The following is a 57,671-nucleotide window of genomic DNA, read 5'->3' as shown; positions in this document are numbered from 1 at the left end:
ATCTTTTCGCTCAACATGCAGGTCTGTTTCATGCCAATGCCAGCGACATTGATGCAATCAATCTGCTTGATCCCCGCATTTCAATTGCCACAGTACGCAAGGATTGCCGCGTTGATCGCGGTCAGATGGTAGCAACCGTCAAGATCATCCCGTTTGCCATTCCAAAAGCCTTGATTGAAAAGCTAGAAGGAAAGCAACGCAAAGCAATTGACGTCAGGCCATTCCGCGCCACACGGATCGGCCTTATACAATCACGGCTGCCGTCGATACGTGAAACGATATTCGAAAAAACCAAAAATCTGATTTCCAGTCGCGTCGAGCGAAATCAGGGTTCTGTGTCCATGGAGCATCGCGTTGCTCATGAGCAAACGGCGCTGTCTTCTGCAATCCGTGAAGCTGCCAAGGATTGCGATGTCATCGTGATTTTCAGCGCATCATCAATTGCTGACGAAGCTGACATTGTTCCACGCGCAATCATCAATTGCGGGGGCAAAATCCTGCGAATGGGCGTTCCGGTCGATCCCGGTAATCTTCTTGTGCTGGCAAAGCTAGACGACAAATATATTGTCGTAGCACCCGGCTCAGCACGAAGTGCACGCGAGAACAGTCTTGACTGGATACTGGATCGGCTGATGGCAGGAATGCAACTCAGCGCAAACGATCTGGGAAGAATGGGCGTCGGCGGGCTCGTTCTATAGAACTGGTTTAGCAGTTGTAGTCGAACACCAAAATGCCGTCGATCCCGCCCTCTGCGAGTTCAACAAGCTTTCCACCGACCACCGCATGATCAGGATGTGGAAGATAGGCATCCCGCGACGCTTCATCCGTGAAGTCGACGACGAAACCGTGTCGGAAACCTTTTTCCAATGCTTCAGGGCTGGTATTCGCGCCAACGCTGACCGCAACAATACCATCAATCTTTTCACGCAATGCAACAACCTGATCAAGCGCTGCATCGATTTCCGCGGCTGGAATCTCAGACCTGAACTTCACAAGAACGATATGGCGCAGCATTGATTATCTCCTCGCAGAATGCCGCCAGACATTAGAGCCTATTCGAAAAACCGAGAAGGCATTTTCGATGCATCACCTGCAAATAATGAAAGACTGAAATAACAGTCGTCGGGGATCAGCAATACAAACGCATTTTTAAAACGAAAAAGGCCGGGCTGAACCCGACCTTCCGCTTCCATTCTGATTTTGCGCCAGTACATCCGTGGACACATTATCGAATGAATTCCCGATACATGAGCAGATTTAGCATCTGTCCATTTCAGGTTTATGACACTTCCCGGTAAAGTTCCGGTCGTTCAAGCTGCCATCGGCGTTTCAATCGGCGCGGGATTATTATACTCCCAGACTTCGATCAAACACTGCCGCATCAGATCGAGATCAACCGGACCGATCCGGCTCAATACGAGATCCAATTCGTCCGGCTCGACGCCACGATTGAGGAGCTCGACTATTGCTTCGATCAAAACTTTTTTGTCGTCAAATCTATAGCGCTGCATCAAACCTGCTCCGCCAGATGTTCCTTTTTGATACAGTCAGACTACACCAGCATGGTTAACCGAAGCTTACCGTTTTACAAATGCTGTAGATAAAGCGAGACCATACAATTTCAAAAACATCTGCACATGGAAACAAAAAACGTATTACTAAAATACCCCATTATGAAAAATGGTATTAAAATAAGTAATAATTCGCATAGATTACTCCTAGTATGAATAATTACAATAATAAATTATGAAATGAATTAATTTTAGATCATTATATTATAGCAATAAAAACACGCCGATAAAAATATCGGCGTTTTTATTCTTAATTTATAACTGCTATATTCTGATAAATTCAGAATATGCAATCATCACAAATTTATCAGTCAAGACCGACGATCTTGCCGTCTTCCCATTTAAACACATCAAAGCTTGGCGACGAAAGATCGCCCGTTTCGCCATAGGTCAGCTTGCCAATAACAGTTTCGATTGGCTGACCATCGCGAAGGACTTTTGCCACGGCTGCAGCATCATCTGTTGTCCCAGCGCGTTCGATGCCATCTGCGAGAACCTGAACAGCGGCGTATGCATTCATGGTGAATGCTTCAACCGGAATGTTCTTTGCAGTCAATGCATCGACGGCTTCCTTGGAAGCTGGGTTCTTGGTTGCATCAACAGCGTTAGTGAAGAGCGTGCCTTCAGCATTCTTCTGGCCAATTGCCCAGAATTCAGTATTGGAAAGACCTTCACCGCCAAGGATCAGCGCATTCAGACCTGCATCATGAAGCTGACGCGCCAGAAGACCGCCTTCACCATGATAACCGCCGAAGTAAACGACTTCGGTGCCAGCAGCCTTCAGCTTGGATACGAGGGCGCTGAAATCCTTGTCGCCTGGCGTGACGGAATCATACTGAACTTCCGTAACGCCGTCTTTGTTGATTGCAGCCTTAAACGAATCTGCCAGTCCCTTGCCGTAAGCGCCCTTATCATGAACGATAGCGACTTTCTTATCCTTCATGTTCTTGATGAAGTAATCGGCCATAACGTCAGCCTGCTGGTCGTCACGACCGCAAGTACGGAACACTGTTTCCAGACCGCGAGCGGTGAGGTCAGGACCAGTCGCCGTTGGCGTAACCATGAGGACGCCGTTTTCAGCGAAAACATCGGACACCGGAATTGCAACGCCAGTTGTAACCGGACCAACGACAAACTTGACGCCGTCACCAACCAACTGGTTAGCAGCCGAAACGCCCTGCTTTGGTTCGCCGGCATCGTCAGCAAATTTCAGAACGATCTTTTCACCCTTGATGCCGCCCTTTGCATTGATGACTTCAACGGCGGTTTCCGCACCCTTCTTGACCTGATCGCCATAAGCAGCAACCGGACCTGTGAGCGGTGCAACAACACCGACGGTGATGTCCGCATAAGCAGTACCGGCGAAGCCAAGTGTAGCGGCAAAAGCTACGCTGGAAAGAAGCTTGAGGTTCATTCTTTTTCTCCTTTGCGAGGTCTCGTTTTCCCGATGACCTCAGACAACCCATACCGGTCAAATTGCAGCGTCTTTGCGCCGCCGGTTTGCCGGGCCCTCCCTTTTATTTCAATCATACGATTTTAAAGGGTCAATCCAAAAGCACGCCACACCACCCATAAGGGCATCTGAGCCATAATATTATCCGAAATTACTCTCGCACTTTCGGAATCATGCTCAGGAACGGGAGCGAGCTTTCATGATGTAATAAGAATGCATTTCCCGCTTGCGATTGCAAGCGTTCAACTGCCTGCAACTACAACAGAAATACCCCCACCATAATCGGCTAGGTTTATTCCCATTCCTAATCATCTGAGTTCTTTTGAACTGGTCATCAGAACAAGCGAAAATGCTCCATATAGCGGCACACGAAAGGCAGGCTTAACAGGAGACTGAACCTAAGCGAGATCAACAAGATCGCGATAAAGTTCCAAGGCTTCCGGATTTGCCAGCGCCTCGCGATTTTTCACCTCGCGCCCATGCACAATGTCGCGCACGGCAAGTTCAACAATCTTGCCTGACTTGGTGCGTGGAATATCACTGACAGCAACGATCTTCGCTGGCACATGGCGCGGCGTTGCACCGGTGCGGATTTTGGTCTTGATACGCGCTTTTAGATCATCATCGAGCGAGACGCTCTCAGCAAGCCTCACAAAAAGCACCACGCGCACGTCATTGTCCCAATCCTGCCCGATGCAAAGCGCTTCAGCCACTTCTGCCATCTGCTCAACCTGATTGTAGATTTCCGCCGTACCGATACGCACACCGCCCGGATTAAGTGTCGCATCTGAACGACCGTGAATCACGATGCCATCATGTTCGGTCCATTCAGCGAAATCGCCATGGCACCAGATATTGTCAAAGCGGTCAAAATAGGCAGCCTGATATTTGGCGCCTTCGGGATCGTTCCAGAACTCCAAAGGCATACAGGGGAAAGCCTTCGTGCAGACCAGCTCGCCTTTCTCACCGCGCATCGGCTTACCATCATCGCCCCAGACATCGACCGCCATGCCAAGACCAGCGCCCTGAATTTCGCCCTGCCAGACGGGCTCTGTCGGAACACCCAGCACGAAACAGGAGACGATATCAGTACCGCCGGAAATGGAGGCCAGATGCACATCTGGCTTGATCGCTTCATAGACGAAAGCAAAGCCTTCCGGCGATAGCGGCGAGCCAGTCGATGAAACCGTACGCAAAGCAGACAGATCATGGGTTTCGCGCGGGTTCAGCCCGGCTTTCAGCACCGCATCAATGAATTTTGCAGACGTGCCGAAATAGGTCATTTTTTCTGCTGACGCATAGTCAAACAGCACATTGCCATCGGGATAGAATGGTGAGCCATCATAAAGCAGAAGCGTTGCGCCGGACGCAATGCCGGATGCCAGCCAGTTCCACATCATCCAGCCACAGGTCGTGAAATAGAATAAGCGATCGCCGTCGTGAATATCTGCATGCAGACGATGTTCTTTGAGGTGCTGCAACAGCACACCACCAGCCCGGTGAACAATGCATTTCGGAATGCCCGTCGTGCCCGATGAAAACAGAATATACAGCGGGTGATCGAATGGCAGTCGCGCGAACGCGACGTCTTTTGCAGCAAATGATGCAAGGGCTGCATCCAACGCAATGCCATTTGCAGCTTTGGCTGCAACAGTTTCAGCTTCCCCCAGATAGGTCACGATGACCGTGCGCTTGCTGGTTGGAAGTTTCGCCGTCACTTCGGCAATCTTCTCGCTCACATCGATGCGCTTGCCATTGTACCAATAGCCGTCGCAGGCGAAGAACAGTTTTGGCTCAATCTGGCCAAACCGATCCAAAACGCCCTGTGAACCGAAATCTGGCGAGCACGAAGACCAAACCGCACCGATAGACGCTGCTGCCAGCATCAGTGCGATTGCTTCGGGCATATTAGGCATCATGCCTGCAATGCGGTCACCGGGTTTTACACCTTCTGCAAGCATGAATTGCTGAAGTTTTGAGACCAGCGCATGCAGATCATCCCATGTCAGACGGCGCTCGACCTTGTCTTCGCCGCGAAAGATGATTGCTTCGCCCTCGCCCTTATGACGAAGAAGATTTTCTGCGAAATTAAGCTTTGCGTCCGGGAAGAATTTTGCCTCGCGCATGTGGCCACTATCGATCAACGCCGTATCACCGCGCTCGCCAATGACATCACAGAAATCCCAGATCAACGTCCAGAATGCAGCGCGATCTTCGATCGACCAGCGATGCAACGCCTGATAATCTGCAAGCTTCCGCCCTGCGCACTCCTCTGCCTGCACGCGAAAATGTTCAAGCCCGCTCGCTGCAATGCGATTTGCATCAGGTTGCCACAGCGGACGATCATTAGCGGAAACAGTCTTATTCATCATTCCTCCCAGAATTATGTGAGCTGAGATGTTCTCCCCACCCAGCTCCATAGAAGTCTCTAAAAGAGACTCGACTTGGCGTCTATGCTTTTCCTGATCTTAATCAGTTGCACGCAATTCAACACCCGCTAATATCAGCACTTATGCGGATAATGGGCTGGGTCATCAAACTGATAATCATCGGTTTGCAAATTTCAATAATTGCACCGTCGCAGGCAGCGAACACACCATGCAGTGGCAGCAAAGGTGGCATATCGCATTGCCGCGGCGATATTTTCATCTGCAATGATGGCTCAGTCAGCGGCAGCAAAAAATCGTGTCAGGCCGCAATGGGAGCAGTTGGGGATGCAGCCGGTTTAATCAATCCTGCTCAATCGAACATGCAATCTTCATCGAGCAACGAATGCTCGTGCCGCGACGGCTTGTTTTGCACAGGTCCACGCGGTGGAAAATATTGCATCGATGATCGAGGCAAGAAAAGCTATTTAAGGCGCTGATTTCATCGGAAATTTTGGTGGAGCCAAGCGGGATCGAACCGCTGACCTCTTGCATGCCATGCAAGCGCTCTCCCAGCTGAGCTATGGCCCCATCAGACCTCTTGCGAGGTGGGCCAGACAGAAATTTCTGTCCGGTGTGGCGGCTTCTTAAATGGCGTTTGGAAGAAGATCAAGAGCTAAATCGCAACTCTTATCGCATCGGCCAAAAATAATTTGCCGATTATCCAAATGCCATCCACCATGCCGTAAAAGCAACGAGGCGGCTCAATGAGCCGCCTTGTTTCAATCTATCTCGATATCAGAAGATTAGACTTCTTCGTCGTCATCCCCGACGCCGCCGCCGAGAATGCCCGAAACGTCGTCGTCTTCGTCTTCTTCTTCTTCGAGGAAGGTGTCATCGTCGTCATCGCCGAGATCGACATCATCATCCAGATCCGGAAGATCTTCGCCGCCCTTGGCTTCATCGTCCGCATCCTCAAGGGAAACGAATTCTGGCTTTTCGAGTGCGGTATCGACTTCTTCCGCTTCTTCTTCCTGCTCAGCCGCACGGCTTTCCGCTACAGTCGCTTCAAAATACGACCGTGGATAGGAAATGCCGCTGTAAGGCGAAACAATCGGATCGCGATTGAGATCGTAAAATTTCTTACCCGTTTCCGGATCGATGCGCTTGGTTCCAAGTTCAGCTTTTGACACGTTTAGCCTCGTGAGTTGATTTCCCCGTCGCGCTTGCGACGCATGCATGCATTCAGCTCGCCATCAGACTCCTCAACCGTCAATCAGTCGGGAGAAGGCGGAAGACGCGCCTCTGATCTAATTTTGGCGGTGTTGTTTGGTGCATAAACGTAATTTGCAGCTTTTGTCAAAGCCAAAGACTCATTCTGCGCGTTTACAACACCTGAAAATATGCATTGGCGGATGACCAAGCCTTGTTCCTGTGTTACGAAGCTGCCGCTTTGATTAATCCAGCGTGAATAACGCCAAAATGAGACAGTGAAGAATCCATGTCCCATTCCGCTACCCCGAAACCTGCAACCGCCCGCCGTTCAGAGGCTTTGACGGGCGAAATACGCATTCCGGGTGACAAATCCATATCGCATCGTTCCTTCATGTTCGGTGGTCTTGCTGCGGGCGAAACCCGCATCACAGGTCTGCTCGAAGGTGAAGACGTTATCAATACAGGCCGCGCTATGCAGGCCATGGGTGCCAAGATTCGCAAAGACGGCGATATCTGGATCATCAATGGTGTCGGCAATGGCTGTCTTTTACAGCCGGAAGCGCCGCTTGATTTCGGCAATGCCGGAACTGGTGCCCGCCTCACCATGGGTCTTGTCGGTACATACGACATGACCACAACCTTTATCGGTGACGCATCACTGACCTCGCGTCCGATGGGCCGTGTGCTCAATCCGCTGCGCGAGATGGGCGTTCAGGTAAAGGCCGCCGAAGGCGACCGCCTGCCGCTCACACTCACTGGTCCAAAGACTGCAAACCCGATCAGCTATCGTGTGCCAATGGCATCCGCGCAGGTGAAGTCCGCCGTGCTGCTGGCAGGGCTTAACACACCCGGCGTTACAACAGTCATCGAGCCGGTCATGACGCGCGATCACACCGAAAAAATGCTGCAAGGCTTTGGCGCTGATCTCACGGTTGAGACTGACAAGGACGGCGTGCGCCATATCCGTATCGTCGGACAGGGCAAACTGACCGGTCAGACCATCGATGTGCCGGGCGATCCGTCCTCAACCGCCTTCCCGCTTGTTGCCGCTCTGCTGGTTGAAGGCTCGGACGTCACCATTCTCAATGTTCTGATGAACCCGACCCGTACCGGGCTCATTCTCACCTTGCAGGAAATGGGTGCTGACATTGAAATCATCAATCCGCGTCTTGCCGGTGGTGAAGATGTTGCTGATCTTCGTGTGAAATCATCGAAGCTCAAGGGCGTTGTCGTTCCGCCGGAACGTGCACCGTCGATGATCGATGAATATCCGGTTCTAGCGATTGCAGCCTCCTTTGCAGAAGGCGAAACCGTCATGGATGGCCTTGATGAGCTGCGCGTCAAAGAATCAGATCGTCTTGCAGCGGTCGCTCGTGGCCTTGAGGCCAATGGCGTTGATTGCACCGAAGGCGAAATGTCGCTGACGGTTCGCGGTCGTCCAGACGGCAAAGGCCTTGGCGGCGGCACGGTTGCAACCCACCTTGATCACCGCATTGCGATGAGCTTCCTCGTCATGGGTCTGGCCGCGGAAAAGCCGGTCACGGTTGATGACAGTACGATGATCGCCACTTCATTTCCGGAATTCATGACCATGATGCCCGGCCTTGGTGCGAAAATCGAAGTCAGCGAGAAGCAATGACAAGTTTCGTCGTAGCCATCGACGGACCAGCAGCCTCGGGCAAGGGGACCCTTGCCCGGCGCATTGCCATTCATTACGGCATGCCACACCTTGATACCGGATTGACCTATCGTGCAGTCGCGAAAGCCCTACTTGATCAGGGACTGCCGCTTGATGATGAAGCGATAGCTGCGGATGTGGCGCTCAATCTTAATCTGCACGACATGGATAAGGCTGTGCTTTCAGCGCACACCATTGGTGAAGCAGCATCGAAAGTGGCTGTCATGCCTGCCGTGCGCCGTGCGCTTGTTGAAGCACAGCTCAGTTTTGCCAATGCATTGCCTTCAAGTGTTCTTGACGGGCGGGACATTGGAACGGTGGTCTGCCCGCAAGCGCAAATAAAGCTCTTTGTAACGGCATCGCCAGAAGTCCGCGCCCAGCGTCGCTTTGACGAGATTATCGCCAAAGGCGGCACAGCGGATTTTGATGATATTCTCGCTGATCTCAAAAAGCGCGACGAGCGCGACATGAACCGCACGGATTCGCCCCTTAAGCCTGCCGAAGACGCGCACTTGCTAGATACGAGCAAAATGAGTATAGAAGCGGCATTTCTGGCTGCGAAAAAGCTGATTGATCATGCTCTTGCGCAGCACAAGGCATAATATCGGGACAGTTTTACAACTTTCTGATAGAATAATGCCTCTGAAACGCTGAATAATCCGGGTTTTGTTCCTATATAGGGCTCACCCAAACTTATAACCTGACTTCGCGTTCCACGCGCCGGTTGTCTCTAAGAGACGGAGCCGAAGGACAGGCCTAACGCAACTCTAACCCCCGGCGCCGCATCCGATGTTGTTTTATACCGGATGCATCAGGAGTATTTATGTCTGAATTCAATCCCTCCCTCGCAGACTTCGAATCGCTGCTGGCTGAATCCTTTGCCAACAATGACCTTGCAGAAGGTTATGTTGTAAAGGGTCGCATCGTTGCCATCGAAAAAGACATGGCAATCATCGATGCTGGCCTCAAGGTCGAAGGTCGCGTACCGCTGAAGGAATTCGGCGCGAAGGGCAAAGACGGCTCGATGAAGCCGGGCGACGAAGTTGAAGTTTATGTTGAGCGCATCGAAAACGCACTCGGCGAAGCTGTTCTGTCGCGCGAAAAAGCACGTCGTGAAGAAAGCTGGGGCAAGCTCGAGCAGAAGTTCGCAAACAGCGAACGCGTCGACGGCGTCATCTTTAACCAGGTTAAGGGTGGCTTCACCGTTGATCTGGACGGCGCAGTTGCGTTCCTTCCACGTTCGCAGGTCGACATTCGTCCGATCCGCGACGTTACCCCACTTATGCACGTCCCACAGCCTTTCGAAATCCTCAAGATGGACAAGCGTCGCGGCAACATCGTTGTTTCGCGTCGTACCGTTCTTGAAGAAAGCCGTGCGGAACAGCGTTCGGAAATCGTTCAGAACCTTGAAGAAGGTCAGGTTGTTGACGGCGTTGTCAAGAACATCACCGATTACGGTGCGTTCGTTGACCTCGGCGGCATTGACGGCCTTCTGCACGTTACCGACATGGCATGGCGCCGCGTCAACCATCCTTCGGAAATCCTCACAATTGGCCAGTCGGTCAAGGTGCAGATCATCCGTATCAACCAGGATACACATCGTATCTCGCTCGGCATGAAGCAGCTCGAGAACGATCCTTGGGATGGCATTGGTGCGAAGTACCCGATCGGCAAAAAGATCACCGGTACTGTAACCAACATCACCGATTACGGCGCATTTGTCGAAATCGAGCCAGGTATCGAAGGTCTGATCCACGTTTCAGAAATGTCGTGGACCAAGAAGAACGTACACCCAGGCAAGATCCTGTCGACCACGCAGGAAGTCGAAGTTGTTGTGCTCGAAGTTGATCCGGTTAAGCGCCGTATCTCGCTTGGTCTCAAGCAGACTCTCGACAACCCATGGACGACCTTTGCTGACAAGTACCCACAGGGCACAATCGTTGAAGGCGAAGTCAAGAACAAGACCGAATTCGGCCTGTTCATTGGTCTCGACGGCGACGTTGACGGCATGGTTCACCTTTCCGATCTCGACTGGAACCGTCCAGGCGAACAGGTCATCGAAGAATACAACAAGGGCGAAGTTGTTAAGGCCGTTGTTCTCGACGTTGACATCGAAAAGGAACGTATCTCGCTCGGCATCAAGCAGCTTTCCGGCGACAAGGTCGGCGAAGCAGCAGCTTCGGGTGATCTGCGCAAGAACGCCGTTGTAACCTGTGAAGTCACAGCTGTTACCGATGGTGGCCTTGAAGTCCGTCTCGTTGACCACGATCTCGATAGCTTCATCAAGCGTTCGGATCTGTCGCGTGATCGTGACGAACAGCGTCCAGAACGCTTCACCGTTGGCCAGAAAGTTGACGCTCGCGTCATCGCCTTCGACAAGAAGACCCGCAAGCTGCAGGTCTCCATCAAGGCTCTGGAAATCGCTGAAGAAAAAGAAGCAGTTGCTCAGTACGGTTCGACCGACTCAGGCGCTTCGCTCGGCGACATTCTCGCTGCAGCAATGAAGAAGTCGGAAAACAACTAAGTTTTCGACACTTCACTAAATACGAGAAAGCCCGCCATTTGGTGGGCTTTTTCTTTGCTCAAACCATTCTCAAATGCTCGATGCATGACCATGCGATTTTGCCGCTTTGGCAATTCGGGTATCTTTCCCTATCTGATCCGCTTCACTCGTGCATTCATCCAATGCCGGACAATATGTCGATAGATCAGTCCGCGCAGCCAGCCGAATTTTTGCTTATGCAGCGTGTAAAAGTCGTCTGGCGTATCGAACAAGCCAAGATCAGCATTTATTCCGGTGCGTTGTATGTAGGTGTCTTCGCCAGTCCAGTCGACTTGCGGAGAGGACAGGCAGTCTGTTCCAGCGCCATATCCGCAAAGGCTTTCACCATCGCGCCCGAACCTATTTTGCAAAGCCTGCAGAAAAGGGCGATCCAGAATGAAGCCCTCGAGGTTGATCCATCGCCCATTGTGCCAGATTTCAATCCAGCTGTGTAAAATGCTGTCAGGCGCAAGTGCATAGGCAAGTTCCGGCACGACACCACGTTGGAGGTCTTTATGGATCGTGAAGCCATGCAGACGGCAGGGAATGCCAAGGCCGCGCAACAAAGCCATCAACAGAGTGCCTTTCGTGTTGCACTGGCCATAGCCATCGGCCAGCACGGCAGATGCCGTGATGTTGTCGCTGCTGTTATATCCGAACACGATCTCATCACGCACAAAGTCGTACGCCGCACCAACCCTCTCAAAGCTATTGAGATCAAACCAAGCCCTTGAGGTCATCAGCTCCTGAATTGATCCTGAGCTAAAGTCGAGAAGTGACGTTTCTTTGAGGTAGTTCCGATCCATTTCAACATTCCTGTTACGAATTTAAAGCTTCGTAACATCTCTAGTGACTAGAGGATCAAGCGGATTTTTGAATGAAAAATCCGCGCAAACGGAAAGTCAAACAACACCAAGCAAATGGATCAGGCCAAGGCTGATCGCGCCAAGAACCAGCAGCGACAGGATAGCTGCAAGCGTAACGCGCCCACCAGCAGACGCGACCGAGCGCACATCGACACCAAGCCCCAAAGCCGCCATTGAAATGATAGTCAATGCCGTGGATGAAAACTGGATGATTGGGAGAATGGTTTCAGGAATGAGGTGCAGCGAGCGCAGTGCCATCATGCCCAGAAAGCCGATAATGAACCATGGCACGAGTTGCAGAAAGCCGGGTTTTACTTCGGCGTCCTTGTTACCAGCCACTACGGAAAGCGCCAGAATAACCGGACCCAGCATCAGCACACGCACCAGCTTGACTAATGTACCAAGCTGAACGCTGATTGCAGCTACAGGAGCGGTTGCAGCCAGCACCTGCGGCACGGCATAGACGGTCAGTCCCGCCAAAACGCCATATTGCGTAAAAGACATTCCAAGCAGTGGCACCAAAAGCGGCAGCAGCAACACGACAACCACGCCCAGAATGGCGGTAAACGCTATGGAGGCGGCGACGTCTTCGCTATCTGCACCTATGACGGGAGCCGTCGCCGCAATCGCCGAGTTGCCGCAGATAGAATTGCCGCAAGCAACGAGAATGGCCATGCGATGCGGCAGCTTTAACAGCCGCCCAATGCCATAGCTGAAGGTAATAGCCATTACCACCACACAGGCAATGCCGAGGATAAGGCCCGGTCCAGCATCAATCACTGCACTTGCACTGATCGACGCGCCAAGCAACACCACGGCAATTTCCAGCAATAGCTTTGCTGAAAAGCTGATGCCTTTGGCAAATTGCTTACCCGGGCGGAAAATGGTGCGAACGGTTGTTCCGAGAAGAATTGCAAGTACCAAGGCTTCGAGCCATGCTTTGCCGGTATAATGTTCCTCGACTTTTTCCAAGCTGACCGCGACTGCCGATACCGCCAGACTAAGTGCTAGTCCGGGGAGAATGTTCTGGAATTTGGTGACGGTTGCAGTGGTCATTGGAACAGGCATTCATTGCAGGAGAAAGATTTTCCAATCTGATGCGCTTTTTCTTCTGTTCATTCCATCGCATAATATGGCATAATTCATTCGATAAAATCGAACGATTAAAGCTATGACACTGGAACAACTACGCATTTTCATCGAAGTAGCCGAGCGCGAGCACCTCACACGTGCGTCGGAGGCACTCAATCTCACGCCATCGGCGGTGAGTTCGGCCATTCGTACGCTTGAAGATCGCTATGGTGCGATGCTTTTCAACCGGATCGGGCGGCGTATAGAGCTAACCGGCGATGGCCGCATGTTTCTCGATGAAGCGCGAGCGACACTGGCGCGGGCGCAATCCGCAGAACGTATGCTATCCGAGCTTGGCGGCGGCAAACGTGGTATTCTTTCCATCCATGCAAGCCAAACGATTGCGAGCTATTGGCTACCGCCTTATCTGGCACAGTTTCACGCGGCCTACCCTATGATTGATGTCCGCCTGACGCTTGGCAACACCGAAAGCGTGACACAATCGACTGAGGCCGGCTTGGCTGATGTAGGCCTTGTGGAAGGTGCTGTTCAGGCTCCTGCCCTTTCGCTTCGCAAGGTAGGCACCGACAAGCTGATCGTCGTCACAAAGCCAGATCATCAATGGCACGATGCCGGAAAACTCACTTGGGATTCATTGTTTACCGGCCAATGGATATTGCGTGAACATGGATCAGGGACACGCAGCGTGTTCGAAGATGCAGCGCGCGTCGCGGGCTATAATCCCGCGCGTCTGAACATTGCACTTGAACTGCCTTCCAATGAGGCTATTTGCTCGGCGGTTTTATCCGGCAATTACGTCACTGCAATTTCGGAACTGGTCGCAGCCCCGCATCTTGCGGCGGGAACGTTGGTCAAAGCGGATTTTGCACTGCCACAACGCCAGTTTCTGATGCTTTCGCACAATGATCGCTATCAGACGAAAGCGCTCAAATCTTTCGCCGACATGCTGACGAGCGAACCGGACATGTCGCGCACAGGACAACTTCCCGACCGGTAACCGCTGTAGGCTTCACCCACGGGTATATCCCCGCACATCCCGGCCCAACATGTGCGGATCGGGACCGATCCGCACGTCAATCTGGAGGAGGTAGACATGAGCAGGAATAGAGGCGTTGTGTATATGCGCCCGGGTAAAGTGGAAGTTCGTGACATTGATGATCCAGTGTTGAGCGCTCCTGATGGGCGCAAGCTTGATCACGCCGTCATTCTAAAAGTCATCACAACCAATATTTGCGGCTCTGATCAGCACATGGTGCGTGGCCGTACCAGCGCGATGCCGGGGCTTGTGCTTGGCCATGAAATCACTGGCGAAGTGATCGAAAAAGGCAGCGATGTCGAAATGCTCGAAGTCGGCGACATTGTTTCCGTGCCGTTCAACGTCGCCTGTGGGCGCTGCCGCTGCTGCAAATCGCAAGACACCGGCGTGTGCCTGACGGTCAATCCGGCACGCGCAGGCGGTGCTTATGGCTATGTCGATATGGGCGGCTGGATCGGTGGGCAGGCGCGCTATGTCATGGTGCCTTATGCCGATTTCAATCTGCTGAAATTCCCAGACCGGGAACAGGCCATTGAAAAAATCCGCGACCTGACCATGCTGTCGGATATTCTACCCACCGGCTTTCATGGCGCGGTGAAAGCGGGCGTTGGTGTCGGCTCGATTGTCTATGTGGCTGGCGCTGGGCCAGTCGGGCTTGCTGCTGCCGCCTCTGCCCGCATTTTGGGTGCTGCAGTCGTTATGGTGGGTGATTTCAACAAAGAGCGGCTGGAACACGCCCGCAAGGTCGGCTTCGAGCCGATTGATCTTTCGGCCAGCGACCGCCTTGGAGACATGATTGCCGAAGTGACCGGTAGCAATGAAGTGGACAGTGCTATCGACGCGGTGGGCTTTGAAGCACGCGGCCATAGCGGCGGCGAGCAACCGGCCATTGTTCTCAACCAGATGATGGAAATCACTCGCCCCGCAGGGTCTATCGGCATTCCGGGGTTGTATGTGACGGAAGATCCGGGTGCCGTTGACAGTGCCGCTAAGCAGGGAAGTCTCTCGCTGCGCTTTGGTCTTGGCTGGGCAAAGGCTCAATCTTTCCACACGGGCCAGACGCCGGTGGTTAAATATAACCGTCAGCTCATGCAGGCCATCCTGCATGGACGTCTGAACATTGCAGATATCGTCAATGCGCAGGTGATTTCGCTCGAAGATGCGCCGCAAGGCTATGAAAGCTTTGATCAGGGCGTGGCAAAGAAATTCGTGCTCGACCCGCACGGTATGCTGACGAAGGCGGCTTAAATGCTTTGCGCCGGAGCGATTATCTCGCTCCGGCGCAGATTTTAGCGAATGGACTTTACCAGTTCAGGCTGGGTAAAGCATGTTGGTGCCATTCCATTTTTGGACTGCCAGAGACCAATCGAACGACGCGTTTTGAAACCCGGCAGTCCATCCGCCTTGCCGATATCATAACCTTGCGCCTGCATGCGCTTTTGCATCGCCAGAATGTCAGAGCGATACATGGTGCCGACGTTGCCCCATTGGGTTTGAAAATCGCCAGCGCCATAGGCGATACGGTCCCCAATATGGCCAATGAAGAGCGCATAAAGATCGCTCATATTGTAATCTTTGATGACGTAGAAATTCGGTGTCACGATAAAGGCCGGACCATAGCGACCAGCGGGCATCAGTAAAAAGCCCTCGCCGCGCATTTCATTGGCCGGAAATGCCTTGCCGTTTGTGCGAGTGATGCCAAGCTTTGACCACTCAGCAAACGTCTTGCCTTGATCAGGCCCTTCAAGCGAGCACGAGATATTCTGAGGCACATTGACCTCATAGCCCCAGTCGCGCCCTGCCTGCCAGCCGTGGATTTTGAGATAATTGGCGATTGATGCCAGTGTATCCGGCACAGAGTTCCAGATGTCGCGCTTGCCGTCGCCATCAAAATCAACAGCATGTTTGAGATAGGATGTTGGCATGAATTGCGGCTGGCCCAGAGCGCCCGCCCACGAGCTTTTCATCGCGCCATTGGCAATGTAACCGCGCGATGTAATCTCAAGCGCTGCAATCAGCTCCTTGCGGAACATATCCTTGCGGGTTGCCATGAAGGCTTTGGTGCCTAGCACTTCAAAGGCATTGTAAGGAATTTTTACCGTGCCAAAGCCAGACTCGCGCCCCCAAATGGCAACCACAATCCGGCCCGGCACGCCATATTGCTGCTCAATGCTTTTGAGCAGGCTTGCATTCTGACCAAGCCGTGCCTTGCCGCCATTGGTGACGCTACCAACGGTCTTATCGTTGAAATATTTACCCGGAGCACCGAATTCGGCCTGTTTCTGCTCTTTTGGTCCCGTTGGCTTTTCGCCGGGGATAACCAAATCCGGCAGTTTCCAGTTAATGCTAACGCCTGCGAAGGCCTGCTCAAAAACAGGGCGTGAAACGCCGGCGGCTTTTGCCTCCGGCCAAAGGTCTTTTTCAATCCAGTTGCGATACTGACTTTCGATCTGCGCTTTGGAAGGAGCGGCAAAAGAAGATGTTACGAACAGCGATGCAGCGAGACAAAGAGCCGTTGTCAGGCCTTGTTTCCAGAATCCAGCCTTCATAAGCGTCTCCCAAATAGCGTGTCAGAGTGCTGTTCGCGCCCGCAGAGCCGCCGCAAGCGTTCCTTCATCAAGATAATCAAGCTCACCACCCACTGGCACACCATGGGCAAGCCGCGTGACACGAACTTCAAAATTTGTCAGCTGATCGGTGATGTAATGCGCGGTGGTTTGACCTTCGACAGTCGCATTGACTGCAAGAATCACTTCTTTGACGTCGCCTGAGGCCACACGTTCGACCAGTCCCTTGATGTTAAGATCATCAGGCCCGATGCCATCCAATGGCGACAATCGCCCACCCAGCACATGATAACGCACATTCATGGTGCCAGCGCGTTCGAGCGCCCAGAGATCGGACACGTCTTCGACGACAATCAGGATTGCTGGGTCGCGGCGATCATCAGTGCAGATCGTGCAGGGATCAGATGTATCGACATTACCGCAGCACGAGCAGATGCGTACTTTTTCAGCCGCCTCTTGCATGGCACCGCCAAGCGGCACAAGAAGCGCCTCTTTCTTCTTGATCAGGTGCAAAGCCGCACGACGTGCAGAACGTGGTCCCAATCCCGGCACTCGCGCCAGAAGCTGGATCAGACGTTCAATTTCAGGACCGGCGATACGTTTTGACATGCTGCTTTAAAAAGTTAGGGAGTCATAAGGAGATAAAAAGGGGAGCTGAAACGCTCCCCGAACAGTTTTAAAATGGCAGCTTGAAGCCCGGAGGAATTGGCAGACCGGCGGTCAGAGACTGGGTCTTTTCAGCCATTTCAGCTTCGAGCTTCGCCTTGGCATCATTATGAGCTGCGATGATCAGGTCTTCGAGGATTTCGGTATCTTCTTCCTTCATCATCGAAGGATCGATCTTGAGAGACGATAAAGTGCCCTTGCCGGAAAGCGTAACGGTAACAAGACCGCCACCCGAAGAAGCGGTTGCTTCAAGATCAGCGATCTCGTCCTGCATGGCCTTCATTTTGGCCTGCAATTCCTTCGCCTGTTTCATCATGCCCATCATGTCACGCATGGGTTCACTCCATCATTTTTTGAACGCGCATCTTAATCCGAAAACCACTTCGCACTTTTCGGGATGCGCTCTAAAATTCAGTCATCGTCAGAAGGCGCGCCGGGCACGTCTTCAATCGTATCAAGGTCTATATCGTCATCGTCGCTCTGTTCTGCAACGGCAATGCGGACATCTGTGATCTTTGCGCCGGGAAAAGCCGCCAGAATTGCAGCAACATCGGGATCAGCACGCGCATCGGTTACAAGATTATCGCGACGCTCGGTTTCAGCTTCGGCAACGGTTTGTCCCGAAACATCGCGCACAACGCTCACCACCCAGCGAATGCTCGTCCAGTTCAAAAGACGTTGCGCAATATCGCTTGGCAGTGATTTTGGCGCATCGTCCGTCAAGCCGATTTCCAGCCGTCCTGCTGCAATAGACGACATGCGCACACAGTTCTTGACCAGAATCTTGAACTGCATGTCGCGGAACTTATCAGCCAGGGAAACAATATCGTTGAGGCTGTTAATTTGAACCGAAGGTTGCGGTGTATTATCGACAAACTGCTGGGGCGCAACGGGCTGAATAGGCTGCGGCGGCGATTCAACGAGACGCATGGCAGTTGCAGGACCACCCGACGCAGGCATCATGGTTGAGGCGGCAACTGCATCAACACTGCTGCGCGCTTCCGGCTGTGAGCTGCCATTGGAGCGTGCGCCACCTGACGGCTGAGGACGTGGTGCTGACACTGATCCATTTTCCAAGCCACGCAAGGCTTCATCCAGCGTTGGCAGGTCGGCTGCGTGCGCGAGACGGATCAGCAGCATTTCCGCCGCCTGCACAGGCCGCGTTGCCGTATCCACTTCCGCAATGCCCTTGAGCAGCATCTGCCACGTACGCGAAAGCACACGCACGGACAGTTTTTGCGAGAAGTCGCGGCCACGTACGCGCTCATCTTCCGAGAGCGACACATCTTCAGCCACATCCGGCGTAAAGCGCAGACGCGTTACCAGATGATTGAAATCGGCGAGGTCCGTCAGCACGACTGATGGATCAGCACCAACATCATATTGCGCGCGGAACTCGGTCAGCGCACCGGCCACATCACCACGCATAATCATCTCAAACAGATCGATGATGCGCGCACGGTCGGCAAGGCCGAGCATTGAACGCACAGCCTCTGCTGAGACATGCCCTGCACCATGCGCAATCGCCTGATCGAAAATCGAAAGCGAATCGCGTGCCGAGCCTTCGCCCGCACGCGCAATCATCGCAAGCGATGTGTCATCGACTTCGATCGCTTCTGATTCCGCAATACGGCGCAGGTGTGCAGCCAACGTGCCCGATTCGATACGGCGAAGGTCAAAACGCTGACAGCGCGACAGAACCGTGATGGGCACTTTGCGAATTTCGGTGGTCGCAAAGATGAATTTTACATGCGGCGGCGGCTCTTCAAGCGTCTTCAGCAGGCCGTTGAAGGCCTGATTGGACAGCATGTGAACTTCGTCGATGATGTAGACTTTGTACCGCGCCGACACAGGGCGATAGCGCACCTGCTCGATGATTTCGCGAATATCGTCGATACCCGTATGCGAGGCCGCATCCATCTCGATCACATCGACATGGCGGCCTTCCATGATCGCCTGACAATGCTCACCCATTACGGAGAGATCAATCGACGGCTGATCGACAGTATCGGTCTTGTAATTGAGCGCACGCGCCAGAATACGTGCCGTCGTAGTTTTGCCCACACCGCGAACACCAGTCAGCATCCATGCCTGCGCAATACGGCCAGTCTCGAACGCGTTTTTCAGCGTGCGGACCATCGGCTCCTGGCCGATCAGATCATTGAAATTCTGGGGGCGATATTTGCGGGCGAGAACGCGATAAGCGCCAGTTTCGGATTTTGTGTCCATTGCGACCCTTCCGTTCTCTGTTCGCTTGTTCCGATCAACAAACTCTAAACAGTTTGGACCAGAGACGAAAGTGGCTTTGGCGATGGCTTATCAACCATCAACAGCCATGATCGTTTTAGAAAGGTGGGAGGCTGGCACGATGACCCGTGCCGTGCTCGTTGGGGCTGCTTCCTTCCGGACCTGACCCGGTTGGCGAGTGGCTCGTCCACCACCAACCTCCCACGCTGCATATCGTCAATTACCAAGCAAAAAGCAAGCGCAGAGACAAAAAAACTGATAAGAATTATTCTATGGAACAGTTTGAACTCGATAAACGGCTTGATGCCGACACTTTTTCAGTAGCCAAGCTTGGCCTTTGCGAACTGCGCTTGATGAATGACAAGCGCTGGCCATGGCTGATACTTGTGCCGCGACGTGCTAAATTATCCGAGATACACGACCTCACACCGCTTGATCAGACTATGCTGACCTTTGAAGCGGCAATCGTTTCGCAGGCTCTTAAAAGCGCCACCAATTGTCTCAAAATCAATACCGGCGCTTTGGGCAATATGGTTCGGCAATTGCATATGCATGTGATTGCGCGCAATGAAGGCGACGCTGGCTGGCCCGGACCTGTCTGGGGGCATGGCACACGCGAGCCTTATAGCGATGACGAAGCCCACAAGCTGATCGAAGACATTCGCGCAGCACTCTGATCCCCTTCCAAACATTTCCCGAGAACATCATGGCTTTTCGCCTTTACGACCTGCCGGAAATTGAGCCGAGCCGCCTCGTCGGCTTTGCAGGCAACCGCATTGACCGCCTATCCGAAAAACGACAGGACGATTCTGCTTTCACAGCATTGGCATTGCCGGAAACCCGCGTGTTGGTTCTGGGCGGCAACAAGCTTCTGCTTGATTACACGGAAGAACAGGAACCCCGCGCCCTGTACTCGCTCACTGAAGTACAGGCTTTCTCGCCAGATTTGCATGAGCCTATTCTGCTGGGCTTACAGGATGGTGCGCCGATTGTTGCACTGATGGCACCGCTTGATCCGGATGCAATCGAGCAGCCTTACCGCGTGCAGGATTATCGCAGCATTTATATGGAAGGACTGGTTCCTTCGGATATTGTTGGTGCGCTGGCACAGGCTGAAGCACTAACCGCATGGCACAGCAATCATCGCTATTGTGGACGTTGCGGCACCAAAAGCGAAATGCGCGCCGGTGGTGCAAAGCGCGTTTGCCCCAATTGCAGCACTGAGCATTTTCCGCGCACTGATCCGGTGGCGATCATGCTGCCGGTTCGCGGCGAAAAATGCATTCTCGCACGCAGCGCGCATTTTACTGCTGGTTCTTATTCTTGCCTTGCGGGCTTTATCGAGCATGGCGAAACAATTGAAGCAGCAGTTCGTCGCGAAAGCTTTGAGGAAATGGGCTTGGCAATCGGTCGCGTTGGCTATCACGCAAGCCAGCCATGGCCGTTCCCCTATTCACTGATGATTGGCTGTCATGCCGAAGTGCTATCCGACGACTTCACTATTGATCATTCAGAACTTGAAGATGGTCGCTGGTTCGATAAGTCAGAAGTGCGTGCCATGCTCGCAGGCACACATGAAAATGGGCTGCGTGTACCGGCAAGCGGTGCCATCGCAACCCATTTGATCAGAGCCTGGGCAGAGGGTTAGAGCGGCTACGCCGCTCTAATTATTTTCGCTCATTCTCCTACGCGAAACCGGTTCCCACTTTCGCTGGAAATGCGGGTTACTCCGCCGCCAGCAATTGTGTGCCGCGAATATCGCTGCCCTTATAGACGCCAAGAATGCGTACTTCCTTTGAGAAAAACGCCAGTTCTTCCAAAGCAAGCTGCACGTTACGGTCTTCCGGATGGCCTTCAATATCCGCATAAAACTGCGTGGCAATGAAACGTCCACCAACCTGATAGCTTTCCAGCTTGGTCATGTTGACGCCATTGGTCGCAAAACCGCCCATTGCTTTGTAAAGGGCCGCAGGGACGTTGCGCACGCGGAATACGAAGGTCGTGATAATGCGCTCGTCCTTTTCGGGACGTGGTTCCCATTTCTTGGTCTTTGACAGAACAACGAAACGGGTCACGTTGTCTTCTGCGTCTTCAACATTCTCTTCCAGAATATCGAGGCCATAAAGTTCAGACGCTAAGCGTGGCGCAAGGGCCGCCATCGAGCGGTCCTGCATATCTGCAACAAGACGTGCAGCACCTGCCGTGTCGCCTGCGATCACCGGCTTCCAGCCGTTTTCCCGAATGACTTTGCGGCACTGACCCAGCGCATGAACATGGCTGTGAACCGTTTTGATCTCTTCGCGTTTTACGCCCGGAAGCACCATCAACTGAAAATGGATCGGCAGGAAATATTCGCCGACGATATGAATATCAGCCAGCGGCAGCAGATAGTGAATATCGGCAACGCGACCAGCAAGCGTGTTCTCGATGGGAATCATCGCAAGATCGGCAGCACCGCTTTCAACCGCGTTGAACGCATCTTCAAAAGTCGGGCACGGCAAAGGCTCCATATCGGGAAACATGTTGCGGCAAGCCGTATCGGAATTGGCGCCCGCTTCACCCTGAAAGGAAATCCGGTTGGTCTTCATCGTGTCCGTACTTTCTCAAATGCTCCGCAACAATCGAAGCTTATTTATCACAAACCCTTTGCGATAATTTCCCGTGCCCGGTCAAGATCAGCCTGCGTATCAACGCCAAGCGGAACGGTGCGGACAATCTCTGCTTCTATGCGCATTCCGTCTTCAAGGGCGCGCAATTGCTCAAGCTTTTCTCGTTTTTCAAGCACAGATGGGCCAATCTTCACAAAACGCTCAAGCGCCGCACGGCGATAGGCATAAAGACCGATGTGGTGATACAGCGGACCATCGCCATAAGGGGCGGTCGCGCGCGTGAAATAAAGCGCACGCAAACGCTCGCCGCCATTCATTGGTGAGCCGACGATCTTCACCACGTTGGGATTGATCTTTTCCTCATCGAGAGTGATCTCTACGCCGAGCGTTGCAATATCGGCAGAGCCATCAACCAGTGGCAGCAAAGAGCGGCGGATTGTTTCTGGATCGATTGTCGGCAAGTCGCCCTGCACATTGACCACTGCTTCGATCTCGCCATTCGGATCGACTTTTTGCAGCGCTTCATAAATTCGGTCCGAACCCGACTCATGATCACTGCGCGTCATAATGACCTCATGCCCATGTGCCTGAACGGCGGCAAAAACCTCTTCACTGTCTGTCGCTACCACCGTGCGGCCAAGCTTTGCTGCCACAGCCCTGTCTGCCACATGCACGATCATCGGCTTGCCGCAAATATCCGCAAGAGGCTTGTTTGGCAGGCGAACTGAGGCCATGCGCGCCGGAATGAGTGTCAGTGTTTTCAAAGTCTGAAGCATGATCGTCTCGTCATGTGTGGTTTAGCCGGAAAGGTCTTCTTGCGCCTTCTTTTGACATTTATCTACCCACCCATTGCAGCAAAAGTGTCAAAAAGTCACGGGGGTAGCAGACCTTATAAGTGTTGCACCCCCCCGGTAAAAGACCTAGTTTCCGCCCAATGCCGGGGAGAGACTTGCCAGACTTACACATAGGTTTTGCATGCCGGCCTTTGGAGGCGTTGAGTAGAGGGAGCGCTGACCGGCGATGAATTCAACCCGGACGAACAAGTTTATCATGGCTTTTCTAGCCGCAGTTTTTGTTGTCATGACAACCGGCATTCTGTCCGATACGTTGTTTCATGCACCTGCACCTGAAAAACCAGGTTTCATAATTGAAGCAGCAGAGGCTTCAACAGGCGGCGAAGCAGCTCCAGCCAAGGAAGAAGTGTCGATTGCTGTTCTTATGCAATCTGCTGATCCTGCGCGCGGCGAGACAGTTTTCAAGCGTTGTGCTGCCTGTCACACATCTGAAAAAGGTGGAGCCAACAAGGTTGGCCCGCATCTTTGGGATGTAGTGGACCGCCCAGCCGCATCAGTTGATGGCTTTGGCTATTCCGCTGCCATGAAGGCTTTCGGTGCGGAAGGAAACAAATGGGATTATGAACATCTCAACAAGTTCCTCACCTCGCCAAAAGGCTACATCAAAGGCACGGCCATGGGTTTTGCTGGCGACAAAAAGGACAATGAACGCGCTGATCTGATTGCGTTCCTGCGCACCCTTGCCGACAATCCTGCACCGCTTCCAACTGCTGACGCAGCGCCTGCTACAGGTGGCGAAGCAAAGCCTGAAGGCGAAGCAGCACCAGCTGCTGGTGAAGCGGAAAAACCAGCTGATCCAGCACCAGCTCAACCCGCACCGGCTAACTAAAACTCAACAGTTACGAGATAAAAAATGCCGGGCTTTGCCCGGCATTTTTGTTTTGCGCATCAGTTCAGCTTCGGATGACGATCCACCAGAGATTGCCTGCGTATTCTCAGCGCTTCTATATCGCCTTCGAGAGATGCGATCTTTTCGTCAATATCTTCAACGCGTTCTTCAATATGATCATAGGCCTCTTGAAGCAGCAGCTTTGCTTCAGACTTATTCGACGCACTCGGCGTATCGCCACGAAGCGGCTTATTGGCTGTTTCGGGCAGAAAGAACGCCGTTATCAGACCAACGACCGAAGCTATCATCAGATAATAGGCTGGCACATAAAGGCTGTCGGTTGCTTCCACCAACCAGGCGGCCAGTGTCGGCGTCAAGCCCGCGATAATGATCGAGATATTGAACGCGCTCGCCAATGCGCTGTAGCGTATTCTTGCTGGGAACAAAGCAGGCAAGGTTGATGCCATAACACCAGTCAAACAGTTCAGGAAAACCGCTAAGACGAGCAAGCCCGCAAAAATCTGTGGCGTGTTACCGCTCGTAACGAGATGAAACGCGGGCAAGGACAGAAACAACAAACCCAAACTACCAATAAGCAGAAATGGCCTCCGACCAAAACGGTCGCTGAAGAAGCCAACAACCGGCTGCACAAACAGCATTCCTATCATCACAACAATAATGATCAGAACGCCGTGATCTTCAGAATATCCAAGACTTTGCGACAGGTAAGTCGGCATATAAGTCAACAGCATGTAGTAGGTGACGTTGGTTACAAGCACCATGCCGACGCATACGGACAATGACTTCCAATAGTTGCGAACGATCTCTTTGAAAGATATGCGCGGACGATCTTCAATCGCGTCTTTGTCTTCCTTCTCCATACGCTCAAGCTGCTGGGTGAAGGCTGGCGTTTCTTCCGCCGCGTGGCGAAGATAAAGCCCGATCAGCCCAAGTGGCGCAGCCAGATAGAACGGCAGACGCCATCCCCAATCCAAAAATGAAGCCTCGCCCATCATTGTGCTTAGAAACACAACAAGTCCGGCACCCATCACAAAACCAGCGATCGACCCAAAGTCGAGCCAGCTGCCAAGGAATCCGCGTCTGCGATCTGGTGCATATTCCGCCACGAAAATGGCAGCACCTGTATATTCGCCACCAACGGAGAAACCCTGAACGAGCTTGCACACAAGCAGCAAGACAGGTGCCCAGATGCCAATGGTTGCATAGGACGGGATAAGGCCGATACAAAATGTACTCGCGGCCATGATGATAATCGTTAGCGACAAGACTTTTTGACGTCCGAAGCGATCACCCATCACCCCGAAAAATAGTCCGCCGAGTGGGCGGACAAGAAATGGTACCGAAAATGTTGCCAATGCGGCAATGGTCTGAATGCCGGGTGCCGCATTGGGAAAAAACACCTGCCCCAAGGCATAGGCCACAAAACCATAAACACCGAAATCAAACCATTCCATCGCGTTGCCAAGCGCCGCAGCGGTAATAGCTTTTTTCAGTTTAACGTTATCAATGACTTTGATGTCTTGTATTTTTAATGGTTCAACCTGAGTTGCAGTGGCTGAAGTTTCGTTTTGCACCATTCGCCGAGCCTTTATACGCCTTGGTCATATTCGTTATTACTTGCAATAAAGCGGACTACTTCTGAAAAACAAGGCAACTGAACGGAACAATCAGCTTTAAAACGCAAAATGCATCAGCTAGGCAAAAGCAACAATGTTCACCGCGAACCAAGAAAGTGCTAAAAAAGCTGATAATTGAAAGAAAATTTAGTTAGACCAGCTATTTATTGCCCGAGCGCCTTTCTTCCTCCGCAAAAACCCATAAAACTTGGTCCCAATATATCCGAAGCAGAAACGGAGATGCTGGATGAAGGGTTTTTGGGCGGGCGCTTTCGCAGTCACCATGTTGGCGAACGCGGTATCCTTTGGTTACGCGGCGGACGGCGAACCACAATGGCATACCTCTTCCAGCCTTATCGGCGAACCCAAATATCCAGCTGGTTTCAAGCATTATGACCACGTAAATCCTGATGCGCCGAAAGGTGGCGCGCTCAATCAGGTCGCGGTTGGCACATTCAACAGCTTCAATCCTTACGTCATTCAAGGTGTGCCAGCAGCTGGCCTCGCCCCATTCGGCGGCGGGATGCTTTACGACACGCTAATGAGCGACTCGCTTGATCAGGGTTCAACACAATATCCACTGATCGCGGAAGCGTTGCAGTATCCTGATGATTATTCATGGGTGAAGTTCAAGCTCAATCCCAATGCGAAATGGCATGATGGCCAACCGATCACCGCAGATGATGTCATCTGGTCATTCGACGTGCTGAAAAAGCAGTCGCCTATGTATAACAAGTATTATGGCGACGTCGAAAAAGTCGAAAAGACCGGCGACCATGAAGTGAAATTTACCTTCTCAGAAAAGGGCAACCGCGAACTTCCGCAAATCTTAGGGCAGCTTGCCGTGCTTCCGAAGCACTGGTGGGAGGGCAAAGATGCACAGGGAAGGCAACGCGACATCAGCCGTCCGACACTGGAAATTCCGCTGGGGTCAGGTGCTTATAAGATCAAGAGCGCCGTGCCGGGTAGTTCAGTCGTATGGGAGCGCGTTGCCGACTATTGGGGCAAGGATTTGCCGGATAGTGTTGGCCGCAACAATTTTGATGAAGTGCGGTACGAGTATTACTTAAGCGAAGACGCAACGTGGGAAGCCTTCAAAAAAGGTGGCCAATACGATTATCGTAATGAAAATCGGGCGCAGCGTTGGGCCGAGCAGTATAATTTCCCCGCGGTACAGCGCGGCGATGTGGTGAAGAAGTCCTTCCCATATAATGCTGTGGGGCGGATGCAGGGCTATTTCCTCAACACACGCAAAGACAAGTTCCAGGATCCGAAAGTGCGTGAAGCGCTGACATATGCTTTCGATTTTGAAACCATGAACCGTTTGCTGTTCTTCAACCAATATACCCGCATCAACAGCTATTTCTCTGGCAATGAATTGCAGCTCGATGGGCCGCCAACGGCTGAGGAAAAAGCAATTCTTGAAACGGTAAAAGATGCGCTGCCCGCAGCAGCCCTCACAGACGAGTTTAAAGCGCCCGTTTATGACACGCCGCAGGCAACACGCGATAATCTTCGTAAGGCACTGCAACTCTTCGGTGAAGCAGGCTGGAAATTACAGAACAACAAGCTGGTTGACGCCAATGGCAAGCAGTTCACGATTGAGTTTTTAGATGACGGCCCAACGTTTGAGCGTGTCCACAATCTCTATATCCAAAACCTGAAAAAGATCGGTATTGATGCACGAATTCGCACCGTCGATGCCGCCCAGTATCAGGCCCGCCTCAATGATTTTGACTATGACGTCATATCGTCTGTTACCGCACAAACTGCCTCTCCGGGCAACGAGCAGCGCGATATGTGGGGCTCGAAAGCAGCAGACTTCAAAGGGAGCCGTAACTATGCGGGTATCAAGAATCCAGCCATCGACAAGCTGATTGACCGCATCATCTATGCGAAAGATCGTGACGAATTGGTAGCGGCAAGCCACGCGCTCGATCGTGCGCTGTTGTGGAACTACTATGTCATTCCGCAATGGTATTCTGACCACATCAATGTGGCCTATTGGAACAAGTTTGGTATGCCCGATAAGCAACCCGATTATATGGGAATTGACCCGTTTTCGTGGTGGGTAGATCCTGCAAAGGAATCAAAGATCAAGACTGGCACCCAGTAGAGTACCAATAGAATGACCGCTCTTCGCATGGATCGCCGCCATTTTCTCGGGCTTACAGGCAGTGCAGCCATCGCTGCCTGCTTGCCGGGAAAAGCTTTTGCAAAGCTTGCCGTTGATAAGCCCTTGCACGGACTGTCGGCCTTTGGCGAACTGAAATACCCGCCCGAGTTCACGCATTTCGATTATGTGAACCCGGAAGCGCTTAAGGGCGGTACGTTCACGCTCGCACCAAATACATGGTACTGGAACCAGAATACGGCGACATTCAACACACTGAATACGTTGACTTTCAAAGGTGATGCGCCGCCACGTATGGAGTTGACCTTTGACGGTCTTATGGCTTCAGCGCTGGACGAGCCGGATGCAGTCTATGGGTTGATTGCAGAAAGCGTCACGCTTTCCAAAGATCGGCAAACCTGCCTCTTTAAACTGCGCAAGGAAGCGCGTTTTCATGACGGTTCACCGATTGAAGCGAAAGACGTCGTATTCACTTACACGACGCTGAAAGAAAAGGGCCACCCGCATATAAGGCAAACGCTTGCAGCGCTTGAGACTGTAAAGGAAATTAGCAAGCGCGAAGTCGAGATGCACTTTGCTGCTGATCGTGGTGCCAGCGCTATTCTTGATGCCGTGACACTACCGATCTTGTCTAAAGACTGGTTTAAAGGTCGCGATTTAGATACGGCCAACATGGACGTCATCCTTGGATCGGGCGCTTATCGCGTCGGAAAAGTAGTCGCCGGTCAGTCAATCGAATATGAACGCGTTGAAGATTATTGGGCCAAAGATTTGCCGGTGCAGCGCGGCTCCAACAACTTCGATCTTCTGCGCATTGAGTTTTACCGTGATCGCCAACCGGAATTTGAAGCTTTCAAGAAAGGCAGTATCGACTTTCGGCAGGAAAGCATCGCTAAAAACTGGGCTACGGCCTACGACTTCCCGGCTATCGAGCAAAAGAAGATTATCAAACGCACCTTCCCGCGAGAAAAGCGCCCTTTGATGCAGGCATGGGCGCTCAACCAGCGCCGCGAACGCTTTCGAGATCCGCGGGTACGCGAAGCAATCAATCTCTGTTTCGACTTTGAATGGACCAATGCGAACCTGTTCTATTCCACCTATGAACGCTCGCAATCCAACTTCAATGGTTCTGACTTTCAGGCCGTGGGCGTACCAACGCCGGACGAAATGAAGGTGCTGGAACGCTATCGTGGAAAAATTCCGGAAGCGGCGTTTGACGATGTATCGCTCATGCCTGTCTCGGACGGTTCCGGTCGTGACCGCAAGCAGTTTTCACGCGCTATTGAGCTGATGCATGCGGCAGGCTTTGAACGCAAGAACGGCCAGTTTCACAGCCAGAGCGGAGAAAAATTCTCGCTGGAGATACTCAGCAATTCGGAAAGCTTCTCCCGCATCTATAATCCGTTTGTGCAGAAAATGCGGGCAATCGGCATTGATGCCAGTTTGCGACTGGTCGACCCCAGCCAATATCAGGCGCGAATGCAGGATTTCGATTTTGATCTCGTGGGCATAGCGATGCAGTTTGGCGCAACCCCCACAAAAGAATCACTCGCGGGCATGTTCGGTTCGCAATCAGCCAAAACACCGGGCAGCTATAATCTCCCGGGAACTTCCGACCCGATAATCGACGCACTAATCGACGATGTCGGCAAGGTTTCCACACGCGACGAGCTCATTGCAACAATCCGGGTGCTAGATCGCTACTTGCGTATCCGGCTGGAGTGGATTCCAAATTGGACAGCAGCGAATCACCTGGTTGCCTATTGGGATCGGTTTGGCTTTAAGGAGCCGAAACCCGATTATGGCTTTCCGGTTGAGACGCTTTGGTGGACTAAACCGTAATTTTAAAAAGTAAAAAGGCGAAACTATTGGCAAGCCGAGAGAGCAATCTGAACATGCGGAGCATTGAGAGCTGATGGGCGCATATATTTTCCGCCGCCTGCTTCTGATGATTCCGACGATCCTCGGCATTATGGCTATATCTTTTGCTGTGGTTCAGTTTGCGCCCGGTGGACCTGTCGAACGTGTGATTGCGCAGCTATCCGGTCAGGGGGGCGACGCTCTTGATCGTATTTCCGGCGGCGGCGCGGATGCCGGACAAACCGCTATCGATAGCGGCTCGGTCAATTCCAAATATCGCGGCGCGCAGGGTCTTGATCCACAATTCATTGCCGACCTTGAAAAGCAATTCGGCTTCGATAAGCCGCCGCTTGAGCGTTTTGGCCATATGCTCTGGAGCTACATGAGCTTTGATTTTGGCCGCAGTTACTTCCGCGATATCAGCGTCATCGACCTTATCAAAGAAAAGATGCCGGTCTCGATCTCGCTCGGCCTCTGGCTCACGTTCCTGTCCTATCTGATTTCGATCCCGCTGGGCATTCGCAAGGCGATCAAAGAAGGCACCCGCTTTGATACATGGACCAGCGCCATCATTATCGTCGGCTATGCTATTCCGAGCTTCCTGTTTGCGATCCTGCTGATTGTGCTGTTTGCGGGTGGTTCGTTCTTCGACTGGTTCCCGCTGCGCGGCCTCACCTCGCCGGATTTTGCTCAGATGTCAGTTTGGGGAAAGATCGGTGATTATCTCTGGCACATGGTTCTGCCGGTAACAGCGCTCGTGCTGTCGGCCTTTGCCACCACAACGCTTTTGACCAAGAATTCATTTCTGGAAGAAATCCGCAAACAATATGTGACGACCGCACGCGCCAAAGGACTTACGGAACATCAGGTGCTTTACCGCCATGTGTTTCGCAATGCGATGCTGATCGTGATTGCCGGTTTTCCGGGCGCATTTATCTCGGCTTTTTTCACCGGCTCACTGCTGATCGAAACAATCTTCTCGCTCGATGGTCTGGGGCTTCTCGGCTATCAGTCGATTATCAATCGTGATTATCCAGTGGTATTTGCCAGCCTGTTTATTTTCTCACTGATCGGCCTTCTGGTCGGCCTGTTGTCTGATCTGATGTACACATGGATTGATCCGCGCATCGACTTTGACCGGAGGGACGTGTGATGACAGACGCCACTCTCAACCCGATCGCCAAGCCCGTAAAGCGCCCGTTTCTATCGCCGCTCAACAAACGACGCTGGCAGAATTTCAAAGCCAATAAGCGCGGTTACTGGTCGCTGTGGATTTTCCTGTTTCTGCTTGTCGCGGCGCTTTGCTCCGAGTTTATCGCAAATGACAAACCCATCCTCGTTTCCTACAAGGGCGAGCTGCTGACGCCGGTTTTTGTTGATTACCCGGAAGAGAAATTTGGCGGCTTTTATGCCGTCACGGATTATCGCGATCCGGTTATTCAGGACGAGATTAATAGCAATGGCTGGGCACTCTGGCCGCCGGTTCGCTATTCCTACAACACGGTCAATAACGATATTCCAGAAGCTGCGCCATCCAAGCCATTCTGGCTTTATACAGCCGAGCAGCGCTGCCAACGCTATCCACTCGGTGTGAATGATCCAAATTGTATTGTCGGTAACTTCAACTGGCTCGGCACAGACGATCAGGCGCGTGATGTGTTTGCGCGTGCGCTTTATGGCTTCCGCATTTCCGTGCTGTTCGGCCTGATCCTCACCTTCTTCTCAGCCGTGATCGGCGTAACGGCTGGTGCTGTGCAGGGTTATTTCGGCGGCTGGGTCGATCTGATCTTCCAGCGCGTCATCGAAATCTGGTCTTCGATCCCGGTGCTTTATCTGCTGCTGATAATTGCAGCGATATTACCACCCGGATTCTGGGTCTTGCTCGGAATTATGCTGCTATTCTCATGGGTGGCTTTCGTCGGCGTCGTCCGCGCTGAGTTCCTGCGCGCCCGAAACTTTGAATATGTGAATGCAGCCCGCGCGCTTGGCGTGAAAAACGGCACCATCATGTGGCGGCATTTGTTGCCGAATGCCATGGTGGCAACGCTGACCTTCCTGCCGTTCATTCTCAATGGCTCGATCACGACACTGACCGCGCTCGACTTTTTGGGCTTTGGTCTGCCGCCAGGTTCCGCTTCGCTGGGCGAATTGCTCGCCCAGGGCAAGAACAACCTTCAGGCACCATGGCTTGGCATAACCGGCTTTGTCGTCATTTCTCTGATGCTGTCGCTGCTGATTTTCATCGGTGAAGCAACGCGCGATGCATTCGATCCGCGAAAGGCCTTTCTATGAGCGGATCGATGAACAACAAACCATTGCTATCCGTCCGCGACCTTTCCGTTGCGTTCCGCCAGAATGGTGAGGAACGGATTTCCGTTGATCGTGTTTCTTTTGATATCGCCGAAGGAGAGACCGTAGCCCTGGTGGGCGAGTCAGGTTCAGGAAAGTCCGTATCAGCACTTTCGATCCTTAAGCTTCTGCCCTATCCGGCTGCGAGCCATCCTTCCGGTGAAGTTCTTTTCAACGGCAAGGATCTGATGAAAGCATCCGAGCCAGAGTTGCGGCACGTGCGCGGCAATGATGTGACGATGATCTTTCAGGAACCGATGACATCGCTCAATCCATTGCATACGGTGGAACAGCAAATCGCTGAAATCCTAAAAATGCATCAGGGCATGGGTGATCAGGCGGCGCGCAAACGCACGCTCGAGCTTCTGCATGAGGTTGGTATCCGCGAACCGGAAAAACGCCTCGCATCTTTCCCGCATCAGCTTTCAGGTGGGCAGCGTCAGCGTGTGATGATCGCCATGGCACTGGCAAACAAGCCAAAACTGCTAATCGCCGACGAGCCGACAACGGCGCTTGATGTGACTGTCCAGGCACAGATTCTGGAGCTTCTTGCGGAACTCAAAGCCTCGCAGGGCATGTCGATGCTCTTCATTACCCATGATCTCGGCATTGTGCGCAAGATCGCCGATCGCGTCTGCGTGATGAGCAAAGGCAAGATTGTCGAAGCTGGACCGACGAAAGAAATTTTCGAAAATCCGCAACACGAATATACCAAACATCTCCTTGCAGCAGAACCAAAAGGTGAGCCGCCCGTAGCCGACCTCACTGCCGAAACGGTGATGGAAGGCAAGGATATCCGCGTCTGGTTTCCAATCAAGAAAGGCTTTCTGCGCAAGACAGTCGATCATGTGAAAGCCGTGGACGGCATCGACGTACAACTGCGTGCAGGTCAGACGCTTGGCGTGGTGGGTGAATCGGGATCTGGCAAAACCACGCTTGGTCTCGCACTTTCGCGCATGATTTCATCGAAAGGTGAAATCCGCTTTGATGGCCGCGATATTGCGCAATTCAGCTTCAAGGATATGCGGCCGCTGCGTCGTGAAATGCAGATCGTGTTTCAGGACCCGTTCGGATCACTCAGCCCACGCATGACCATCGCTGATATCATTGCGGAAGGGCTTCTGGTGCATGAACCGAAGCTTTCTGCCGATGCGCGCGACGAGCGGGTTGTTTCTGCACTCAAGGAGGTGAACCTCGACCCTGAAACCCGTTTCCGCTATCCGCACGAGTTTTCCGGCGGTCAGCGCCAGCGCATCGCGATTGCACGCGCCATGGTGCTCAACCCAAAATTCGTGATGCTGGATGAGCCAACCTCGGCGCTTGATATGAGCGTTCAGGCGCAGGTTGTCGATCTGCTGCGCGCATTGCAGAAGAAGCATGATCTGGCTTATCTTTTCATAAGTCACGACTTGAAAGTGGTGCGTGCACTGGCCAATGATGTGCTGGTTATGCGCAATGGCAAAGCAGTCGAATATGGAACGTCAAAGGAAGTCTTTGCCAATCCAAAGACTGACTACACCAAAGCGTTGATGGCAGCGGCTTTCCACATGGAGGCCACACCGGGAGGAGTTAAGCAATGACAAGCAATAATGATGGCAACATTCTTCTCGCAATAACCAATTGGGACCCGGCAACCTGGACCGATAGCTTCAAGGCACATGCGCCTGAACGCAATGTCGTGACAGAGCGTGCGGAGAACGATCCAAACATCGAATATGCGCTTGTGTGGAAGCAGAAGCCCGGCTCGCTGACCAATTTGCCAAATCTTAAGGTGATCTTCTCGCTGGGCGCTGGCGTTGATCATGTGTTCCATGATCCGCATATCCCGGATGTACCACTGGTGCGTGTCATTTCCGATGATCTCACCATGCGCATGACCGAATATGTCGTCTGGCAGGTGCTTGATCATCATCGTCTCGGCGCAAGCTATCGCAAGCAACAGAAGAACCACATCTGGCACGAGGATCCGCGCCAGCCGGCAGCACATGAAGTCACAGTCGGCATCATGGGGCTTGGCGTGCTTGGTCGCGACGCAGCCGAAAAGCTCAAAACATTAGGCTTTAATGTGACTGGCTGGAGCCGCCGCCCGCAGGAAATCGATGGCGTTCAGACATTTAGCGGCAAAGAAGGTTTTGGGCGTTTTCTCAAGACCGCCGATATTTTCGTCTGCCTGTTGCCTTTGACGCCTGACACCAAGGGCATCCTCTCTATGACCATGTTCGCACAATTGAAAAGCGATGGGCCACTTGGTGCACCTGTGCTTATCAATGCGGGTCGTGGGGGCTTGCAAAATGAAGCGGATATTCTGGCGGCACTTGATCGTGGATTGCTATCTGCAGTGACGCTTGATGTGTTTAATCAGGAACCTTTGCCTTCTGAAAGCCCGCTCTGGACGCATCCAAAAGTGACGATCACCCCGCATGCGGCAGCAAGCTCGTCTGCAAACGCAATTGTTCCGCAGATCATTCGTCAGATTGAAGCCTTTGAACGCGACGGAACACTCGAAAACGTGGTTGACCGCGCTACGCAGTATTAAAAGATTACCCGGCTAAGCATCATGCGCGATTATTTTGCGCATGGTGATAGACGTTGTGCGGTCAAAACCCGGATGGGCCGTCTCGGCAATCTTGCGAAAACCAAGCTTTTCAAAAACAGCATGATTACGCGTGAGTTCTATCCGCGTTTGCAGCTCTAGTTCAGGCTTGCCATGCGCAACAGCCTGATTCTCTGCCTCTTCCAACAAGCTACGACCAATGCCTTGTCCCTCAAAGGCCGGAGCAACAGCAAGCTTGCCGAGATAGAAGTGATCCTCTTTTTCTTTGATAAACACACAGCCAGCGAGTCTGTCACCGAGAAAGGCTGCAAAGCCCAGCTCGTCCTGGGCTTTTGTCTGCAAGTTTTCAACCGTCAGCACATGTGCGGAGGATGGCGGGTCAATCACGCCATCCATATAAGCAAAACTATTTTGAATGAGCTCCAAAAGCTCGTTCCAGCGCTCAAAATCTGCACCAATCGGAGCGATACGAACAGAAGTCATTTGGGTTTGCGTGCCTTGTAGCGAATAGTTTCAAAACGCACATTCAATGCATTGTAGAGCAACAAGCGGCCCACAAGCGGTTCACCAATACCAGCTATCAGCTTGATCACTTCCATAGCCTGCAAACTTCCAATCACGCCCGGCAACACACCCAGAACACCAGCTTCAGCGCATGTTGGGATGGAACCCGCTGGCGGCATATCCGGAAACAGATCACGATAGGACGGATTTTGTGTGCCGTCAGCGCCTTTTGCGTAAGGCATAAGCACTGTCACCGTGCCATCAAAGCGCCCCATAGCGCCTGAAACCAGCGGACGCTCGGCAAGCGCACTTGCGTCGGCCAAAGCATAGCGGGTGGCGAAATTGTCAGAGCCATCAACAACGACATCATACTGACTGATTAAAGCCTGCGCATTTTCGCCATTAAGCCGCAAGGAGTGCGTTTCGACGCTTACATGCGGATTGATGCGGGCAATAGACGCTTTGGCGCTCTCAACCTTGCTATGCCCCACGCTGTCTGTGTCATGGATCACCTGTCTTTGCAGGTTAGAAAGCGAAACTGTGTCGTCATCGACGAGGCCAATCGTCCCAACACCCGCGGCTGCCAGATATTGCAGCACCGGCGCGCCAAGCCCACCTGCGCCAACAATCAGCACACGGGCAGCTTTGAGCTTCTGCTGGCCCGGTCCGCCGATTTCCGGCAACACGATATGGCGCGCATAGCGTTCCAATTCTTCAGATGAAAAAGGCTTTGATGATGCATTCATGATGCTTGAACATAAGCCTGCTCACATGCGCTGTCAGCGACTATTTTCAGATTTTCGTCAGTTCGCCCGCTGCAACATTGAAAAACTGCGCATCGCCTTCAAGCGCTTCAAACAGAGAACGATCAGTGCCGGTCATAAAGGCCTGTCCGCCAAGATCATCAAGAATGCCGAAAAGGGCCGCACGGCGTCCCGTATCAAGATGTGCCGCGATTTCATCGAGCAACAGAATCGGGGCCATGCCGGAAAGCTCGCCTGTTAGGCGAGCATGGGCCAGAATCAGACCAATCAAAAGAGCCTTTTGTTCGCCGGTCGAGCACAGCGCGGCGGGCATGGATTTTGGCCGATGCTGCACAATCAAATCGGTGCGATGCGGACCTTCCAGCGTGCGCCCCGAAGCGCGATCACGCGGACGACCATCGCGCAACTGACGGCGAAAATCCTCTTCCAGATCAAGTGCTGCTTCCAGACCTATGCGCTGTTCCAACGATCCTTCGAGAAAACAATCAGCTTTCGGGAATGGACTTTCGGCAGGCAAGCGCTCAATCATCGCAGCAATCAGCCGCATCGCTTCCGCGCGCGCTGCTGCTATAGCGATACCAAGCTCGGCCATCTGGCTCTCAATCGCATCAAGCCACTGATTGTCGTTGTTGCCATCACTCAGAAGACGATTGCGCGAGCGCATTGCCTTTTCATAATCGAGCACACGTTTGCCGTGGCCTGTATCAATGGCCAGAACCATGCGGTCGAGAAAGCGCCGCCTGTCCGATGCGCCGCCGGTGAACAGCCCGTCCATTGACGGAACTACCCACAACACACGCGCATAATCAAGAAGCTCGTCACCCGATGCAGCATTACCGTTGATACGGACCTTACGGCCACCTTCGCCGCCGCCTGCCGTACCTGTGCCGATTTCGGCATCACCATAAATCATGCAATCAAGTGTGGCGTGAATTGCAAAGCCATCATGTCCGGTCGTGCGCGCGACATCATCATAAGACGCGCGCCGCAGGCCCCTTCCCGGCGACAGGAAAGAAAGAGCTTCAATGAGATTGGTTTTGCCTGAGCCGTTTTCGCCTGTCAGCACAACATGGCCGGGGCCGAGTGGAAGCGTGAGTTCCGCATAGTTACGGAAATCAGAAAGTTTAAGCCGCCGGACCGAGACACGATCCGGGCGGCTTTCTATGTTGTTTCTTGTTTCCACTATCCGCTTCTTTAAGGACTGTTGCTATTCTGGTTATGGCGAGCCGAAAATGGTGATTTTCGAGACCCGGAGCGCAGCGTACTAAAGGTACGTGAGCCTAGGTAAGCGCAGAAAAGCGCCGTTTGCAGGCCGCCAGAGCCGGAATATGACGCCCTAAACGCGCATCGGCATCAAAACATAGAGCACATCTTCATCGCCGGTATCGCGCACCAGCGTTGGCGAACCAGCATCAGCCAGCATGAAGACAGCATCCGAGCCAGAAAGCTGGCTGGTGATGTCGAGCAGATATTTCGAGTTGAAGCCGATATCGATTGGATCATCATTATAATCGGCTGCGAGTTCGTCGGTTGCACTGCCCGAATCGGGATTGTTGACCGTGAGCGTCAGCTGACCATCGGCAATCGAAAGCTTGACCGCACGACCGCGCTCGCTCGAAATTGTCGAAACACGATCAACGGAAGCAGCAAAATCCTGACGGCCAATCGTAAGCTTCTTATCGTTGCCTGAAGGAATCACCCGCTGATAATCAGGGAATGTACCGTCGATCAGCTTGGACGTCAGAACAACCGAACCAACGGTGAAACGAATCTTTGCATCGGACAGTTCAACCGAAACAACAGTATCCGGCACATCGACGAGCTTTTGAAGTTCGGCAACGGTTTTACGAGGAATAATGATTCCCGGCATGCCTTCGGTGCCCGAAGGCGCTTCAAGTTCAGCGCGTGCCAGACGATGGCCATCTGTTGCCACCGCACGCAGCTTCAGTGCGCCATCGCTTTCAATCGCATGGAAATAAATGCCGTTGAGGTAATAACGGGTTTCTTCCGTCGAGATCGCAAATTGTGTGCGATCAATCAGACGCTTCAAAGCCAGCGCCTCAATGCGGAATGTATGGGTGAATGAGCCGGAAGTCAGTTCCGGGAAATCGGACTGTGGCAGGCACTGCAAGCGGAACGACGACTTACCCGACACAACCGACATCGAGCCGCCATCAGGATTGGTCGACAACATCACTTCCGCACCATCGGGAAGCTTGCGCACGATGTCATAAAGCAGATGTGCAGGAACTGTCGTGGCACCCGCCTGCTCTACCATTGCAGCCGTCGCTTCATTGACTTCAAGGTCAAGGTCGGTGGCTTTCAGTGCAAGGCTTGCACCCTCTGCCTGCAAAAGCACGTTCGACAGAATCGGAATCGTATTGCGACGCTCGACGACGCGATGCACGTGATTGAGGGATTTAAGAAGGTTCGACCGTTCCAGGGTTACACGCATATTGAAACGCACTCGCTCTCTAGGACTGGGCAACCGCGCAACGGGCAGACACCCTTATCAATACGGCGCTTATCGCGCCCGAAGGTTTGTTAAAGTGCCAGATTTATAAGCTCAAAAGCAAGCCCATGCCGCGTCGCAAATCGACACGGCATGGGCTTTTTGTTGATAACCACTGTGAACAGCGGGGATGTCTGCGAAATTAGGCAGCCTGATCGTTAATCAGACGCTTCAACAGTTCCAATTCCTGCGCAAGCTTGGTGTCAGCACCAACAAGATCTTCGATCTTACGAACTGCGTGAAGAACCGTCGTGTGATCGCGACCGCCAAAGCGTCGGCCAATTTCCGGAAGTGAACGCGGCGTCAACATCTTGGCCAGATACATGGCGACCTGACGCGGCTTAACGATGGTACGTGTGCGACGGCTCGAGAGCAGATCCTGCTTCGATACGTTGTAATGTCGCGCAACAATGCGCTGAATTTCTTCAATGCGAATACGCTTTGGCTCGCCTACGCGGGTGAGGTGGCCAAGCAATTCATCAACGCGATCAATCGAAAGATTAGGCTCGAACGACTGACGGAACAGAAGCTGGTTGAAAGCGCCTTCCAGCTCACGGCCCGATCCGGTGACCGTGCGAGCAACATGCGAAAGAATTTCATCGCTGATGCTGAGGCTTGGGTCTTCGACTTGTGCAGCCGTTAGACGGCGGCGCATCATTTCAACGCGCATTTCATAATCTGGTGCTGCAACTTCGAGAGCCACACCACCCTGAAGACGCGAGCGAACGCGGACATCAAGCGATTCCAGTTCCGATGGTGCACGGTCAGCAGCCACAACAACCTGCTTGGCGCTATCAAGCAGCGTGTTCAGAAGATGGCAGAACTCGTGCTGGATCGACTTGCCTTGCAGGAACTGCATGTCGTCAATGACCAGAAGGTCGATGTCGCGGAGCTGTTCCTTGAACGAAAGTGCATTGTTGTCGCGTATAGCGGTCGCAAAGCGCCACATGAAGTATTCAGCAGTCAGATAAACGACGCGTGCCTTTTCCTGACGCTGCAAAGCGGCTGCCGCAATCGCCTGTAGCAGGTGAGTTTTACCAAGACCAACAGATGCATGAATAAACAGCGGGTTGAAGCGAACTGCACTTGTGCCTGCTTCAGCAATAGTGCGGGCAGCAGCAAGGGCCACACGATTGGACGCGCCATCAATGAAAGAATCAAACGTGTAACGCGGATCAAGCGGCGAGCCGAGAACAGCACCAGATGCAGCAACAGAGTCTGCAACAACTGCTGAGCCACGCTTTTCAGCGCTTGGCTGACCGACAGGGAAAGCCACCTTCTCACGCAAACCTGAAAGTGGCTTAGTTTCAGAAGCTTCATTCGTTTCAGCAGGTGCTGCAGCACGAACCACACGGCTCATTCCGCGCACGACAACTTCAACTTTCAGAATCTGCGGATTTTCTTCCTGCCAAAGCTCGGTCAGCAGGTCGGAGTAGTGATTGTTGATCCACGAGCGCAAGAAGGCTGTTGGAACCGACAAGCGAACAACACTTTTGGAAAGATCGTCAAGCTTAAGGCGACCAAACCAGCTCGAATAGATCTCGCTGCCAACGCGGGCTTTGAGCTTTGCTGTCAGACGTTCAAAAACGTCATCACCAATTGGCGACTCAGCGCTCACCACGAGGCTGTTTTCTTTTCCAGTTGCAGAAGATCCATGGATACGGTTCGCATGCGCATCATCACCCATCGTTGCCGTCGACTTACCAGTCATCATTGCCATCGTCTCGCCTGCCTTCACATTCTTACGCGCCATTTTTACGGCGCTTATCTTTTTTTCCTGCTTAAGGTCGCCAGATCTTATGATCAGGTCGCCTCGCTGGTACTCACTCTACACTGGCGCCTCATGTCGAGGGCCAAACACAAACTCAAAACGGTCTACGCATCAAACAGCTATCACGGACCGGTGCCCGGATGCTCCTTTCCGGCTACGCGTTACGACTCATACAATTCTTGCTCAAGGCTGATTGCCCGGAACGACTCTTGCGACAACCATTCAATTGACGAGCATGTGCCTAAAGCAGCAATCCCGTTAATGAATGGTAAGCAATCGTCGAAAGAGACAAACTTAATAGGATCAGGAACTTAAGACCAGAATTAAGCAATCGCAGACATACATGCCCACGCCAAAGAAACTTCAATTTAATGCTAACTCCGGGCCAAGGCCCACCCCTCTTGTGCTCTGACTTTAGCGAAGGCTGGCGGCAAAGAGCAAGCCTCGAATCTATAGTTTTTTCTTCAATTAAGACTTGCATTGCTTCGAGGTGAAGACTGAGAATCGGGCACTGAGGAAATAACACCTTTGGATTCAATGCGTTTCGATTGGCTATTTTTTAGATGAACACGATATGTTCTCCGGGAAAATAATTTTTAAAAATCTTCTTGACTCATCACCCCTTCCGAGTCCTTTCCGGGGCCTGTGGATAAGTGTGGACAATAATTTGCAAGCTTTTGAAAAAATAAGGGAAATTCGATTCTCTACTGAATGAAACATGGAGGGTTTCATTCATCAAATGCAAAATTACTAAAGAATTATGTTCTGACAATCCGTCGTTAAGTTTCTTTGTAAAAGCTCTAAAAAAGAAAACCCGGCTAACAATGAGCCGGGTTTCCAAAATCTAATCTCAATTTAGATTATATTAGGCGTTCAGAGCCTTAACGCGTGCAGCAAGGCGCGAAACCTTACGAGCAGCAGTATTCTTGTGAACGACGCCCTTTGAAGCAGCGCGCATCAGTTCTGGCTCAGCAGCCTTGAAAGCAACAGTTGCTGCTTCCTTGTTGCCGCTCAGGAGCGCATCTTCAACCTTGCGGAGGAATGTGCGAACGCGCGAACGACGCGATTTATTAATTTCGGTGCGGGCAGCGATCTTGCGCACTGCCTTCTTCGCCGAAGGAGTATTGGCCATAAATGCCTCTCTTTTTCTGTCAGCAGCCCACGGTGAATAACCGTCAGGCACAAAAACCTCTAGGGCAGCCATAATGCCTAGGGCCGCCGATCCGTGGCGGGCTTATAGATCAGCTTTGGCTTCGCGTCAACGAAGATTCTGATCTCAAGCCCTGTCAAAAGGCCGGATATGCGGCCTTCTGGCTCAAATTATGGCGTCCAAGCCAGCGAGAGTGCCTCATTTATAGCCTCTCGCACTGATCATATCAGCGATTCTTGAACGATGGCGTCCGTTTATCAATAAACGCGGACATGCCTTCCTTCTGGTCTTCAGTCGCAAAAAGCGAATGAAACAGGCGGCGTTCAAAACGCAGACCTTCATCAAGTGTTGTCTCATAAGAACGATTGACCGATTCCTTGACCATCTGCACCGAAGGCTGCGAGAAAGACGCAATACGCTCGGCAGCTTTCAGTGCTTCCTCAATCAATTCTTCCGGCGCGACCAGACGTGAGACCAGACCGCAGCGTTCAGCTTCCTGCGCATCCATCATGCGGCCTGTCAGGCACATATCCATGGCCTTAGATTTACCGACATAGCGGGTGAGGCGCTGCGAGCCACCCATGCCGGGCATAACGCCCAGTGTAATTTCCGGCTGGCCGAATTTGGCATTGGTTGCCGCGATAATGAAATCGCACATCATGGCAAGTTCACAACCACCGCCCAGCGCATAGCCGGAAACAGCTGCAATGACCGGCTTGCGGGTGCGATCAACCTTGCGCCAGTCGGCAAACATATCCTGTAAATAGGCATCGACGAAGTTGATGGGCTGCATTTCCTTAATGTCGGCACCAGCGGCAAAAGCTTTCTCTGAACCCGTGAGAACAATTGCACCAATTTTGCCATCGCTGTCGAAAGCGGCAAGCGCCTCAGTCAGTTCTTTAAGAACCGTGCTGTTTAACGCATTAAGCGCCTGTGGCCGATTAAGCCGAACAAGTCCAACGCCACCGCGTGTTTCTACAACGATCGTTTCATAAGCCATGAGAAAATCTCTCCTCCAAAACCAGTACGTATTCTGCCGTCAAGCTGGACCAGACGTTTCCATTTAACAAGGCCAGCTGATAGTTAACTTTGGCACGAAGCGCAGAAAAACGTCGAGCGACCCGACTGCACCGCACGCTCAATAGTATTTTTGCAGCCGGGTGCACGACATGGCTGCGCCTCCCGCCCATAGACAGAGAATGAGTGCTGGAAATAGCCAAGCGCACCATCGGCCTGAATATAATCTTTGAGGCTTGAGCCGCCCGCGGCAATCGCCTCGGCAATCACGGTGCGAATATCCTCCGCCAGTCGATCGAGAAGTTTTTTATCCTTAGCAATAGAGCCTGCGGCACGCATCGGTGACAGTCGCGAGCGCCACAGCGCCTCGCAGACATAGATATTGCCAAGCCCTGCAATCAGCCGCTGATCAAGCAGCGCTGCTTTGAGAGGCGTCTTGCGGCCTTCAAAGAGTGCGCCAAGCAATTCACCTGAAAGGCTATTGCCGGTTGGCTCAACGCCCAGACCTTTAAGGAAAGGATGTTCATTCAGAGCGCCATCTTCTGCAAAGAGCATGAAGCCGAACCGTCGCGGATCATTATAAATGATGCGGGCGGTTGAACCATTTGCACGCTTCAAATGAAAAACCACATGATCATGCTTGGTGAGTTTGGAGCGTTCATGATGAAAGTCGCCGGGCATTTCTTCCCCATCATCCGCCTCAATCCGAAACGAGCCGGACATGCCCAGATGACTGATCACGGACAGCCCGTCATCAAGATGCATTGTCAGATATTTCGCGCGGCGCCCCAATGCATCAATATTGCGTCCCGTGAGACGCTCGACAAATTGATTAGGAAAAGGAAAGCGTAAATCAGGCCTGTTCTGCTCGACATGTTCTATTTTTGAACCTTCCATAAAAGGCTGCAAACCACGGCGAACTGTTTCAACCTCAGGCAATTCGGGCATTTTTCATCTTTCGGGCATGACAAGAAACAAGCTGTTGCAATGATATAATGCCGGTTAGCGGCATTTGCCATCCGTTAACCCAAACCACATCGAAGTCGTGCCTGACCTATATTAACGTTTTATTTTCCTTGTTTCTTAAACTCATCACAATTGGCAGGCACTAAAAGGAAACCCAACGAGACTTCAGTTCAGGGTAAATAACATGCCGGCTTTGATGACGCGCTTCTTTAAAAACAGATCAGGTGCAGCGATGATCGAATGCACACTCATCGGTGCGCTTGCCGTTATTGCCGTTATCAGTGGCATGGCGCTGTTTGCCGGAAAGCCCGCTTCCGCTTTTGATTACAAAGCCGCGCAAATCCAGTTGACTGAACGAAACTAAGTTGTTTCACTTTATAGAGATTTGAATAGCCACCCGGTTCACGCCGGGTGGCTATTTGTTTATTGATTAAACCAGAAATTCTAATCGCCGAGGAATGTCATGAGCGTTGAAATCATTACCGCGAAATCAACCGATAGCCGCCCTGTCTGGTTCATCGGAAAGAATGCCGTCGATCAAGTGGGGCTTTCGCCGGATGCGACAGCCTGGGCCAAGGCAAATGATTTTAACGGCGAAGCCGGTCGTGTTCTTGTTCTGCCCGGTAAAGACGGCGCGATTGCCGGTGCGCTGTTTGGCACAGGCGATGCAGAACAGAGCGGGCAATCACAGCTCCTTGCCGGAAAGCTTGCACGCAGCCTTCCCGAAGGCAACTGGCATATTGAAGGCACGCCAGATCATGCAGAACTCGTAACGCTCGCCTTTCTGATGGGCGGTTATAATTTTACGCGTTACCGCAAGGGCAGCGACAAGCTCATCCGTCTGGCAGTGCCGGAAGGTGTCGATGCAGCCGAAACACAGCGCATTGCAGATGCGGTTACACTGGCGCGCGATCTGATCAATACGCCAACCAACGACATGGGACCGGATGCGCTCGAACAGGCGGCACGCGATCTTGCGGCGAAAAATGGAGCAAAAATCAGCACCGTTGAGGGCGACGCACTTCTTGAACGGAATTTCCCGATGATCCATGCGGTAGGTCGCGCAGGCAGCATTGCGCCGCGTCTTATCGATCTCACATGGGGCAAAGAGAGCGACCCAAAGATTACGCTGGTTGGTAAAGGTGTGTGCTTTGATACCGGCGGTCTCGACATCAAGCCTGCAAGCGGCATGCTAACCATGAAAAAAGATATGGGCGGAGCCGCCAATGTGTTGGGCCTTGCCTCCATCATCATGGATGTCAAACTCCCCATTCGTCTGCGCGTACTAATCCCGGCGGTTGAAAACTCGATTGCAGGCAATGCTTTCCGCCCGAGCGATGTACTGCAAAGCCGCAAGGGATTAACCGTTGAAATCGGCAATACCGATGCCGAAGGTCGTCTGGTTCTGGCTGACGCACTGGCGTTGGCAGATGAAGAAGAGCCAGAACTCATCATCGATATGGCAACGCTGACGGGTGCGGCGCGTGTAGCGCTCGGCCCTGATCTGCCGCCTTTCTATACGCATGATGATGCACTGGCAGCGAACATTGCGGAGAAAGCTATTGAGACCGCCGATCCACTGTGGCGCATGCCACTGTGGCAGCCATATGCGCAAAAACTTTCCTCACGTGTAGCGGACATTAACAATGTCACCACCGATGGCTTTGCCGGATCTGTTACTGCCGCTCTGTTTCTGAGCCGCTTTGTCGAGAAGGCAAAAAGCTGGGCGCATTTCGATATTTTCGGCTGGGTGCCGGCTGAAAAGCCAGCCTCACCGGTTGGTGGCGAAGCACAGGCTATTCGTGCGGTCTATGCGCTTCTCAAGCAAAAATATCCCGCGAAATAAAATCTCTTGCCTGCAAAGCAAAAACGACGTTGAATGATACGGGACCGAAACGATATTAAGCGTTGCGTAAAATATGCCCGTTGAATTGAAGCCTTTGCAGGCACTGACATTGTTGAGAACGCTGTCACTGGCGCAGGTTCGGGATGAAATGCCTGACCTCACAACGCGGCAGACCGCGATTCTTCTGACCATCTATCTGGAGCCGCCTCCGCATACCGTGCGGGGGCTTGCAGCCAAGCTTGATGTCACCAAGCCGGTGATTACGCGTGCGCTCGATACGATGGGAACGCTCGATCTCGTATCCCGGCATCGTGATGAAAAAGATCGCAGAAATGTGCTAGTAAAGAGAACAGTCACGGGTGCGCTCTATGTCGAAAGACTGGGTGATCTCGTGATCGCCAATGCCCGGGAGTTACCATTGTGAGCATGCTTGACCGTCGCCTCAACGCCTACCGCCCTGACCTCGCCGATGAGCGGCTGAATGGTCAGGTGGAAGCTAGTCGCTTCACCGCAGGCACAAAGATGCAAGTCTCCGATTCAGTAGTCGATCTTCGCGCCGAACCACGCCCCGACAGCGGACCGCAAACGCAGATCATCTTTGGTGACACGGTGCGCGTTTTTGAAGAGCAGGATGGCTGGTGCTGGGTGCAGGCTGAACGCGACGGCTATACTGGCTACGTCTCAGCGGCTTCACTGGCAAAGCCGGTTGGCGAGCCTACGCATATGGTCATCGTGCCACGCACATTCGTTTATCCCGGCAATGATTTGCGTTTTCCGCATACTCAGGCGCTGTCGCTCGGTTCACGAGTGCGAATCGTTGGATCGTCGGAAAAGCGCGGCACTGAATATGCTTTGCTCGAAACCGGCGAAGCGCTGATCGCAAAGCATCTCGCGCCTTTGAGCGAACATGCCAATGACTTTGTAGCGGTTGCGGAAACGCTTTTGCATACGCCTTATCTCTGGGGTGGCACATCAGGCTTTGGCATCGATTGCTCTGGCCTCGTGCAGCTTTCGATGTGGGTTTCGGGCAGATCAGTTCTGCGCGATTCGGATATGCAGGAAAACTCGCTCGGTGACATTATCGAGCCGGACGCCGATTATTCCAATCTCAAGCGCGGCGATCTCGTGTTCTGGAAAGGCCATGTCGCTATCTGCCAATCGCCCGATATGCTTCTTCATGCCAGTGGTCATACAATGACCGTAACGCTTGAACCGCTGAAGGACGCAATCAAACGCATCGCTTATCTTTACGATCTGCCGACGCTCATCAGAAGGCCATAAGCGTGAGACGATGAAGAGCAAAGGGACATTATGGATTGCAGGGCTGGTACTCAGCCTCACAGCCTTTTTCCCTTCTGCTGTCTCCTTTGAAAGAATCGCCCGCATGACCATAACTGCTGCACCAGCGAGCTTCGCCAGCGTTAACGGCATCGACATGTATTATCGCGTTATCGGTAAGGGATCGCCGATTCTGCTTATTCATGGCGGCCTATCCGACCAGCATGTCTGGGATGCGCAACTGCCGATTCTCGCGCAACATCACACAGTCATCGTTGCTGACAGTCGTGGACAGGGGCGATCGACCCGCACCACCGAACCACTCACCTATGAACTTATGGCCGACGACTATGTTGCACTGCTCGATTATCTCAAGATCGACAAGGTTGACCTTGTTGGCTGGAGCGATGGCGGCATTATCGGCCTCATCATGGCGATGCGCTATCCTGACAGGTTGAAAAGCGTATTTGCGCAGGCGGCCAATGTGTCACCGGAAGGCTCTACCGGCTATGCGCTAGCGCGAGCCGAGGGTAAGCCTGTGCCTGAGCTGCGCCATTATGAAAGCATCGATAAAGAAATCCATGCGCTTTGGGCCAATGAGCCGAATTACAGCGCGGATGATCTGTCAAAGATAAATGTGCGCACAGCAATTGTGATCGGTGATCGCGATACGGCGATTACGCGCGAGCATACCGAATTTATGGCGCATCATATTCCGGGTGCCAGCCTGATTATTTTACCCGATTCGGGCCATGGCGTTCCGGCTGAGAATCCAAGGCTTTACGCGCATGCGGTCCTGAAATTTATTGCTGGCAACGAACAGAACGATCCTGTAACCGCCAGCAAATAATTAAATACGGTTCGGCAGCACACGATCCGGCGGGCGATGGCCGTCAAAAAACGCTCTGATATTGATGATGACCTTGTCGCCCATATCGACACGACCTTCAATCGTGGCCGACCCCATATGCGGCAGCAGCACGACCTTGCCCTTTTCGGCCAGCGACAACAGGCGTGTATTGGCGGCTGGCTCATGCTCGAACACATCAAGCCCGGCACCGGCGATCTTACCCTGTTCGATCAGATCGACCAGCGCATTTTCATCAATGATCTGACCGCGCGATGTGTTGACCAGATAGGCGGTTGGCTGCATCAGCGCGATGCGCCGCGCTGAGAGCAGATGGAATGTCGCTGGTGTTGACGGACAATTGACCGAAATAATGTCCATACGGGCCAGCATCTGATCGAGACTGTCCCAATAGGTCGCTTCCAGCTCTTCCTCAACCTGTGCGTTAACCCGCTTACGGTTGTGATAATGGATCGACAGGCCAAAAGCCTTGGCGCGGCGGGCGACTGCCGTTCCGATTCGGCCCATGCCGACAATGCCGAGGCGCTTGCCCCAGATACGGCGTCCGAGCATCCATGTCGGCGACCAGCCCGGCCACTCACCATCGCGCTCGTTCAGTACATTCGCGCCTTCCACCAGACGGCGCGGCACCATCAGCAGAAGTGCCAGCGTCATATCGGCGGTGTCTTCGGTCAGCACATTGGCCGTGTTGGTGACGGTGATGCCGCGCTTTGCAGCGGCTGCAACATCGATATTATCAACACCATTACCAAAATTTGCGATTAGCTTGAGATTGGGACCAGCCTGCTCAATGGCTGCCGCATCAATCACATCGGTGATGCAGGGCACCAGAACATCGGCTTCTTTCATCGCAGCGATAATTTCGGGCTGCGACATGCGATGGTCATCTATATTCAGGCGTGTGTCGAACAGTTCCCGCATTCGGGTTTCCACCGGGTCGGGCAGTTTCCGGGTCAGTACCACCAGTGGTTTTTTCTTGTTCGACATCTCCACCCCATTTTTTGAGCAAAGCCAGCGGTAAAAGGCTTACGGATTTCTCAGGAAACCTGCCCTGCCGTTTCACACGTTGAGACCTCCTTAACCAAGAAGGTGCAATATGCGATTTTGCTTCAGTTGCTCATCTCTAGCAAGGTGGCGCTGCAAAGACAAAGAAAAACAGAACCGCGAGAGCGGCATCAAATGCGGGCAACCGCGCAATTTATTCATTCCGCAGTTTCAGACGCCCCTCCCCTAGTCCTGAAATTGCCCCACATGACAGGACAGCGAGAGGTCAGAATTGTACCGGGTACTTTCGCAACGCTTTTTTATCGCAACGCTTTGCAGCATTGCTCTGCTGCTGGTTGGTGCGCCATTGCTGGCATCGCACAAGCACGGCGCCAATGCGCAGGAGCAATCCGCCACACCTCTGGGTGCAAGCGGCCTGCCTGTCCCTCGCTTTGTCAGTCTCAAGCCAGCGCGCGTTAATCTGCGCATAGGTCCGGGACGCGACTATGCGGTGTCATGGCTGTTTATGAAAGCCGGACTGCCAGTCGAAATCATTCAGGAATATGATAACTGGCGCCGTATCCGCGATGCTGACGGCACAGAAGGCTGGGTCTACCAGTCGTTGCTATCGGGCAAGCGGACCGCAATCACCGCGCCATGGCTTAAAAACGATCAGGGCGCGATGATTACCATGCGCCGCGATCCGAGCGAAACTTCGGGCCTGTCAGCCGAAGTTGAACCAAATGTCGTCGGCACCGCACGCGAATGCAATGGCCAGTGGTGCCGGATGGATATTCAGGGCACACGCGGCTGGATTAGACAGTCTGACCTCTGGGGCGTTTATCCGGACGAGGTCTTTGATTAAAGAATACAAAAAAGCGGCTCGAAAGCCGCTTTTTCTATCGAACCTTACCAGGCCGGAATGACCGAGCCCTTGAATGTATCAGCGATAAACTGCTTCACTTCCGGGCTGTGATAGCTGCTGACCAGCGTCTTCACCCAATCAGCATCCTTGTCTTCGGTACGCACAACGAGCACATTAACATAAGGTGCCTTTTCGCCTTCGCGGATTAATGCGCCTGCTGCCGGATCAAGACCTGCTTCCAGCGCATAATTAGTATTGATGACCGCAGCGTCGACATCTTCAAGCGAGCGCGGCAATTGCGCAGCATCCAGTTCCACAAATTTCAGCTTCTTTGGGTTTTCCGTTACGTCAATCGACGTGACCTTCAGGCCCTTTGACGCATCGAGCTTAATCAAACCGTTGTCTGCCAGCACCAGAAGTGCACGACCACCATTGGTCGGATCATTCGGGATCGCGATGGTTGCACCATCTGCCAGTTCCGAGATGTTTTTCAGCTTGCTTGAATAGAGGCCCATCGGGAAGTTGACCGTTGGCGCTACCGTTTCAATCGGAAATCCGCGATCTGCAACCTGATTATCGAGATATGGCTGATGCTGGAAGGAATTGGCTTCAAGCGCTTTGTCAGCCAGCGCCATGTTGGGAATCACATAATCAGAAAATTCCTGAATATCGATTTCCATTCCTTTAGTCGCAGCGACTTCCTTAACCTTTTCCATGATCTGCGCATGCGGTCCGGGCGTTACACCAATGCGAATTTTCTCAGCAAAAGCACTTGCGGTTGAGAACAGGGCAAAAGCGGTAGCAGCAATGATCAGCTTGCGCATGGGCGTCTCCAGTCAAATTGTTATCGGCGCATTCATGCGGATTGGGAGGTCCAAGATGAGATGCGCCAGTTAAAAGGAATGCTTTGGGTGAATCACTTTAGGCTAAGATGCGCAACAAAAAAGCGGCCCCAAAAGGCCGCCTTCTTAGAAACTTTTACCAAATAACTTATCGCGTTTTACGACGAAGGCGGACGATAATGTCCACATTGACGATTTCCATGCCTTCTGGTGCGATGGGCATATTGGAAACCGTTGGCTGGCCGCGCTCACCATGCGGAATATCGAACACAACATTTTCACCTTCGAGGAAGAAGTGCTGGTGATCGGAGATATTGGTGTCGAAATAGGTTTTCGAACCTTCAACCGCGATGATGCGCAGCATACCGGCTTCGGTAAACTGGTGCAGTGTGTTGTAAACAGTTGCAAGCGATACTGGCACATTCGCGAGGACTGCTTCTTCATGAAGGTCTTCAGCGGAAAGATGGCGATCACCCTGAGCATAGATCAGGCTGGCAAGCGAAACACGCTGGCGCGTCGGGCGCAAACCCGCGCCGCGAAGGCGCTCTTCCATTGAAACCATCGAGTGGCTGGCATGATAATTCTGCATATTCACCCTTGGATCCGTCACAAGCTTGTAGCAATTTCGTCAAAGATTAAACGGGCTGTTGCCCATTGCCTACTGACATTGATATATGCCGTTGCGAATTAAGTATCAATAGGCTTGGTAATTCCGCCTTTTTTTGGAAAACCTCGCTCACTATTTTACTGATGGAAACACTCTATGATAGAGGTGTTCCCGAATTGATGAAACGCGATCGTTCCTGAAACACAGGAGCCATCACAAGAATAACCCTCAAGGGAGGCGTAATGGCAGAACAGAAATCGAGCTACGGGTATGAAGAGCTCCTCAGCTGCGCACGTGGCGAGTTGTTCGGTCCCGGTAATGCACAGCTCCCCCTGCCGCCAATGCTGATGGTGCACCGCATCACCGAAATTTCCGAAACCGGCGGAGAGTTCGACAAGGGCTATATCCGTGCTGAATACGATGTCAGCCCCGATGACTGGTATTTCCCATGCCATTTTCAGGGCAATCCAATCATGCCGGGCTGCCTTGGCCTCGACGGCATGTGGCAGCTGACGGGCTTCTTTCTCGGCTGGCTCGGCGAGCCGGGTCGCGGTATGGCGCTTTCGACCGGCGAAGTGAAGTTCAAGGGCATGGTTCGCCCGCACACAAAGCTTCTGCAATACGGAATCGACTTCAAGCGCGTCATGCGTGGTCGCCTTGTTCTTGGCACAGCCGATGGCTGGCTCAAGGCTGATGGCGAGACCATCTATAAGGCAAGCGACCTGCGCGTCGGCCTGTCCAAAGACAGCGACGGCGCTTAATTCATACAACATTCACGGGCGCGGACGCAGAAAATGACGAGTTTTCATGCGGCCGCGCTCAAAATATGCGAAGATCGCACCTATGTAACCGGGAACAAGGGTCAACTCATACGGGTTGATCACACGGAACAGGTGTAAAGGAGAACGCGATGCGGCGTGTGGTCGTAACGGGTATGGGGATTGTATCCTCGATTGGAAACAACACTGAAGAGGTTACGACCTCTTTGCGTGAAGCCAGATCCGGCATTTCCCGTGCTGAAGAATATGGCGAGCTTGGTTTCCGTTGCCAGGTTCACGGCATTCCAAAGATCGATGTCGAGGCGCTCGTAGATCGCCGCGCCATGCGTTTTCATGGTCGTGGTACTGCATGGAATCATGTCGCCATGGATCAGGCAATTGCCGATGCAGGTCTTTCGGAGGAGGAAGTCTCCAACGATCGTACCGGCATCATCATGGGTTCGGGCGGTCCTTCGACACGCACCATTGTCGATTCTGCCGACATCACCCGTGAAAAAGGCCCAAAGCGCGTCGGACCTTTTGCCGTGCCAAAAGCCATGAGCTCAACAGCTTCGGCAACGCTTGCAACGTTCTTCAAGATCAAGGGCGTCAATTATTCGATCTCGTCCGCTTGTGCGACATCGAACCATTGTATCGGCAATGCCTATGAAATGATCCAGTATGGCAAGCAGGACCGCGTTTTCGCTGGTGGCTGTGAAGACCTCGACTGGACGCTTTCAGTGCTGTTCGACGCCATGGGTGCTATGTCGTCGAAATATAACGACACACCTTCGACGGCTTCGCGCGCTTACGACAAAAACCGCGACGGTTTTGTTATTGCCGGTGGTGCAGGCGTTCTCGTGCTGGAAGACCTCGAAACCGCGCTTGCTCGTGGTGCCAAGATTTACGGCGAAATCGTCGGCTATGGTGCAACATCGGATGGTTACGACATGGTCGCTCCATCGGGTGAAGGCGCGATCCGTTGCATGAAAATGGCGCTCTCGACCGTCAAGGGCAAGATTGATTACATCAACCCGCATGCAACCTCGACCCCTGCTGGCGACGCTCCTGAAATCGAAGCGATCCGTCAGGTATTTGGTTCAGGCGATGCCTGCCCGCCGATTGCGGCAACCAAGTCGCTGACTGGCCACTCTTTGGGTGCCACAGGCGTTCAGGAAGCTATCTACTCGCTTTTGATGATGCAGAATAACTTCATCTGCGAAAGCGCTCATATCGAAGAACTGGATCCTGCCTTCGCGGACATGCCTATCGTTCGCAAGCGCATCGACAATGCTCAGCTCAATACAGTGCTTTCCAATTCCTTTGGATTTGGCGGCACCAATGCAACGCTGGTGTTCCAGCGCTATCAGAGCTGATGGAGAGGGACAATATGCAAGGTTTGATGCAAGGCAAACGCGGCCTCATTATGGGGGTCGCGAATAACCACTCACTCGCCTGGGGAATTTCTAAGCAACTCGCAGCACAGGGTGCCGAACTCGCTTTCACCTATCAGGGCGATGCACTTGGCAAACGTGTTAAACCGCTGGCCGAACAGGTTGGCTCGGATATGGTGCTGCCTTGCGATGTTGAAGACATTGCTTCGGTTGATGCCGTTTTCGCTGAAATCGAGAAGAAATGGGGAAAGCTCGATTTCATCGTTCACGCCATCGGTTTCTCGGACAAGACTGAGCTGAAGGGACGTTACGCAGACGTCACCACACGCGACAATTTCAGCCGCACCATGGTGATCTCTGCCTATTCCTTCACGGAAATGGCGCAGCGCGCAGAAAAGCTCATGAAGGACGGCGGCTCGATCCTGACGCTAACCTATGGCGGCTCGACACGCACAATCCCGAACTACAATGTCATGGGCGTGGCGAAAGCTGCTCTTGAAGCCATGGTTCGCTATCTCGCTGCCGATTACGGCCCGCAGGGTATCCGCGTCAATGCGATCTCGGCTGGCCCTGTACGCACGCTGGCTGGTGCCGGCATTGGCGATGCACGCGCAATCTTCAGCTATCAGCGCCGTAATTCGCCTCTGCGCCGCACTGTCGACATTGATGATGTTGGCAAATCGGCTCTTTACCTGCTGTCAGATCTTTCGAGCGGTGTAACCGGCGAAATCCATTATGTGGATTCGGGCTACAACATCCTTTCGATGCCAACGCTGGAAGAACTGAAAAGTTCGGCTGACACGCGCGGCGAATAAGTCTCATAAGCTTGATAAAAAAAGCCGCCTTTCGAGGCGGCTTTTTTGCTTCACTTCTTAGCATCAAATATTTTGAAGCCTTTTGCGTCCTCAAGCACATTCACATTCTTGAACAAGCTTTTGAGTGTTGCCTCATAAGGCAATTGGCGGTTGGCAACCATCAGCAAACGACCGCCGATTTTCAGACGTGAAGCAGCGGCTGCTATGAACGTCTGACCGAGCGACACTTCGGTCGCACGTCCCTCGTGAAACGGCGGATTCATGATAACCGTATCGTAAATGCCGGTCATTTTTTCGCTTGTAACATCGAACCAGTTAAACGTCATCGGCAAGGGGGAACCAAGACGCTCCAGATTGCCACGCGCCGCTTCCAGCGCTTCATAATCCGCCTCGAAAAGATCAATCTGCTTGATGCGATCGGCATGTTTGAGACTTTGCGCCGCCAAATAGCCCCAGCCAGCACCCAGATCGGCAACATTGCCAAACACGATCTTTTCCATATGCGGCACCAGCAGCGCCGAACCCTTGTCGATAGCGCCATGCGAGAACATGCCGGGCTCTGTGCGGAACACATCGTCAATATCAGTCGCAACCGGCTTCAATGCATTGATAAAATCGTCACCTAGATCGGCAGGACGTTGCAGCCAGAAAGCGACCGCATGATTCTTGGATAGCCGGTCGCTGACTTCAGCAATATTGCCGACCCATTTGCGAAAGCTATCGACACCGAGCTTCTTGTCACCGGAGACGACAATCCAGCCGCCCGGCTTAACACGCGCCAGAAGCTCCGCAAACCACGCCTCGTTGCGACCACGGTGTTTTCCGAGCAGAAGTAGCCCGCCGGAAAAATTGCTCTCCTGAGCCAACCTGGGGATTGCCTTGAAGCCTTCTTTGTTGAGAGCCAGCCAATCAGGACGCCATGGCTGCAAGAAAGTCAGCGCCTGCTTCCATTCATCCTCAAGCTGCCGGTCGGCAGACAAGCCGCAAGCAAGGAAGGTCTGGCCTTCTTCAGGCATATCCAGAATGTCCTGATAGAAAGGGAGAAAGAGTGTTTGTTGTGCTGGTGTCATCATGGCTCATCCATGGTCTTGAATTGATTCACGTGCAACAAAAAAGCGCGCCCCAAATTAGCTCTGGGGCGCGCTTTCGATAACTTACAACAGCTTCAACGCTTATTCAGCGTCTGCTTCTGCCTTCTTTTCAGCAACGATTTCCTTGCCGGTTTCCTGATCGACAACCTTCATCGACAGGCGAACCTTGCCACGTTCGTCAAAGCCCATAAGCTTGACCCAGACTTTCTGGCCTTCCTTAACCACGTCAGTGGTCTTGGCAACGCGGTCGGAAGCCAACTGCGAAATGTGAACCAGACCATCGCGTGGACCGAAGAAGTTTACGAATGCGCCGAAGTCAGCAGCCTTAACAACTGTACCTTCGTAGATTTCGCCAACTTCTGGCTCAGCAACAATCGAGTGAATCCACTTCTTAGCGGCTTCGATTTCTTTGCCGTTCGACGAAGCGATCTTGACCGTACCATCGTCTTCGATGTTGATCTTCGCGCCGGTCTTTTCGACGATTTCACGAATAACCTTACCGCCCGAACCGATAACATCACGGATCTTGTCGGTAGGAATGTTCATGACTTCGATGCGTGGAGCAAATTCGCCGAGTTCTTCACGCGAGGTCGAAAGAGCTTTCGCCATTTCGCCCAGAATGTGAACGCGACCGCCCTTAGCCTGTTCCAGAGCAACCTTCATGATCTCTTCGGTGATACCGTCGATCTTGATGTCCATCTGAAGCGCTGTGATACCGTTTTCAGTACCGGCAACCTTGAAATCCATATCGCCGAGATGATCTTCATCACCGAGAATGTCGGACAGAACTGCGAAACGATCGCCTTCCTTGATCAGACCCATAGCAATACCAGCTACTGGACGGATGATCGGAACGCCCGCATCCATCAGAGCCAGCGATGTGCCGCAAACGGTTGCCATCGACGACGAACCATTGGATTCGGTGATCTCAGAAACAGTACGGATCGTGTAAGGGAACTGTTCAGCAGCTGGCAACATTGGGTGGATTGCGCGCCAAGCGAGCTTACCATGACCAACTTCACGACGACCTGGCGAACCCATACGGCCGGTTTCACCAACCGAATATGGAGGGAAGTTGTAGTGCAGCATGAAAGGTTCTTTGTACGTACCAGTCAAAGAATCGATCATCTGTTCGTCTTCGCCGGTGCCAAGTGTCGCAACAACGATTGCCTGTGTTTCGCCACGGGTAAACAGCGCCGAACCGTGGGTACGTGGCAGAAGGCCAACTTCGGAAACGATTGCACGAACAGTCGACAGATCGCGACCGTCAATGCGGCTGCCGGTGTCGAGAATGTTCCAGCGAACGATTTTCGCCTGCAGTTCCTTGAAAACAGTCGCGAACTTTTCAGCCGAGAATTCTGTTTCTTCAACGCCTTCAGGGAAGAAATGCGCCTTCGCTGCAGCCTTAACGGCGTCAACAGCGTTGTAGCGAGCCTGCTTTTCAGTGTTCTTATAGGCATCGCGCAGGTCTTTTTCGACAACTGCAAGAACCTTGGCTTCGATTTCCGACAGATCTTCTGGCTGGTAATCGCGTGGTTCCTTGGCAGCAACTTCAGCGAGCTTGATGATCGCGTCGATAACTGGCTGGAAGCCCTTCTGGCCGAAAACAACGGCGCCGAGCATGATTTCTTCCGACAGTTCCTGTGCTTCTGATTCAACCATCAAAACGGCTTCAGAAGTACCAGCAACAACCAGATCGAGCTTCGATTCTGGCATTTCGTCGATATTCGGGTTCAGGACGTATTCGCCGTTGATGTAACCAACGCGTGCGCCACCGATTGGGCCCATGAATGGAACGCCGGAAATGGTCAGCGCAGCCGATGCTGCTACCATCGACAGAACGTCTGGATTGTTTTCCAGATCGTGCTGGATAACGGTCAGAACAACCTGCGTTTCGTTCTTGTAGCCTTCAACGAAAAGCGGGCGGATCGGACGATCGATCAGACGCGAAACAAGTGTTTCGTTTTCGCTTGGACGACCTTCACGCTTGAAGAAGCCACCTGGGATCTTACCAGCAGCGTAGGTCTTTTCCTGATAGTTGACGGTCAGCGGGAAGAAATCCTGGCCCGGCTTTGCGCTCTTGGCAGAAACGACAGTCGCGAGAACGACGGTTTCGCCGTAAGTTGCGAGAACTGCACCGTCAGCCTGACGTGCGATCTTGCCGGTTTCGAGTGTCAGCGGACGGCCGCCCCATTCGATTTCAACTTTATGAGTATTGAACATATCTTGTCCTTGTTTGGAGATGCCGCGCAAAAGCGTCTGAAGACATCATCCGGTTGGCAGACCGGGCCATGGGCAAGACAACGGGAAGTTCGTTACGTGTCAGAATATTCGCATGCGAACATCCTCTGGCACGAACTGCCTGCAATCCTGCCCCATGACTGGTCCAGGTCTTGAGCCTTTTGGCTCTGCATTGACATGACGGAATGCACCATGTGCGCCGTCTCATGTCAGTGGGCATTCGCCCGAAATATCGCATTCTCTTTTGGAAAGCGGATATCCGCTTCTCAGAATGCCTTAAGGTATTCCTTTAGTGCGCATCTGAAAAACGCGCTCTAAATCAAACGGGCGACGCTTTGAGACGTCGCCCGATTTTACCGTTAGCGGCGCAGGCCCAGACGGGTGATCAGCGCCTGGTAACGTGCCTGGTCGATGCCCTTGACATAGTCAAGAAGACGACGACGCTGCGAAACCAGCTTCAGAAGGCCGCGACGCGAATGATTGTCATTCTTGTGGCCCTTGAAATGATCTGTAAGGTTCGAAATACGCTCGGAAAGAACGGCAACCTGAACTTCAGGGGAACCGGTATCGCCTTCTTTGGTAGCGAATTCCTTGATAAGCGCTTGCTTGCGATCAGCAGTAATCGACATCGTACACCCTTTCTTGATGAGAGGAAAAAGAGACGCCCAAGCCGGGATGTCGTCCAGCGCGGGCCATTTAAACGATCTCACAATTAATTCATAAGACCGCTGATGGGGCATATAGTGCAAAAACGGCAATAATACCAGTGTCAAATAAACGCTGGCATTATCGCGGTTAATTTGAGACGCGCCAAGCTGCTTGCATTAGGTCTGCGCATCTCAAATCTTTATCCTAACGCGCATTTTATCCGAAAACCGTTTCACACTTTTCGGAATGCGCTTTAAGCCGCCGTGAAAACACGCTTTGGCTTAAACTGACCCTGCTCGATATAGCCAATTGCAAGCAACTTGCCTTTCGATGTTACGCAGGCTTCGTCCGCTTCCAATGGCGCATCGCGTCCACGGATAATTACAGGATTACCAAGACGCACACGCTGGGCCTGATCATCGCTCAATGGCACCTGCGGCAGACAATCAAGCGCTGCACCGGTATCGATCACGAGCGCATCGATTGCTGAAAAATCGCGGCGCGGCGCTGGCTGTTCGACAATGTCGGTCTCTGCATCTTCTGCGGCCTCTTCCTTCTTCGGCGGCAGCGGCGGCCATGCTTCTTCAAGCTCTGCCAGCGTTACCATATCCTCATCAGTGAAGGG

The 57,671-nt window shown here is 52.7% G+C and carries 54 protein-coding genes, 1 tRNA gene and 1 other RNA gene (2 of these 56 only partly in view); 24 read left to right on the top strand and 32 right to left on the bottom strand.

The window, feature by feature from the left end; genetic code table 11:
* Positions 1–698, top strand: partial view of a molybdopterin-binding protein gene (locus WH356_RS05750; RefSeq protein ID WP_339509230.1) — the 3' portion only. 262 nt of this gene lie to the left of the window's left edge; 698 of the gene's 960 nt are visible here — the last part of the coding sequence; the start codon falls outside the window, past its left edge; its stop codon occupies positions 696–698.
* 7 nt (positions 699–705) lie between these two features.
* Here WH356_RS05750 and WH356_RS05745 read toward each other — a convergent pair whose 3' ends face one another.
* From WH356_RS05745 to WH356_RS05715, 7 genes are all read right to left on the bottom strand, one after another.
* Positions 706–1,014: a Dabb family protein gene (locus WH356_RS05745; RefSeq protein ID WP_339509229.1), complete on the bottom strand. Its 309-nt coding sequence runs from the start codon at positions 1,012–1,014 to the stop codon at positions 706–708.
* 296 nt (positions 1,015–1,310) lie between these two features.
* A complete protein-coding gene (locus WH356_RS05740; RefSeq protein ID WP_310012714.1) occupies positions 1,311–1,511 on the bottom strand; it encodes a hypothetical protein in 201 nt (66 codons plus the stop codon).
* 367 nt (positions 1,512–1,878) lie between these two features.
* Entirely contained in the window at positions 1,879–2,985 is a 1,107-nt protein-coding gene (locus tag WH356_RS05735; RefSeq protein WP_339509228.1) for a branched-chain amino acid ABC transporter substrate-binding protein, read from the bottom strand.
* A gap of 437 nt (positions 2,986–3,422) precedes the next feature.
* A complete protein-coding gene (locus WH356_RS05730; protein WP_339509227.1) occupies positions 3,423–5,396 on the bottom strand; it encodes an acetoacetate--CoA ligase in 1,974 nt (657 codons plus the stop codon).
* Positions 5,397–5,905: 509 nt separating this feature from the next.
* Positions 5,906–5,981, bottom strand: a tRNA-Ala gene (locus tag WH356_RS05725).
* Between the two features lie 215 nt (positions 5,982–6,196).
* Entirely contained in the window at positions 6,197–6,583 is a 387-nt protein-coding gene (locus tag WH356_RS05720; protein ID WP_339509225.1) for a TIGR02300 family protein, read from the bottom strand.
* Between the two features lie 83 nt (positions 6,584–6,666).
* Positions 6,667–6,900 (bottom strand): hypothetical protein, encoded by a 234-nt coding sequence (locus WH356_RS05715; protein ID WP_339509223.1) that lies wholly within the window; start codon positions 6,898–6,900, stop codon positions 6,667–6,669.
* Here WH356_RS05715 and aroA point away from each other — a divergent pair.
* The 3 genes from aroA (at position 6,892) to rpsA (ending at position 10,807) form a co-directional block, all read left to right on the top strand.
* On the top strand, positions 6,892–8,244 hold the full coding sequence (gene aroA / locus WH356_RS05710; protein WP_339509222.1) for a 3-phosphoshikimate 1-carboxyvinyltransferase: 1,353 nt from the start codon (positions 6,892–6,894) through the stop codon (positions 8,242–8,244). The genes WH356_RS05715 and aroA overlap by 9 nt on opposite strands.
* Positions 8,241–8,885, top strand: coding sequence for a (d)CMP kinase (cmk, locus tag WH356_RS05705; RefSeq protein ID WP_339509221.1), 645 nt, complete (start codon positions 8,241–8,243; stop codon positions 8,883–8,885). Before aroA ends, cmk begins: the two co-directional genes overlap by 4 nt.
* 221 nt (positions 8,886–9,106) lie before the next feature.
* The gene (rpsA, locus tag WH356_RS05700) at positions 9,107–10,807 is read left to right on the top strand and encodes a 30S ribosomal protein S1 (protein WP_339509220.1); all 1,701 of its coding nucleotides are present in this window, start codon (positions 9,107–9,109) and stop codon (positions 10,805–10,807) included.
* A gap of 128 nt (positions 10,808–10,935) precedes the next feature.
* On the opposite strand, the gene WH356_RS05695 is transcribed toward rpsA, so the two are convergent.
* Together WH356_RS05695 and WH356_RS05690 are read right to left on the bottom strand one after the other, a co-directional pair.
* A complete protein-coding gene (locus WH356_RS05695; RefSeq protein ID WP_339509219.1) occupies positions 10,936–11,631 on the bottom strand; it encodes a transglutaminase-like domain-containing protein in 696 nt (231 codons plus the stop codon).
* A 96-nt stretch (positions 11,632–11,727) separates the two neighbouring features.
* Positions 11,728–12,747 (bottom strand): YeiH family protein, encoded by a 1,020-nt coding sequence (locus WH356_RS05690; RefSeq protein ID WP_339509218.1) that lies wholly within the window; start codon positions 12,745–12,747, stop codon positions 11,728–11,730.
* Between the two features lie 115 nt (positions 12,748–12,862).
* Here WH356_RS05690 and WH356_RS05685 point away from each other — a divergent pair, with 115 nt between their 5' ends.
* Both WH356_RS05685 and fdhA read left to right on the top strand, forming a co-directional pair.
* Entirely contained in the window at positions 12,863–13,780 is a 918-nt protein-coding gene (locus WH356_RS05685; protein ID WP_339509216.1) for a LysR family transcriptional regulator, read from the top strand.
* Positions 13,781–13,876: 96 nt separating this feature from the next.
* The gene (gene fdhA / locus WH356_RS05680) at positions 13,877–15,067 is read left to right on the top strand and encodes a formaldehyde dehydrogenase, glutathione-independent (protein WP_339509214.1); all 1,191 of its coding nucleotides are present in this window, start codon (positions 13,877–13,879) and stop codon (positions 15,065–15,067) included.
* A gap of 41 nt (positions 15,068–15,108) precedes the next feature.
* On the opposite strand, the gene WH356_RS05675 is transcribed toward fdhA, so the two are convergent.
* The 5 genes from WH356_RS05675 to ffs form a co-directional block, all read right to left on the bottom strand.
* Positions 15,109–16,368, bottom strand: a complete 1,260-nt coding sequence (locus WH356_RS05675; protein WP_339509212.1) for a lytic murein transglycosylase — start codon at positions 16,366–16,368, stop codon at positions 15,109–15,111.
* Between the two features lie 21 nt (positions 16,369–16,389).
* On the bottom strand, positions 16,390–16,995 hold the full coding sequence (gene recR, locus WH356_RS05670; protein WP_339509210.1) for a recombination mediator RecR: 606 nt from the start codon (positions 16,993–16,995) through the stop codon (positions 16,390–16,392).
* 67 nt (positions 16,996–17,062) lie between these two features.
* Positions 17,063–17,386, bottom strand: coding sequence for a YbaB/EbfC family nucleoid-associated protein (locus tag WH356_RS05665; protein ID WP_094506038.1), 324 nt, complete (start codon positions 17,384–17,386; stop codon positions 17,063–17,065).
* 77 nt (positions 17,387–17,463) lie between these two features.
* Positions 17,464–19,365, bottom strand: coding sequence for a DNA polymerase III subunit gamma/tau (locus WH356_RS05660; protein ID WP_339509513.1), 1,902 nt, complete (start codon positions 19,363–19,365; stop codon positions 17,464–17,466).
* A gap of 39 nt (positions 19,366–19,404) precedes the next feature.
* Positions 19,405–19,501: signal recognition particle sRNA small type (gene ffs, locus WH356_RS05655), an RNA gene on the bottom strand.
* A 70-nt stretch (positions 19,502–19,571) separates the two neighbouring features.
* Here ffs and WH356_RS05650 point away from each other — a divergent pair.
* Both WH356_RS05650 and nudC read left to right on the top strand, forming a co-directional pair.
* Entirely contained in the window at positions 19,572–19,976 is a 405-nt protein-coding gene (locus WH356_RS05650; RefSeq protein ID WP_339509208.1) for an HIT family protein, read from the top strand.
* 29 nt (positions 19,977–20,005) lie between these two features.
* On the top strand, positions 20,006–20,947 hold the full coding sequence (gene nudC / locus WH356_RS05645) for an NAD(+) diphosphatase (RefSeq protein WP_339509207.1): 942 nt from the start codon (positions 20,006–20,008) through the stop codon (positions 20,945–20,947).
* A 76-nt stretch (positions 20,948–21,023) separates the two neighbouring features.
* Here the strand turns inward: nudC and WH356_RS05640 are convergent, their stop codons facing one another.
* A complete protein-coding gene (locus tag WH356_RS05640; protein ID WP_250039317.1) occupies positions 21,024–21,887 on the bottom strand; it encodes a prephenate dehydratase in 864 nt (287 codons plus the stop codon).
* A gap of 47 nt (positions 21,888–21,934) precedes the next feature.
* Positions 21,935–22,684: a 3-deoxy-manno-octulosonate cytidylyltransferase gene (locus WH356_RS05635; protein ID WP_339509206.1), complete on the bottom strand. Its 750-nt coding sequence runs from the start codon at positions 22,682–22,684 to the stop codon at positions 21,935–21,937.
* Positions 22,685–22,928: 244 nt separating this feature from the next.
* Here WH356_RS05635 and WH356_RS05630 point away from each other — a divergent pair, with 244 nt between their 5' ends.
* Positions 22,929–23,591 (top strand): c-type cytochrome, encoded by a 663-nt coding sequence (locus WH356_RS05630; protein ID WP_339509205.1) that lies wholly within the window; start codon positions 22,929–22,931, stop codon positions 23,589–23,591.
* Positions 23,592–23,650: 59 nt separating this feature from the next.
* Here the strand turns inward: WH356_RS05630 and proP are convergent, their stop codons facing one another.
* A complete protein-coding gene (gene proP, locus WH356_RS05625) occupies positions 23,651–25,189 on the bottom strand; it encodes a glycine betaine/L-proline transporter ProP (protein WP_339509204.1) in 1,539 nt (512 codons plus the stop codon).
* Positions 25,190–25,475: 286 nt separating this feature from the next.
* Here proP and WH356_RS05620 point away from each other — a divergent pair, with 286 nt between their 5' ends.
* From WH356_RS05620 to WH356_RS05595, 6 genes are all read left to right on the top strand, one after another.
* Positions 25,476–27,344, top strand: coding sequence for an extracellular solute-binding protein (locus WH356_RS05620; RefSeq protein ID WP_339509203.1), 1,869 nt, complete (start codon positions 25,476–25,478; stop codon positions 27,342–27,344).
* A 12-nt stretch (positions 27,345–27,356) separates the two neighbouring features.
* Entirely contained in the window at positions 27,357–29,204 is a 1,848-nt protein-coding gene (locus WH356_RS05615) for an extracellular solute-binding protein (RefSeq protein WP_339509202.1), read from the top strand.
* 73 nt (positions 29,205–29,277) lie between these two features.
* Positions 29,278–30,375, top strand: a complete 1,098-nt coding sequence (locus tag WH356_RS05610; protein ID WP_339509201.1) for a microcin C ABC transporter permease YejB — start codon at positions 29,278–29,280, stop codon at positions 30,373–30,375.
* Complete coding sequence (locus WH356_RS05605) at positions 30,375–31,514, top strand: ABC transporter permease (protein ID WP_339509200.1); 1,140 nt, start codon at positions 30,375–30,377, stop codon at positions 31,512–31,514. The genes WH356_RS05610 and WH356_RS05605 overlap by 1 nt, the downstream gene beginning before the upstream one ends.
* A gap of 8 nt (positions 31,515–31,522) precedes the next feature.
* Positions 31,523–33,151 (top strand): ABC transporter ATP-binding protein, encoded by a 1,629-nt coding sequence (locus tag WH356_RS05600; protein WP_339509199.1) that lies wholly within the window; start codon positions 31,523–31,525, stop codon positions 33,149–33,151.
* Positions 33,148–34,107: a 2-hydroxyacid dehydrogenase gene (locus WH356_RS05595; protein WP_339509198.1), complete on the top strand. Its 960-nt coding sequence runs from the start codon at positions 33,148–33,150 to the stop codon at positions 34,105–34,107. The genes WH356_RS05600 and WH356_RS05595 overlap by 4 nt, the downstream gene beginning before the upstream one ends.
* A gap of 12 nt (positions 34,108–34,119) precedes the next feature.
* Here the strand turns inward: WH356_RS05595 and WH356_RS05590 are convergent, their stop codons facing one another.
* From WH356_RS05590 to mutM, 8 genes are all read right to left on the bottom strand, one after another.
* Entirely contained in the window at positions 34,120–34,608 is a 489-nt protein-coding gene (locus tag WH356_RS05590; RefSeq protein WP_339509197.1) for a GNAT family N-acetyltransferase, read from the bottom strand.
* Positions 34,605–35,375 carry a molybdopterin-synthase adenylyltransferase MoeB gene (locus WH356_RS05585; protein ID WP_339509195.1) on the bottom strand — a complete coding sequence of 257 codons (771 nt, stop codon included), beginning with the start codon at positions 35,373–35,375 and terminating at the stop codon, positions 34,605–34,607. The genes WH356_RS05590 and WH356_RS05585 overlap by 4 nt, the downstream gene beginning before the upstream one ends.
* A gap of 46 nt (positions 35,376–35,421) precedes the next feature.
* Entirely contained in the window at positions 35,422–36,576 is a 1,155-nt protein-coding gene (gene recF / locus WH356_RS05580) for a DNA replication/repair protein RecF (protein WP_339509194.1), read from the bottom strand.
* Between the two features lie 153 nt (positions 36,577–36,729).
* Complete coding sequence (dnaN, locus tag WH356_RS05575) at positions 36,730–37,848, bottom strand: DNA polymerase III subunit beta (RefSeq protein WP_339509193.1); 1,119 nt, start codon at positions 37,846–37,848, stop codon at positions 36,730–36,732.
* Between the two features lie 199 nt (positions 37,849–38,047).
* Positions 38,048–39,619: a chromosomal replication initiator protein DnaA gene (dnaA, locus tag WH356_RS05570; protein ID WP_421565397.1), complete on the bottom strand. Its 1,572-nt coding sequence runs from the start codon at positions 39,617–39,619 to the stop codon at positions 38,048–38,050.
* A 922-nt stretch (positions 39,620–40,541) separates the two neighbouring features.
* Positions 40,542–40,808 carry a 30S ribosomal protein S20 gene (rpsT, locus tag WH356_RS05565; RefSeq protein ID WP_187543721.1) on the bottom strand — a complete coding sequence of 89 codons (267 nt, stop codon included), beginning with the start codon at positions 40,806–40,808 and terminating at the stop codon, positions 40,542–40,544.
* A 244-nt stretch (positions 40,809–41,052) separates the two neighbouring features.
* On the bottom strand, positions 41,053–41,826 hold the full coding sequence (locus tag WH356_RS05560) for an enoyl-CoA hydratase (RefSeq protein ID WP_339509192.1): 774 nt from the start codon (positions 41,824–41,826) through the stop codon (positions 41,053–41,055).
* Positions 41,827–41,909: 83 nt separating this feature from the next.
* A complete protein-coding gene (gene mutM, locus WH356_RS05555) occupies positions 41,910–42,791 on the bottom strand; it encodes a bifunctional DNA-formamidopyrimidine glycosylase/DNA-(apurinic or apyrimidinic site) lyase (RefSeq protein WP_339509191.1) in 882 nt (293 codons plus the stop codon).
* 202 nt (positions 42,792–42,993) lie between these two features.
* On the opposite strand from mutM, the gene WH356_RS05550 reads away from it, so the two are divergent.
* The 5 genes from WH356_RS05550 (at position 42,994) to WH356_RS05530 (ending at position 46,783) form a co-directional block, all read left to right on the top strand.
* Positions 42,994–43,173, top strand: coding sequence for a Flp family type IVb pilin (locus WH356_RS05550; protein ID WP_339509190.1), 180 nt, complete (start codon positions 42,994–42,996; stop codon positions 43,171–43,173).
* Between the two features lie 99 nt (positions 43,174–43,272).
* The gene (locus tag WH356_RS05545; RefSeq protein ID WP_339509189.1) at positions 43,273–44,655 is read left to right on the top strand and encodes a leucyl aminopeptidase family protein; all 1,383 of its coding nucleotides are present in this window, start codon (positions 43,273–43,275) and stop codon (positions 44,653–44,655) included.
* Between the two features lie 73 nt (positions 44,656–44,728).
* Complete coding sequence (locus tag WH356_RS05540) at positions 44,729–45,079, top strand: MarR family winged helix-turn-helix transcriptional regulator (protein ID WP_313827534.1); 351 nt, start codon at positions 44,729–44,731, stop codon at positions 45,077–45,079.
* Between the two features lie 2 nt (positions 45,080–45,081).
* Positions 45,082–45,936 carry a C40 family peptidase gene (locus WH356_RS05535; protein WP_339509511.1) on the top strand — a complete coding sequence of 285 codons (855 nt, stop codon included), beginning with the start codon at positions 45,082–45,084 and terminating at the stop codon, positions 45,934–45,936.
* A gap of 10 nt (positions 45,937–45,946) precedes the next feature.
* Positions 45,947–46,783: an alpha/beta fold hydrolase gene (locus WH356_RS05530; RefSeq protein WP_339509188.1), complete on the top strand. Its 837-nt coding sequence runs from the start codon at positions 45,947–45,949 to the stop codon at positions 46,781–46,783.
* On the opposite strand, the gene WH356_RS05525 is transcribed toward WH356_RS05530, so the two are convergent.
* Positions 46,784–47,788 (bottom strand): 2-hydroxyacid dehydrogenase, encoded by a 1,005-nt coding sequence (locus WH356_RS05525; RefSeq protein ID WP_339509187.1) that lies wholly within the window; start codon positions 47,786–47,788, stop codon positions 46,784–46,786.
* Between the two features lie 289 nt (positions 47,789–48,077).
* Here WH356_RS05525 and WH356_RS05520 point away from each other — a divergent pair, with 289 nt between their 5' ends.
* The gene (locus WH356_RS05520) at positions 48,078–48,650 is read left to right on the top strand and encodes an SH3 domain-containing protein (protein ID WP_339509186.1); all 573 of its coding nucleotides are present in this window, start codon (positions 48,078–48,080) and stop codon (positions 48,648–48,650) included.
* A gap of 44 nt (positions 48,651–48,694) precedes the next feature.
* Here WH356_RS05520 and WH356_RS05515 read toward each other — a convergent pair whose 3' ends face one another.
* A complete protein-coding gene (locus WH356_RS05515) occupies positions 48,695–49,474 on the bottom strand; it encodes a MetQ/NlpA family ABC transporter substrate-binding protein (RefSeq protein WP_339509185.1) in 780 nt (259 codons plus the stop codon).
* 166 nt (positions 49,475–49,640) lie between these two features.
* Entirely contained in the window at positions 49,641–50,081 is a 441-nt protein-coding gene (gene irrA / locus WH356_RS05510) for an iron response transcriptional regulator IrrA (RefSeq protein ID WP_339509510.1), read from the bottom strand.
* Between the two features lie 260 nt (positions 50,082–50,341).
* Here irrA and fabA point away from each other — a divergent pair, with 260 nt between their 5' ends.
* From fabA to fabI, 3 genes are all read left to right on the top strand, one after another.
* Positions 50,342–50,860, top strand: a complete 519-nt coding sequence (gene fabA, locus WH356_RS05505) for a 3-hydroxyacyl-[acyl-carrier-protein] dehydratase FabA (RefSeq protein ID WP_339509184.1) — start codon at positions 50,342–50,344, stop codon at positions 50,858–50,860.
* Positions 50,861–51,009: 149 nt separating this feature from the next.
* On the top strand, positions 51,010–52,233 hold the full coding sequence (gene fabB / locus WH356_RS05500; RefSeq protein ID WP_339509183.1) for a beta-ketoacyl-ACP synthase I: 1,224 nt from the start codon (positions 51,010–51,012) through the stop codon (positions 52,231–52,233).
* 14 nt (positions 52,234–52,247) lie between these two features.
* Complete coding sequence (fabI, locus tag WH356_RS05495) at positions 52,248–53,066, top strand: enoyl-ACP reductase FabI (RefSeq protein ID WP_339509182.1); 819 nt, start codon at positions 52,248–52,250, stop codon at positions 53,064–53,066.
* A 50-nt stretch (positions 53,067–53,116) separates the two neighbouring features.
* Here fabI and WH356_RS05490 read toward each other — a convergent pair whose 3' ends face one another.
* From WH356_RS05490 to truB, 4 genes are all read right to left on the bottom strand, one after another.
* Positions 53,117–54,139 carry a class I SAM-dependent methyltransferase gene (locus WH356_RS05490; RefSeq protein WP_339509181.1) on the bottom strand — a complete coding sequence of 341 codons (1,023 nt, stop codon included), beginning with the start codon at positions 54,137–54,139 and terminating at the stop codon, positions 53,117–53,119.
* A gap of 99 nt (positions 54,140–54,238) precedes the next feature.
* The gene (gene pnp, locus WH356_RS05485) at positions 54,239–56,380 is read right to left on the bottom strand and encodes a polyribonucleotide nucleotidyltransferase (protein ID WP_339509180.1); all 2,142 of its coding nucleotides are present in this window, start codon (positions 56,378–56,380) and stop codon (positions 54,239–54,241) included.
* A gap of 377 nt (positions 56,381–56,757) precedes the next feature.
* A complete protein-coding gene (gene rpsO / locus WH356_RS05480; protein WP_339509179.1) occupies positions 56,758–57,027 on the bottom strand; it encodes a 30S ribosomal protein S15 in 270 nt (89 codons plus the stop codon).
* A 272-nt stretch (positions 57,028–57,299) separates the two neighbouring features.
* Positions 57,300–57,671 carry the final stretch of a tRNA pseudouridine(55) synthase TruB gene (gene truB, locus WH356_RS05475; protein WP_339509178.1) on the bottom strand. The gene runs 624 nt beyond the window's last position, so the window shows 372 of its 996 coding nt (coding positions 625–996); its start codon lies off the right edge, out of view; it ends in the stop codon at positions 57,300–57,302.

It is taken from the genome of Ochrobactrum sp. MYb379 (assembly GCF_037479515.1).
In the GTDB taxonomy this organism is placed as follows: Bacteria; Pseudomonadota; Alphaproteobacteria; order Rhizobiales; family Rhizobiaceae; genus Brucella.
This window is presented reverse-complemented; position numbering and strand designations above follow the sequence as displayed.

Bases quoted from the DNA above. Each gene is read 5' to 3' on its own strand.
- WH356_RS05745 (WP_339509229.1), bottom strand. From the start codon at position 1,014: ATGCTGCGCCATATCGTTCTTGTGAAGTTCAGGTCTGAGATTCCAGCC.
- WH356_RS05740 (WP_310012714.1), bottom strand. From the start codon at position 1,511: ATGCAGCGCTATAGATTTGACGACAAAAAAGTTTTGATCGAAGCAATA.
- WH356_RS05735 (WP_339509228.1), bottom strand. From the start codon at position 2,985: ATGAACCTCAAGCTTCTTTCCAGCGTAGCTTTTGCCGCTACACTTGGC.
- WH356_RS05730 (WP_339509227.1), bottom strand. From the start codon at position 5,396: ATGATGAATAAGACTGTTTCCGCTAATGATCGTCCGCTGTGGCAACCT.
- aroA (WP_339509222.1), top strand. From the start codon at position 6,892: ATGTCCCATTCCGCTACCCCGAAACCTGCAACCGCCCGCCGTTCAGAG.
- WH356_RS05715 (WP_339509223.1), bottom strand. From the start codon at position 6,900: ATGGGACATGGATTCTTCACTGTCTCATTTTGGCGTTATTCACGCTGG.
- cmk (WP_339509221.1), top strand. From the start codon at position 8,241: ATGACAAGTTTCGTCGTAGCCATCGACGGACCAGCAGCCTCGGGCAAG.
- rpsA (WP_339509220.1), top strand. From the start codon at position 9,107: ATGTCTGAATTCAATCCCTCCCTCGCAGACTTCGAATCGCTGCTGGCT.
- WH356_RS05695 (WP_339509219.1), bottom strand. From the start codon at position 11,631: ATGGATCGGAACTACCTCAAAGAAACGTCACTTCTCGACTTTAGCTCA.
- WH356_RS05690 (WP_339509218.1), bottom strand. From the start codon at position 12,747: ATGACCACTGCAACCGTCACCAAATTCCAGAACATTCTCCCCGGACTA.
- WH356_RS05685 (WP_339509216.1), top strand. From the start codon at position 12,863: ATGACACTGGAACAACTACGCATTTTCATCGAAGTAGCCGAGCGCGAG.
- fdhA (WP_339509214.1), top strand. From the start codon at position 13,877: ATGAGCAGGAATAGAGGCGTTGTGTATATGCGCCCGGGTAAAGTGGAA.
- WH356_RS05675 (WP_339509212.1), bottom strand. From the start codon at position 16,368: ATGAAGGCTGGATTCTGGAAACAAGGCCTGACAACGGCTCTTTGTCTC.
- recR (WP_339509210.1), bottom strand. From the start codon at position 16,995: ATGTCAAAACGTATCGCCGGTCCTGAAATTGAACGTCTGATCCAGCTT.
- WH356_RS05665 (WP_094506038.1), bottom strand. From the start codon at position 17,386: ATGCGTGACATGATGGGCATGATGAAACAGGCGAAGGAATTGCAGGCC.
- WH356_RS05650 (WP_339509208.1), top strand. From the start codon at position 19,572: ATGGAACAGTTTGAACTCGATAAACGGCTTGATGCCGACACTTTTTCA.
- nudC (WP_339509207.1), top strand. From the start codon at position 20,006: ATGGCTTTTCGCCTTTACGACCTGCCGGAAATTGAGCCGAGCCGCCTC.
- WH356_RS05640 (WP_250039317.1), bottom strand. From the start codon at position 21,887: ATGAAGACCAACCGGATTTCCTTTCAGGGTGAAGCGGGCGCCAATTCC.
- WH356_RS05635 (WP_339509206.1), bottom strand. From the start codon at position 22,684: ATGCTTCAGACTTTGAAAACACTGACACTCATTCCGGCGCGCATGGCC.
- WH356_RS05630 (WP_339509205.1), top strand. From the start codon at position 22,929: ATGAATTCAACCCGGACGAACAAGTTTATCATGGCTTTTCTAGCCGCA.
- proP (WP_339509204.1), bottom strand. From the start codon at position 25,189: ATGGTGCAAAACGAAACTTCAGCCACTGCAACTCAGGTTGAACCATTA.
- WH356_RS05620 (WP_339509203.1), top strand. From the start codon at position 25,476: ATGAAGGGTTTTTGGGCGGGCGCTTTCGCAGTCACCATGTTGGCGAAC.
- WH356_RS05615 (WP_339509202.1), top strand. From the start codon at position 27,357: ATGACCGCTCTTCGCATGGATCGCCGCCATTTTCTCGGGCTTACAGGC.
- WH356_RS05610 (WP_339509201.1), top strand. From the start codon at position 29,278: ATGGGCGCATATATTTTCCGCCGCCTGCTTCTGATGATTCCGACGATC.
- WH356_RS05605 (WP_339509200.1), top strand. From the start codon at position 30,375: ATGACAGACGCCACTCTCAACCCGATCGCCAAGCCCGTAAAGCGCCCG.
- WH356_RS05600 (WP_339509199.1), top strand. From the start codon at position 31,523: ATGAACAACAAACCATTGCTATCCGTCCGCGACCTTTCCGTTGCGTTC.
- WH356_RS05595 (WP_339509198.1), top strand. From the start codon at position 33,148: ATGACAAGCAATAATGATGGCAACATTCTTCTCGCAATAACCAATTGG.
- WH356_RS05590 (WP_339509197.1), bottom strand. From the start codon at position 34,608: ATGACTTCTGTTCGTATCGCTCCGATTGGTGCAGATTTTGAGCGCTGG.
- WH356_RS05585 (WP_339509195.1), bottom strand. From the start codon at position 35,375: ATGAATGCATCATCAAAGCCTTTTTCATCTGAAGAATTGGAACGCTAT.
- dnaN (WP_339509193.1), bottom strand. From the start codon at position 37,848: ATGCGTGTAACCCTGGAACGGTCGAACCTTCTTAAATCCCTCAATCAC.
- dnaA (WP_421565397.1), bottom strand. From the start codon at position 39,619: ATGATGACTGGTAAGTCGACGGCAACGATGGGTGATGATGCGCATGCG.
- rpsT (WP_187543721.1), bottom strand. From the start codon at position 40,808: ATGGCCAATACTCCTTCGGCGAAGAAGGCAGTGCGCAAGATCGCTGCC.
- WH356_RS05560 (WP_339509192.1), bottom strand. From the start codon at position 41,826: ATGGCTTATGAAACGATCGTTGTAGAAACACGCGGTGGCGTTGGACTT.
- mutM (WP_339509191.1), bottom strand. From the start codon at position 42,791: ATGCCCGAATTGCCTGAGGTTGAAACAGTTCGCCGTGGTTTGCAGCCT.
- WH356_RS05550 (WP_339509190.1), top strand. From the start codon at position 42,994: ATGCCGGCTTTGATGACGCGCTTCTTTAAAAACAGATCAGGTGCAGCG.
- WH356_RS05545 (WP_339509189.1), top strand. From the start codon at position 43,273: ATGAGCGTTGAAATCATTACCGCGAAATCAACCGATAGCCGCCCTGTC.
- WH356_RS05540 (WP_313827534.1), top strand. From the start codon at position 44,729: ATGCCCGTTGAATTGAAGCCTTTGCAGGCACTGACATTGTTGAGAACG.
- WH356_RS05535 (WP_339509511.1), top strand. From the start codon at position 45,082: ATGCTTGACCGTCGCCTCAACGCCTACCGCCCTGACCTCGCCGATGAG.
- WH356_RS05530 (WP_339509188.1), top strand. From the start codon at position 45,947: ATGAAGAGCAAAGGGACATTATGGATTGCAGGGCTGGTACTCAGCCTC.
- WH356_RS05525 (WP_339509187.1), bottom strand. From the start codon at position 47,788: ATGTCGAACAAGAAAAAACCACTGGTGGTACTGACCCGGAAACTGCCC.
- WH356_RS05515 (WP_339509185.1), bottom strand. From the start codon at position 49,474: ATGCGCAAGCTGATCATTGCTGCTACCGCTTTTGCCCTGTTCTCAACC.
- irrA (WP_339509510.1), bottom strand. From the start codon at position 50,081: ATGCAGAATTATCATGCCAGCCACTCGATGGTTTCAATGGAAGAGCGC.
- fabA (WP_339509184.1), top strand. From the start codon at position 50,342: ATGGCAGAACAGAAATCGAGCTACGGGTATGAAGAGCTCCTCAGCTGC.
- fabB (WP_339509183.1), top strand. From the start codon at position 51,010: ATGCGGCGTGTGGTCGTAACGGGTATGGGGATTGTATCCTCGATTGGA.
- fabI (WP_339509182.1), top strand. From the start codon at position 52,248: ATGCAAGGTTTGATGCAAGGCAAACGCGGCCTCATTATGGGGGTCGCG.
- WH356_RS05490 (WP_339509181.1), bottom strand. From the start codon at position 54,139: ATGATGACACCAGCACAACAAACACTCTTTCTCCCTTTCTATCAGGAC.
- pnp (WP_339509180.1), bottom strand. From the start codon at position 56,380: ATGTTCAATACTCATAAAGTTGAAATCGAATGGGGCGGCCGTCCGCTG.
- rpsO (WP_339509179.1), bottom strand. From the start codon at position 57,027: ATGTCGATTACTGCTGATCGCAAGCAAGCGCTTATCAAGGAATTCGCT.